The sequence below is a fragment of the Paracoccus wurundjeri genome (assembly GCF_030678915.1).
Lineage (GTDB): Bacteria > Pseudomonadota > Alphaproteobacteria > Rhodobacterales > Rhodobacteraceae > Paracoccus > Paracoccus onubensis_A.
The window spans coordinates 1-56,640 of the sequence record NZ_JAUUTZ010000028.1; the positions used below are offsets into that span (position 1 = coordinate 1).

Below are 56,640 nucleotides of genomic sequence, written 5' to 3' on the forward strand. Positions count from 1 at the left end.
CCCCCCCCCCCCCCCCCCCCCCCCCCCCCCCCCCCCCCCCCCCCCCCCCCCCCCCCCCCCCCCCCCCCCCCCCCCCCCCCCCCCCCCCCCCCCCCCCCGTCGCGGGACGCAGTAACCGGCGTTCCCGATTCAGTGCGACATTCCGATTGCCGATGCCTGCTCAGAACCGGGTTACCGCAGCCACGCCGTGCAGCGCCCATCCGGGCTATCAGACCAGAACGGCATCAACATTCTGCGTTGGTCATTTCTTCCTTGCGGGTCGGTTCTCCGGCCGGACCCACATGCTGCATCAGCCATGCCGCTATCCGCAGTAGGCGGGCATCATCCCCCAGCCGCCCGACAATCTGCAACCCCATGGGCAGACCGTCCCGGGTCAGGAACAGAGGTAGGGTCACGACCGGGGTTCCGCAAAGCGTCCAGATACCATTGAATGCGGAATCGCCGGTACTTCCCAGACCTTCCGGTGCAGGGCCGGGGCTGGCCGCGCAAAGGATCGCGTCGCAACGGTCGAATATCCGGTCCAGCCCGGCATTCAAATCCTCGCGCCAATCCAGGGCCGCCATGTAATCACCGGCGAGGATTGCCTTTCCGGCATCTATCGCCTCGGTCAGTTTCAATGACATGAGATGACGTCCGCGCCGTTCATAACCCGCGAAATATTTCGCCATCTCGACCTGATTTATCTGCGTCCTCATCTGCTGCGCCTGGGAAAATATCGCGGGAAGTTCAATCCTTTCCACCATATCGCCAAGAAACCCTGCCAACTCGTCCAATGCCGCGCGCATGCGGGGATCCGTTGCAGGCGGCGCCGGCAGATCAACCAAGGCCAGTCGCGGTGTCCCGGGCAGAGCCGAGAGCGCCTCCTGATACAGTCGCGGCGCAGGCATTTGGGTGGTCGCCGGATCGGCGGGATCATGGCCCGCCATCGCCTCGGCCAGAAGCGCGGCACCGGGGACCGAGCGGGCAAAGACCCCGATCGTATCCAGAAAGGGCGATTGCTGAAGCACGCCCGAACGTCCGATCATGCCGAAACTGGGCTTATAGCCGACCACTCCGCAGAATGACGCGGGACGAATGACGGATCCACCAGTCTGCGTACCGACGGCCAGCGGCACCATCCCCGCCGCAACCGCCACGGCAGAGCCCGCCGACGACCCGCCAGGCGTCCGCGAAACATCATGCGGATTCCGCGATTTCGACGGCTCCATAAAGGCCAGTTCGGTGGTCACGGTCTTTCCCATGATAACCGCGCCCGCCGCACGCAAACGCGCGACCAGCCCCGAATCTTCGGATGGAACACGACCTTTGTCGATCGCGGTGCCGTTCTCGGTCGGCATCCGGCCCGTGTCGATGACATCCTTGATTCCGACCGGCAGCCCATGCAGCGCGCCAAGGACGGCGCCGGATTTGCGCCGCTCATCCAGGACGCGCGCCTGTTCAAGCGCATCGCTGCCATCCAGCCACGCCCATGCCTGCAACTGCGGCTCGGTTTTCTCGATGCGGTTCAGGCATGCAGTCGTCAATTCAACCGCCGAAATTCCGCCTTGCGCAAGGCGCTCACGCAGATCGGTGACGTCGGCTTGGGTCAGGTCAGCTGCCATAGGATACTCTTGGTTGATAATGGGCGATATCGGGGACGATATATGTCAGCGGCACGGCGATAAAGACCGTCAGAAGAAAAGGCGTAATCAAGGGTGACGATACTCAATCATATTTCATCCCGCCATCCAGCCGAGCCACCTTTCCCTCAGCCATGCAAAAATCGACAAAGGCCCGCACTGCGGCGATACGCGGCCCGGATCGATTCCACAGTACGCCCGTCTGACGCACTTCTCCCGCTGGAAGCAATTTTTTCTGCAAAGGCAATCCTTCCGGCCAGGGCGGTGCCCAGTCGGGAACGATAGAAACCCCCAGCCCCCGGCTTACCAGTGCAGCAATCGCATCCAGTGCGTCGAGTTCCAGCCATTCCCGCACATTCAGATCATGCCGACGCAGATAGCGATCGACGATCTGTCCTCCCCACTGGTTGCGATCGTATCGGATGAAGGGCTGCCCCGCGATCAGCCCATGCGGATCACCAAGATCCAGCCCCTCGGATGCGATCAGCATCAGCGGCTCGTGCCGCAAGGTCTGCCAGCCCATTGATTTCGGCACCGGGAAATGCGGGCGCACGATGATCGCCGCGTCCAGTTCCCCCGCTTGCACGCCCTGATAAAGCCTTGCCGAAGAATCCGGGCGCAGGAAATATTCGATCCGAGGATGGCACAGGCGCAGTCCAGCCAGAATTTCCGGCAGAATCCCGGTCATCGACGTTGCGGTCGCGCCCAGTCTCAACCGTCCCGCCGGTTCATCATTGGCGGCGCTGGCGCGCAGGTCGCGGGCGGCTTCGATCAGTTGGCGGGCGGCTTCAAGCATCGCCAGACCCGATGCCGTCGGCCGCACCGTCCGGCCCGCGCGGGCAACCAGAGCATGATCCAGATCCTGCTCAAGCGTGCGCAACCGCTGCGCCACCGCGGCAGGTGTAAGATTCAGCCGCCGCGCCGCCTCGGCGATCGAGCCGCAATCGGCGACGGCAACGAAGCTTTCAAGAAAGCGGATGTCCATAAGATATGTTTTCTATTTTTTGAAAGCATAAAAAGCAATATTAACCTGCTTTATATTCTGCTCTAATTTGCCCGCGAATCGAGGTCCCAGACCCATCGCCAGCCTTTCGAAGATAAGGAAACATCATGTCCATCGACGCCAAATTCCGCAAGCTTGGCACCGACAACGCCCCAGGACAGGAGACCCGCCAGAATGCTGCGGGCACCGAAGCGCTGCTGCGCGGCGATCCGCTGGAAGGCCGCAAGGTGGATTTCTCGCATGGCGATGTGGATGCACATGAACCCACGCCCGGCGCATTCGAGCTTTTCTCGGCCGGGGTTTCGACGGGCGGGGCACAGGCCTATACCGAATATCGCGGCGATCTGGGCATCCGGGAAGAGCTTGCGCCGCGCATTGCCGGTTTCACCGGCGCTCCGGTCGATGCAAAGGACGGGCTGATCATTACGCCGGGCACACAGGGCGCGCTGTTTCTTGCCATCGCCGCGACGGTGGGTCGCGGCGACAAGGTGGCCATCGTCCAGCCCGATTATTTCGCCAACCGCAAGCTGGTGGAATTCTTCGAAGGCGAAATGCTTCCCGTGCAGATGGATTACGTCAATGCGGATGATCGCAGCGCCGGACTTGACCTGGACGGGTTGGAGGCCGCTTTTCGCGCCGGGGCGAAAACCTTCCTTTTTTCCAATCCGAACAATCCGGCGGGCGTGGTTTATTCCGCCGACGAGATCCGCCAGATCGCGGCTTTGGCCGGGCAATATGGCGTGACGGTGATTGCCGACCAGCTATATTCCCGTCTGCGCTACAGCGGCGCGACCTATACACATCTGCGGGCGGCGGATATCGATCCCGAAAATGTGGTGACAATCATGGGACCCTCGAAAACCGAGTCACTCTCGGGTTACCGGCTGGGCGTGGCCTTTGGGTCAAAGACAATGATCGCACGAATGGAAAAGCTTCAGGCAATCGTCAGCCTGCGCGCACCCGGTTATAGTCAGGCGGTCCTGCGCGGCTGGTTCGCGGAACCCGATGGCTGGATGGACGAGCGCATCCGCCGCCATCAGGAGATCCGCGATCATCTGCTGTCTGCATTACGCGCTGTCGATGGCGTCTTTGCCCGCACACCGCAGGCGGGAAGCTATCTTTTCCCCAGCCTTCCCGATCTGGCCGTGAGCTATGCCGATTTCGTCAAGATCCTGCGGCTTCAGGCGAATGTGATCGTCACCCCCGGCACCGAATTCAGCCCGCATACCGCAAGCAGCGTAAGACTGAATTTCTCGCAGGATCACGATGCCGCATTGGCAGCAGTGGAACGTATGGCCGCATTGACCGAAAGATATCGCGCATGAATTCCGAACTTCCGATTCCACAGGGAAATTACGTTCCGGCAAAACGTCATGGCAGTCTTATCGTGACCTCTGGCATGACTCCGCGTCGCGAGGGTGTTCTGATCCTGACCGGCAATGTCAGTTCCGCCGCCCCGCTCGATGATTATCGAGAAGCTGTCGAACTGGCCTGCGGCAACGCACTGAACGCCGCGAATGCGCAGCTTCGAAAGGGTGAACGGATCGCCGCGATTCTTAGCCTTTCGGTCTTTATCACCGCCGATCCGGATTTTACCGCACATTCGAAACTGGCCGATTTCGCCTCGGATTATCTTCGCGACAGACTCGGCCCCCAGGGCGTAGGCGCGCGCGCCGCCGTTGGGGTCGCCACCCTACCCGGCAATGCGCCGGTCGAGATCCAGTTGATCGCCACGGTTTGACGCGGCGCGTCCTGACAAGGCCGATCCGCGCCATGCCTTCGCCGGGATCTGGCTAAGCCGCCCGCGCCTGCCGACAACTTAATGCTGGCGTTTCTTCGCCTTCTCGGCTAGGGCAGCGGCGCAAACCCGGAAGGCAGCCTTATGGATATCCGCAATATCGCCATCATCGCCCATGTTGACCACGGCAAGACGACGCTGGTCGATCAACTCTTGAAACAGTCGGGCTCGTTCCGGGAAAATCAGGCCGTGGCCGAACGCGCCATGGACAGCAACGATATCGAACGCGAACGGGGCATCACCATCCTTGCCAAGGCGACCTCGGTCGAATGGAAAGGGACGCGGATCAATATCGTCGACACGCCGGGGCACGCCGATTTTGGCGGCGAGGTCGAGCGTATCCTGTCGATGGTCGACGGTGTCTGTCTGCTGGTGGATGCCGCCGAAGGACCGATGCCGCAAACGAAATTCGTGACCTCCAAGGCATTGGCGCTTGGGCTGCGCCCCATCGTGGTGCTGAACAAGGTCGACAAACCGGCGGCCGAGCCAGACGATGCCCTGAACGACGTGTTTGACCTGTTCGCCAATCTGGGCGCCAGCGACGAACAGCTTGATTTCCCGCATCTCTACGCCTCGGGTATCGGGGGATGGGCGGATGAAACGCTTGACGGGCCGCGCAAGGACATGACCGCCCTGTTCGATATGATTCTGCGGCATGTCGAACCGCCAAAGCAGATCGAACGGGCTGACGAGCCATTTCAGATGCTGGCTACGACGCTGGGCGCGGATGCCTTTCTGGGCCGCCAGCTGACGGGGCGCGTCGAAGCGGGCCGCGCCAAAGCGGGCGACACGCTGAAGGCGCTCAGCCGCGACGGCGAACGGATCGAGCAGTTCCGCATCTCGAAGATCATGGCCTTCCGCGGCCTGACCCCGCAGCCTATCGACGAGGCCGTGGCCGGTGACATCATCACGCTTGCGGGCATGTCGAAGGCAACCGTGGCCGATACGCTTTGTGCGCCCGAGATCACCACCGCCCTGCCCGCGCAACCCATCGACCCTCCCACGATCAGCGTGACCTTCGGCATCAATGACAGCCCGCTTGCGGGCCGCGACGGCAAGAAGGTGCAGTCACGCGTGATCCGTGAACGGCTGATGAAGGAAGCCGAATCCAACGTTGCCATCAAGGTTGAAGATACTCCGGGAGGCGAGGCTTTCGTGGTTTCGGGCCGGGGCGAATTGCAGATGGGCGTTCTGATCGAGAACATGCGCCGCGAAGGCTATGAACTTTCGATCAGCCGTCCGCGCGTGATCTTTCGCGAAGAGGACGGCGCGAGGCTGGAACCCGTCGAAGAAGTCATCATCGATGTGGATGACGATTATACCGGCGCGGTCATCGAGAAACTGACCGGCGACCGCAAGGGTGACATGGTCGACATGCATCCGGCGGGTCACGGCAAGACCCGGATCGTCGCTCATGTACCGTCGCGGGGACTGATCGGCTATCATGGTGAATTCATGACCGATACGCGCGGCAATGGCGTCCTGAACCGGATTTTCCACGGCTGGGCTCCCTATAAGGGAACGATCCAGGGGCGGCGGCAGGGCGTGCTGATCTCGATGGAGGACGGGGTGTCCGTCGCCTATGCGCTGTGGAATCTGGAAGAGCGCGGCAAACTGTTCATCGGTGCGCAGGAACAGGTCTATCAGGGTATGATCATCGGCGAGCATTCGCGCGACAACGATCTGGAAGTAAACCCGCTCAAGGGCAAGAAACTGACCAACGTCCGTGCTTCCGGCACGGATGAGGCCGTGCGCCTGACTCCACCGGTCCGCCTGTCGCTGGAAGAGGCGATCGCTTATATCAACAACGATGAGTTGGTCGAGGTTACGCCCAAAAGCATTCGGCTGCGCAAACGCTATCTTGATCCGCATGAACGCAAGCGGCAGGCTCGCAGCGAAGGCTGAACGCGTCCCGGCACCTTGCCTTGGTCTGTCATGGGTTTTTCTTGTGACAGACCATATATATTGTCCCGCCGGCGGCGGCCAAATCTGATTTATTCCCCGGATTCCACCATGTTGCCGTCATGCCGGAGTGATTGGCATTAACCGACTCTTTTGTTTTAACTCTTCTTCCATTATTGCAGCAGTAGCTTGCACGTGAACGACAAGGCAGGATTTCCGTGACCGATCATATTATCAAGGATATCGCTCTGGCTGATTTCGGCCGGAAAGAACTGGATATCGCCGAAACCGAGATGCCGGGCCTCATGGCTCTGCGCGCGGAATATGGCGATGCGCAGCCGCTGAAGGGTGCCCGAATCGCGGGCAGCCTGCATATGACGGTGCAAACCGCCGTGCTGATCGAGACACTGACAGCTCTTGGCGCAGAGGTTCGCTGGGCGTCTTGCAATATCTATTCGACGCAGGACCATGCCGCCGCCGCAATCGCCGCATCAGGCGTGCCAGTCTTCGCCATCAAGGGCGAAACGCTGGAAGAATACTGGTCCTATACCGACCGTATCTTCCAGTTCGGCGAAGGTACGGCGAACATGATCCTTGACGATGGCGGCGACGCGACCCTCTACGTTCTTCTGGGCGCACGGGTGGAGGCCGGTGAAACCGACCTGATCGCCACCCCCACCAGCGAAGAGGAAGAGGCGCTTTTTGCCCAGATCCGCAAACGTCTGACGGAAAGCCCTGGCTGGTTCACCACACAGCGCGACGCGCTTCGCGGCGTGTCTGAGGAAACCACGACCGGCGTGCATCGCCTGTACGATCTGCACAAGAAGGGCCTTCTGCCCTTCCCCGCGATCAATGTGAATGACAGCGTCACCAAATCGAAATTCGACAATAAATATGGCTGCAAGGAATCGCTGGTAGACGGCATCCGGCGCGCCACCGATGTGATGATGGCGGGCAAGGTCGCCGTGGTCTGCGGCTATGGCGATGTCGGCAAAGGCTCGGCCGCGTCGCTGGCAGGCGCCGGTGCGCGGGTGAAGGTGACGGAGGTCGACCCGATCTGTGCGCTACAGGCCGCCATGGACGGGTTCGAGGTGGTGACGCTGGAAGACGTCGTCGCCTCGGCCGATATCTTCATCACCACCACCGGCAACCGCGATGTGATCCGGCTGGAACATATGCGCGAGATGAAGGATATGGCCATCGTCGGCAATATCGGCCATTTCGACAACGAAATTCAGGTCGCCGCCCTCAAGAACCACAAATGGACCAATATCAAGGATCAGGTAGACATGATTCAGATGCCTTCGGGCAGCCGGATCATCCTGTTGTCGCAAGGCCGCCTTCTGAACCTTGGTAATGCAACCGGGCATCCCTCTTTCGTGATGTCCGCCAGCTTTACCAATCAAGTGCTGGCGCAGATCGAACTTTGGACCAAGGGCGACGAATATCAGCCCGGCGTCTATATCCTGCCCAAGCATCTGGACGAAAAGGTCGCCCGGCTGCATCTGGACAAGATCGGGGTAAAGCTGACACAGCTTTCTCCTGAACAGGCCGCCTATATCGGCGTCACTCCCGAAGGTCCCTTCAAATCAGATCATTACCGGTATTGAGACATGAGCGAATATTCCCTGTTTACCTCGGAATCCGTCTCCGAGGGGCATCCCGACAAGATCGCAGACCAGATCAGCGACGCCATCCTTGACGCGATCATGGCCGAAGACCCGCGCGCCCGCGTTGCGTGCGAGACGATGGTCAAAACCGGCGTCGCGATCATTTCCGGCGAAATTTCGACCAATGCCTGGGTCGATCTTGAATCCATCGTGCGCGATGTGATCTGCGATATCGGCTATACATCATCGGAAGTCGGCTTTGACGGCGCCACCTGCTCGGTCATCAATATCATCGGTAAGCAATCGCCCGAAATCAATCAGGGCGTGGACCGTGAAAGCCTTGAGCAGCAAGGCGCAGGCGATCAGGGGCTGATGTTCGGCTATGCCTCGGACGAGACTGATGTTCTCATGCCCGCGCCGATCACCTACGCACACCGTCTGGTCGAGCGTCAGTCAAAGGTTCGGCGCGAAGGCACCCTGCCCTGGCTGCGCCCAGACGCAAAATCGCAACTGACCCTGCGCTACGGCGCGGATGGCCGTCCCGAAGCGATCGACGCGGTTGTGTTGTCGACCCAGCACAATCCCGACATCACGCTGACCGATCTGCGCGAAGCAGTGATCGAAGAGATTATCAAGCCCGTTCTGCCCGCGGAATGGCTGTCGGATCAGACGAAATATTTCATCAATCCGACCGGCAAGTTTGTGATCGGCGGGCCGGTAGGCGATTGCGGCCTGACTGGGCGCAAGATCATCGTTGACAGCTATGGCGGCATGGCCAGACATGGCGGCGGCGCCTTCTCGGGCAAGGATCCATCCAAGGTGGACCGCTCGGCGGCATATGCGGGCCGCTGGGTCGCCAAGAACATCGTAGCCGCCGGATTGGCCAGCCGCTGCGAGCTTCAGGTTTCCTATGCGATCGGCGAGGCGCAACCGACCTCGATCTCGCTGAACACCTTTGGAACGGAAACCGTCGCGCATGACAAGATCGTCGCCGCGGTGCGCGAGGTCTTCGACCTGCGCCCATTCGCCATCATCCGCGACCTTGATCTTCTGCATCCGATCTACCGTCCTACGGCAAGCTATGGCCATTTCGGGCGCGACGCCTATCTCCTGAACGGCGCGACCGCCTTCAGCTGGGAGCAGACGGACCGGGCAGAAGCCTTGAAAGCCGCCCTGACCTGATACGGTCCGGGCATCGGCCGATCACAGACCCGTGCAGCGGTTGTCGCGGCCCTCGCGATGTCTTATCTGCTGTTCCAAGCTGCCCGGAGGCATTCATGTCGCTGAACCCGATTCGTCCATGGCGAAATATCGAAAGGCGGAAATCCCGTCAGATCATGGTAGGCAACGTGCCGGTGGGTGGCGATGCGCCGATCAGCGTTCAAACCATGACCAATACCGATGGCCACGACGTCAAGGCGACGCTGGAACAGGTCATCCGCGCGGCCGATGCCGGTGCGGATATCGTGCGCATTTCCGCCCCCGATCAGGAAACCACCCGCGCATTGAGGGAAATCTGCCGCGAAAGCCCCGTGCCGATCGTCGCGGATATCCATTTCCACTACAAGCGCGCCATCGAGGCCGCAGAAGCAGGCGTGGCCTGCCTGCGGATCAACCCCGGCAATATCGGCAGCGCCGAGCGTGTGCGTGAGGTCATTCAGGCGGCCCGTGACCATGGCTGCTCGATGCGGATCGGGGTGAATGCCGGTTCGCTTGAACGGCATCTGCTTGAGAAATACGGCGAGCCTTGCCCCGACGCGATGGTGGAATCAGGGCTGGATCACATCAAGATCCTTCAAGACAACGATTTTCACGAGTTCAAGATCAGCGTGAAGGCAAGCGACGTCTTCCTTGCCGCCGCCGCTTATCAGCAATTGTCCGAGGCAACGGATGCGCCGATTCATCTGGGCATCACCGAAGCGGGCGGCTTTGTGGGCGGCACGGTGAAATCGGCCGTCGGGCTGGGCAATCTGCTTTGGATGGGCATCGGCGATACGATCCGCGTCAGCCTGTCTGCCGATCCTGTGGAAGAGGTCAAGGTCGGCTATGAAATCCTCAAATCGCTGGGCCTGCGGACAAGGGGCGTTCAGATCATCTCGTGCCCCTCTTGCGCGCGACAGGGTTTCGACGTGATCAAGACCGTCGAGAAACTGGAAAAGCGGCTTGAGCATATCAAGACGCCGATGAGTCTTTCAATCATCGGCTGCGTGGTGAACGGCCCGGGCGAAGCCCTGATGACCGATATCGGCTTCACTGGCGGCGGCGCGGGCAGCGGCATGGTCTATATGGCCGGCAAGCAAAGTCACAAGATGACCAATGACCAGATGATCGATCATATCGTGCAACTGGTCGAGGAACGCGCCGCGAAGATCGCGGAAATAGCGGAAGAAACCGTGTGAGCAAGGGAACTGCGGATTCCTGCCACTATCACCGCGACAGACGAAACAGCCCCAAGGCTACATTCTTGCCGTCAAAACCCGCATCTCGTGACGCAGAGCGGGAAGCAGCAACGATTCTGCACTGACTTTGAGTTGGTCAAGTTCGACTCGCGGCCTGTCTTCCTCATCTCAGACCAAGAAACGAGAGGATGAACAGAACGACGACCACAAGGCCGACAAGATAAATGATGTTATTCATAATCCGCCCCTCCTAAAGCGACGTAGAGGCGATTACCGGAACTGACGACGACTGCGTCAGATGCTGCCTCCCTATCTCAACATGGAAAGTTGTATTTGGGTTCCATGTTTCCACCGCCAGCAGGCTTCGCCGCTTACACGCGACCATCGAAAAAGTCGCACCAGCAGGGAATTGCCGCAAACGGTAAACTTAAAAAATTGTTTTTTATGGAAAAATTTGGAGCGGGCGATGAGATTCGAACTCACGACATCAACCTTGGCAAGGTTGCGCTCTACCCCTGAGCTACGCCCGCATCCTGTCCCGAGGCCGTATCACCTTCGGTGAGGGGTGATTTATTGGACTGCGCCGAAGGGTGCAAGGGGGAAATGCGCTAATTCAGCAGATTTTTTCTTCGCTCACGGGTTATCGGACTCATTCCGCCGCCCGGATCCGCGCAGGCTTCAGCATGGGCGCCAGGTAATGCCCAGTATGGCTGACATCCACTGTGGCGACATCCTCCGGCGTGCCGGTCGCGACGATCCTGCCGCCGCCGTCACCGCCTTCGGGACCGATATCGATGATCCAGTCAGCGGTCTTGATCACATCAAGATTATGCTCGATCACCACCACCGTATTGCCCTGATCGACAAGCGAATGCAGCACTTCCAGCAGCTTGCGGACATCTTCGAAATGCAACCCCGTCGTCGGCTCATCAAGGATATACAGGGTACGCCCGGTCGAACGGCGAGACAGTTCCTTGGACAGCTTGACCCGCTGCGCTTCACCGCCCGAAAGCGTGGTCGCCTGCTGCCCGACCTTGATATAACCAAGCCCGACCTGCATCAACGCATCCATCTTTTCGCGAATAGAGGGAACGGCTGCAAAGAATTGCTGCGCATCCTCGACCGTCATATCAAGAACATCGGCTATACTCTTGCCCTTGAACTTTATTTCCAAGGTCTCTCGGTTGTAGCGCGCACCCTTGCAGGTCTCGCATTCGACATAGACATCGGGCAGGAAATGCATCTCGATCTTGATCACCCCGTCGCCCTGACAGGCTTCACAGCGCCCGCCCTTGACGTTGAAGCTGAAACGGCCGGGCTTATAGCCACGCGCCTTCGATTCAGGCAAACCGGCAAACCAGTCGCGGATCGGAGTGAACGCGCCGGTATAGGTGGCCGGATTCGAGCGCGGCGTGCGCCCGATGGGACGCTGATCGATATCGATAACCTTGTCCAGATGCTCCAACCCCTTGATGGTCTCGCATGGCGCCGGGGTCTGACGCGCACCATTCAGCCGCAGCGATGCGGTCTTGAACAATGTCTCGATGGTCAGGGTCGATTTACCGCCGCCCGATACACCGGTGACGCAGATGAACTTGGCAAGCGGAAACTCGGCATCGACATGTTTCAGATTATTGCCGGTGGCCCCCACGACCGTCACCGATTTTCCGTTTCCCTGCCGCCTCTCGGCGGGCACGGCGATTTCGCGTTCGCCCGACAGATACTGACCGGTCAGGCTTTTCGAGTCGGCGGCAATCTGATCGGGTGTGCCGTGGCTGACCACTGTGCCGCCATGAACCCCAGCGCCCGGCCCCATGTCAAAGACATAATCGGCATGGCGAATCGCATCCTCGTCATGCTCGACCACCAGCACCGAATTGCCCTGATCACGCAGGTTCATCAACGTTTGCAGCAGCCGGTCGTTATCGCGCTGATGCAACCCGATCGAGGGCTCGTCCAGAACATAAAGCACGCCGGTCAGCCCGCTGCCAATCTGACTGGCCAGTCTGATCCGCTGGCTTTCGCCGCCCGAAAGCGTTCCCGCAGCGCGGGAAAGCGTCAGATAATCCAGCCCGACATTCACAAGGAAACCAAGCCGCTCACGGATTTCCTTAAGAATCGCCGCAGCGATTTCGTTCTTTTGCTTGCCAAGATGTTTCGGCGCATCCTCGACCCAGGCAAGCGCCTCCCTGATCGAAAGCTCGACGACCTGACCGACATGGTTGCCGGCGATCTTCACCGCCAGGGCCTCAGGTCTCAGGCGATAGCCGCTGCAGGCGCCGCAGGGACGGTTGTTCTGATAACGCTCGAACTCGTCGCGGACCCATTGCGAATCCGATTCGCGCAGGCGCCGCTGCATATTCGGGATGACACCTTCGAAAGCGCGCGTGACCTCATATACCCGGCCCGCATCGTCGAAGCGGAATTTGATCTGTTCTTCGCCCGAACCGTAAAGGAACAGGTTCTGAACGTTTTCCGGCAGATCCTTCCACGCGGTTTTCTTGTCGAAACCGTAATGCTTGGCAAGCGCATTGATCGTCTGGGTCAGATATGCGGATTTCGACTTGGACCACGGCGCAATCGCCCCTTTCCCCACCGACAGCGCAGTATCGGGAATCACCAGCCTTTCGTCAAAGAACAGTTCGACCCCCAAGCCGTCACAGACCGGACAGGCACCGAAAGGCGCGTTGAAGCTGAACAGGCGCGGCTCGATTTCCGGAATGGTGAAACCGCTGACGGGGCATGCGAAATTTTCGCTGAAGGTGATGCGTTCCGGTTCACCGTCAGCCGGGGCGGTTTCCAGTACGGCGATCCCATCCGCCAGATCAAGCGCGGTCCGCAGACTATCGGCCAGCCGCGTCTCAAGCCCTTCGCGCACGACCAGCCGGTCGACAACCACGTCGATATCGTGGCGGAATTTCTTATCCAGAACCGGAGGCTCATCCAGTTCATAAAACTCTCCGTTCACCTTGACCCGCTGAAAGCCCTGTTTGCGAAGTTCGATGAACTCTTTCTTGTACTCGCCCTTCCGGTCGCGCACGATCGGGGCCAGAAGATAGGCGCGCATGCCCTCTTCCATAGCCATGATCCGGTCAACCATGTCCTGCACCTGCTGCGCCTCGATGGGCAGGCCGGTGGCGGGGCTATAGGGTGTGCCCGCGCGGGCGAACAGCAAGCGCAGATAATCGTAAATCTCGGTCACCGTGCCAACGGTCGAGCGCGGGTTTTTCGAGGTGGTTTTCTGTTCGATCGAGATCGCCGGAGACAGGCCGCTGATATGGTCCATATCCGGCTTGCCCATCATATCAAGGAACTGCCGCGCATAGGCCGACAGGCTTTCGACATAGCGTCGCTGCCCCTCGGCATAGATCGTGTCGAAGGCAAGGCTGGATTTTCCACTACCCGACAACCCGGTGATCACCACCAGCTTGTCGCGCGGAATATCCATATCCACGTTCTTCAGATTATGTTCGCGCGCGCCGCGAACCTCGATGAACTTCTGTTCCATAGGCGTGCCTCGAACGATCCGACGCCAGACATAATATCAGCGGCTGAAAAAGCAACCGGAACATGTGAACATAAAGTGAACGAAACTGCAAGCCGTCATATATCTGCCATAAACCCCGGATGGGGATCGGGCGGGGATCGGCCCGCCATCCGGTCAGGCCGATTTCTCGGCGATATCGGCACCCAATCCCCGCATCAGAGGAATGAAATCGGGGAAAGAGGTCATGATCGGGCTGCCGTCATCAATCGCAACGGGCGAGTCGGTTCCCAACCCAAGCACAAGAAACGACATCGCGATCCGGTGATCCAGATGTGTCACCGCCAGGCCACCGCCCGGCACCGCGGCCATGCCGTGAACCGTCATGGTGTCCCGGGTCTCTTCGACCCGGACACCATTCGCCCTTAACCCCTGCGCCATGGCGTCGATGCGGTCACTTTCCTTCACCCGCAATTCGGCTACACCATTCATCACCGTCTTTCCCTTGGCAAAAGCGGCGATCACGGAAAGGATCGGGAATTCATCGATCATGCTGGCCGCGCGTTCGGGCGGAACGCTGACCCCAGTCAGCGGCCCATGTTTCACATGCATATCCGCGACCGGCTCACCGCCTTCTTCACGTTCATTTTCAAAGCGAATATCCGCACCCATTTCAAGCAAGGTGACATAAAGCCCGTCACGTGTCGGATTCCGGGAAACGCCCGGAACCCGGATCTCGGAGCCGGGAACGATCAGGGCGGCGGCCACGGGGAAAGCCGCGCTGGACGGATCACGCGGCACGGCAACCGGCTGGGCACGCAGTTCCGGCCGCCCCTTCAACGTGATCACATGGCCCTCTTCGGTGGATTCGCTGTGAATCTCGGCCCCGAAACCGGCCAGCATCCGCTCGGAATGATCGCGGGTCGGCTCGGATTCGATCACCACCGTTTCGCCCGGTGCATTCAACCCGGCAAGCAGGATCGCTGATTTGATCTGTGCGCTTGCGATCGGGGTTCGATAGCGCAGGGGAAGCGGGTCCGCAGCACCCTGTATCGTGATCGGCAAACGCCCGCCTTCCCGGGCTGTGATCTGTGCCCCGAACTCCGACAGCGGATCGGTGACACGCGCCATCGGGCGGCGCGACAGACTGGCGTCGCCGGTAAAGGTCGCGGTGATCGGCGTGGTCGCCATCGCCCCCATGATCAGCCGCACGCCGGTTCCCGAGTTGCCGCAATCCAGAATCGCCGCAGGCTCGGAAAACCCACCGACGCCGACGCCGTGGACTGTCCACTCTCCCGGCCCAACCCGCTCGATCTCGGCACCGAAGGCCGCCATCGCCTTGGCAGTGTCCAGCACGTCCTGCCCTTCAAGCAGCCCGGTGATGCGGGTTTCTCCGACCGACAGGGCGCCAAGGATCAATGCGCGATGGCTGATCGACTTGTCTCCGGGCACCTGAGCCGCACCGGAAAGAGGCCCTCCGCTCCGGGAAATCATAGGTTGGGGATCGGCAGCATGTGACATCGTGGACCTCACTGTTTCGCAGGTCTTTTAGCGCCACCGGATCACGGCTGCCACCACCTTCTTGCGATCCATTCCGTTTCAGATCCCAAGACCGCGGCAATACATCCGCTCTCGCCGGATTCAGTCTCGCTGCTTATCGGCGATTGCCCGCAACACCGAGCGCGCCGCACGCAGCCCGGGGGCTTCGCCGCCTTTGCCAAGACGCTCCATCGTCAGGTCCATCGCATCCAGTTGCGCCTTGCGTGAGGTCATGTCCTCCAAAGCAGTCTGCAGCGCCAGTGCCATCGGTCCCGGCTGACAGTCGCGGCCCAGGAATTCGGGAATGCTGCGGGTTTCGCTTACCAGATTGACCAACGTCACCGTATCGGTCCGCAGCAGCAGCCCGATCAGCAACCGGCTGATCGGCGCCATGTCATATCCAATCACCATCGGAATGCGATTCGCCGCCAGTTCCAGACTGACCGTCCCCGAGGCAGCCAATGCCAGATCCGCTGCCGCAAAGGCGGCACGCTTATCCCCGCTATTCTCGACCACGATCGGCTCACTCGGCCATCTCCGGGTCATCTCGTGAACCATCTGCGAAACGCCCGGAACCGTCGGCAGCACCACGCGAATTTCCGGAACCCGATCCCGAAACCGCATCAATGCCTCGTCGAATCGTGACGCCAGCCGCCCGACTTCCGATCTGCGCGATCCGGGCAGGCACAGAACAACCGGCGCATCCGGCTTAATGTCGTGGCTTTCGCGGAACCGCGAGGCATCTTCCGGCCCCCCGATCTCCATATCCACCACCGGATGGCCTACGAAATCGCAGGTCATTCCTGCCGCTCGCATATAGGGCGGCTCGAAGGGCAACAACGCAAGCACATGGTCGATCATCGGCGCCATTCCCTTTGCCCTGCCGGGTCGCCATGCCCAGACCGAGGGTGCCACGTAATGGATCGTCCGTAGCCCGGGATTCAGTTTCCGGGCCGCGCCCGCCACGCGCAGGCAGAAATCCGGGCTGTCGATGGTAATCAAAGCGTCGGGGACCTGCTCGGCAATCGCTGCTGCGGTCTCGGCAATCCGGCGCTTGAGATGACGGTATTTCGGCAGCACCTCCCAGATACCCATCAGGCTCAACTCATCCATCGGGAACATGCTGGCCAGCCCCTGCTCCGCCATAAGCGGACCGCCTATACCAACGAAACGGCAATCCGGCACAAGCTGTTTCAGGCCCGCCATCAAAGCCGCGCCAAGTTGATCCCCCGAGGGTTCGCCCGCAATCAGAAAGAACTTCATGGCGTCCCGTCACTTGCTGCATCGCTTCATGGGTATGTCAGCAACGAGGAAGAAACCAGCCTTTCTTCATGGCGATAAATACCTATTCTCCGCGCGCCCAAAGAAACATCCCCGCCGCTTCCGCCCGCCGAACGGCTTCATCGCGTTCCAGCAGGATCACGCCACCAGCTTGCCACGCAATCCCGGCAAGCCCTGCTTCCGCCGCCTGCGTCACGCTGTCGGGACCAAGTGTCGGCAGATCCACGCGCCGGTCCTGCCCCGGTTTCGGTGCCTTGTAGAACACGCCCCGCGCACCGTTCGGATTCGGTTTCAACCCGCCATGAGCCGCCGCGAATTCCAGCATGGCCCGGGTTCCGGGCAATGTCTCTATCGCAAGGCACAAGCCCTGCGCCACCACGATCCCCTGTCCGATGTCGAATGCTCCAAGTCCCTGAAGGATGCTTGCGCCTTTGGCGGCATCGCGCCGATCCGCATCCTCCGGCTGTCCGGTCAGAACGCCCTCGGCGGGAATCAGGTCGGGAATGATCTCTTCGACACTGGCAATCGTCAGGTCATGTTCCTGGAAAACCTTCAGAACCTCGCGTAGAGCCGCATCGTCGCCCGATTGCATCGCCGTCAGGATACGCGGCACCAGCTGTGCGGTACGTGGATCGAACAGTTCGGGATCAAGCCGTGGCCGGCGGATCGCGCCCGCGAAAACCACGCGCCCGACGCCTTTTTCGACGAGATCGTCAAGAAAAGGGATCAGTCGCTCAAGCCGGAACGGTATTGCGGGAAGGTTCGGCGCGAAACCGTCAAGCGCATAAACCAGCGGATCGTCCAAAGCGGCGATGACAGCCGGAGCCAATGCTCCCTGCCCTGCGATAACTGCGGTACGGGTCATAATTTCATCGTCAGGAATGAGCGGTCGGAAGGACCGAGAATAAAGTCAAGCACATCACGCTCCATCGCACTGACATCATTGCCGGATCGCGCGCGGGCAGTATCCCGGAACGAACCCTGCCCCAATGCGCCCAGAAGATCACGAAGCGCCGCGATATCCGCACGACTTGCGCCGCGGCGTTTCAACCCGACCAGATTCAGCCCGTCCAGATGCCCACGAGGACCCTGCACCAATCCAAAGGGAATAACATCCGCTGTCACCATCGTCACCGCGCCGATCATCGCGCCCCGCCCGATGCGGACGAATTGATGAACGCCCGACAGACCGCCCACGATCACATCGTCTTCAAGCACGCAATGCCCCGCGACCGACGCATTGTTGACCAGAATGACACGATTGCCGATGCGGCAGTCATGGGCGACATGTGCGCCTGCCATGAACAGGCCCTCATCTCCGACCACCGTCACGCCGCCGCCGCCTTCGGTACCCGGATTCATGGTGACATATTCGCGGATACGATTACCCGCCCCGATCTCTAGTCGCGCTCGCTCTCCGCGGAACTTCAGATCCTGCGGAATCTCGCCGATCGAGGCGAAGGGAAAGATCACTGTCTCGGCCCCGACAGAGGTTTCCCCAGTCACAACCACATGGGATTTCAACACCACGCCCCGGGCAAGCCGAACCTGCGGGCCGACCACGCAAAATGGCCCGATCTCGACGCCATCGCCAATCTCGGCCCCATCCTCGATAACGGCGCTGGGGTGAATTTTCGCTTCAGCCATCAGCCTTCGGCGCCATCATCGCGGTAAATTCGGCCTGCGCGCAAAGCTGGCCATCGACCAGCGCCTTGCCTTCGAATTTCCATATCTTGCCACCACCGCGTTTGGAGGTCACGTGCAATTCAAGCACATCGCCGGGCACCACCATCCGGCGGAACTTGCAGTTATCTATGCCCATGAAATAGGTCAGCATCGGCTGGTCGATGATATTCCTGCTGACGCCGACCACGACCGCCGATGTCTGTGCCATCGCCTCGACGATGGTCACGCCGGGCATGACGGGCTGATCGGGGAAATGGCCCGCGAAATGCGGCTCGTTGCAGGTGACGTTCTTGATGCCGACGCCGCCCTGATGGGCCACGATATCGCGAACTTTATCAATGAACAGAAAAGGATAGCGATGCGGGATGATCCGTTTGATAAGCGCCAGATCGGCTTCGGTGTAAAGGGCGGGGCTTTGGGTGTCGTCGGCCATGTACATTCCTTGCAGCGGTTATTCTTGGGGTATCAACGAGCCCGTTGGTTGGCAAGCTTCAGGCCGGTCCGGCATCGTCTCGCGCAGCGTTTCCTGCGCCGATGCCCGCCCTGCCTTCGACCAGCCACCCGATGAGGATCAGCCCCGCAATCAGTATCAGCCACACCCAACCCGGAAGCAACGGGGTTCGTTCCAAACCGTTTACGGTCGCCGCATCGCGCGGCGTGATCCCGATCCACTCGCCGCTGACACCCCTGCCATGCGCGGGCCGGCCCTGCCTGCTGGTGCGCAGATCGGGCAGGCCATCCGACAACCGCAGCACCGCGCCCTGCGTCGCCTCGGCCAGCGGTGCAAGGGCGTCACCACTCGCAACCGTCTGTTCGAATTCCCGCGGCGCAGCGGGGCCAAGCGCCAGAACACGCCGCAGATCACCGTTTTGAAGCCGGTAAAGCCCCTCTTCGGGCGCCGTCCAGTTGCCGGTGAACCGGCCCGGTTCGGCCTCGGACAGATCCAGGTTTTCGGTTTCGCCATCGGGACGGGTGATTTCCAGCGGCGGCACCTGATCCTGCATACTGCGCCGGGTGAAACTGACCTCCAAACCCGAGACATCCGCCGCCAGCGCCTCTTCTTCCAGTTCGGGCTCCTTCATCGACCAATGCGCGATCCGGCGCAGCATCTCAAGCTGCGGACCGCCGCCTTCGAAGCCACGCCCCCAAAGCCAGACCTGATCCGAGGCCAATGTCGCGACACGTCCCTCCCCGACCCGGTTCATGATCAGTAACGGCAGATCGTCTGCGCCGGTCATGACCACTTCGGCGCCCGGTTCGGGCTGAACCTCAGCCATGCGCAGCCAACGACCCCAGGTCTCACCCTCATCTCCGGACCCTTCACCGGGCGCGCCCGAAAGCCCCGAGGTGACAGGATGCCGCCTGCCCGCATCGGTGAGTTTGGGCGTAAAGGGGCGTTCGATAACCCGGCCTGTCGGCCGGGCGGGCAGAATCGCCCCCAGCGGCGACAGGTTGAGGCTTTCGACCGTTGCCATTTCCGGCCCGGCAGCGACCAGAAGCGCGCCACCGTTTTCCACGTAGCGGACGATATTCTGGAAATAATCGGGCGGAAGAATACCGCGAACGCTGTAGCGATCGAAGATGATCAGGTCAAAATCATCGATCCGCTCAAGGAATAATTCGCGGGTGGGAAAGGCGATCAGTGCCAGTTCATTGACCGGCACACCGTCGGATTTCGTCGGCGGGCGCAGGATGGTGAAATGAATCAGGTCGACGGATGCATCGGATTTCAGCAGGTTCCGCCATGTCCTCTCGCCCGGATGTGGCTCCCCCGAGACAAGCAGGACACGTAGCCGGTCGCGCACGCCGTTGATGCTGACTGCGGCCATATTGTTCCGCCGGGTCAGTTCGCCGCCCTCAGGTGAATCGATTCCCAGCTGCACGACATTCTGGCCGGCATGGGTCAGCGTCACCGGAAGTTCCAGCGAGCGATCCATGGGAACGGAAACGACCTGCTCATCCTCGCCATCAACGCTGATGCGCAGATTGACCGATCCGGCCTGCACATCCGGGGGAACCCCGCCCTGATCCTCGATGCGGATGCGGATCTTCACTTCCTGATCGATCAGGCCGAATGCCGGACTTTCCTCGATGACAAGGCGGCGGTCCCAGTCCTCTTCGCGCCCGGTCAGCAGCACATGAAAAGGCGCCGGAAGATCGGCAGGCAGCATTTCAGCATCGTGCAACCGTCCATCGGTGACGGAAATCACCCCGGCCAGCCGTCCCTCCGGTTCGGCGGCAACGGCATGGGCCAATGCGTCTCCCAGCAGGGTGCCGTCGGGATCGTCGCCCACCGTCACCCGCCGCAATTCGGTATTCGGCAACTCCTCGACCTGCCGGGCAATCCGGTCGATGGCGGCATCCGTCTGCTCACCCCGGCCGGGCAGGCTTTGACTGGCGCTGCGATCATCGGCCAGAATCACGATATCGGACAGGCCGGTCCTGTTGCCCTTTTCAAGCGCAGGCGCGGCCAGCGCCGCCGCCGCAAGCAGGCCCGCACAGCCGCGCCATGCCCAGCCGCGCAACCCGCGCCAATAAGCGAAACCGGCAACCACGGCGGCAAGCGCAGCAAGGGTTGCGATGGCCCACCATGGCAATCCGGGATCGAAGCGCAACGCGGTCATTGGACCTGCTCCTCTTCCATACGAAGCCGGTCAAGCAGATCGGGCACATGCACCTGATCGGATTTGTAATTCCCGGTCAGCGCATACATGATGAGGTTGATCCCGAAGCGAAGCGACATCTCGCGCTGACGCTCGCCCTCGAAACCGCTGCCCATGGGGAAGCTGTAGTAACCATTGTCGTCGACCGCCCATGCCTCGGCCCAGCTATTGCCGCCGATCACCGCGGGGCTGACACCATCGTTCAGATGCCGGAACGATTGTCCTGCGCCAGCCTCGACCCCTGCCGGTGGCGCCTCCACCCAGACCGGGCCACCCTGCCATCTTCCCGGAAAATCCTGTAGCAGATAGAAGCTCCGGGACAGAACATGGTCTTCGGGAATCGGCGAAAGAGGCGGAATTTCCAGCGGAGCGGCCAGGGTCTGCAATGCCGCAGATCCGTCTGGTCCACCCAGACCGGCAACATCGCCGTCACGGGTATCGAAAAGGATCATTCCACCGGTCCGCAGATAATCGTTCAGCCGCAGATAGGCCTGCGGCGAGGGCATGGGCTGATCTTCGGTCACCGGCCAGTAAAGAAAGGTCAGCGCCGATAAGTCGTCATTGTCCAGATCGATCCCGATGGGTTCTCCGGGTTCGACCGTGGTGCGGTTCCGCAGGGCGGCGGACAGACCTTGCAAACCTTGATAGGAGGTTTGGTCCAGTTCCTCATCGCCGGTCTCGACATAGGCCAGCACCATCTCGCCCGCCGCACGCATGACGTCGGGATCGACCTCGGCGTCCTGCGCCTTGACAGGCTGACCCGAAATACCGGCAATCCCGATCAGCAGAATCGCGGCAATCCGCCCCCCGCGCGCAAGCGCCGCGGTTCCCAGTGCATCCAGTGCAAAAACCAGCGCAGCAAAAGCGATCAGCCATGCCGAAAGATCGCGCTCTGCCGTAGCCGAGGGGGATTCAACCGTCGCGCCGGGCCATTCCGCGAGGGTAAATCCACCGCCGGCATTCAATGCCACGCGGCGCTCGCCGGATACGTAAATCCCTGCGGGGCGTTCGGGACCCGATCCTTTCTCGAGATCATCGGAGGAAACCGGAGCCAGATCCTCGGCCGGTCCTGCGCGACCATAACCGTCCAACACGGTTTCAGGCGTCCAGAACGCATGTTCGCGGTCGTCCGGCTGTTTGTCGGCCGCTCCGACACGCGCGGTCGCCACCAATCGTTCCAGCATCTGCACGAACAGGCCCGACAGCGGCAGGCTTGACCATTCGGCATTGGCAGTGATGTGAAACAGTACCACCTGCCCCTCTCCCAGCCGGTCCCGCGTGACGACCGGGGTATTGTCGGTCAGCGAGGCAATGGTGCGCTCGGCCAGTTCCGGCGAAGGTTGCGCCATGAGCTGCGCCCGCACCGTCGCGTCTTCGGGCGGGGTCAACCCGGCAAAGGGACCGTCGGCATCGAAAGGTTGCAGCCCCCTGGGATCGCCCCAGCTCAGCGCGCCGCCAATATCCCGCCCGCCCTGTCTCAGCGGCACCGGCAGCAGCGGTTCGTCCATCAGCCGATCATAACCCGCCATGCGCGGCCCCGCGAAACGGATCAGCAGGCCGCCCTTGTCGACCCATTCCGCCAGTTCCCCGATCTCGGCCAGTTCCACCTGATCGGCAAGGACAACAACATCGGGCGCGGAATCCAGTACATCGCCAAGCCCCCCTTCGACCAGATCCGTGGTCGGAGCAAGCGCACGGCGCAGATAATACAGCGGCGACAGAAGCTGCTGCCCCTCGGCATAGGCATCCGGATCACCAACCAGCCCCACCTTGCGCCGCTTGACCCGGTCATCGGCCAGCACCACGGCACCCGCATGGGCTTCCTTGTCGATCTGGAAACGGGTGATACGGTTGCGCAGTTCGGGCGGCATGTCGATGGCGACCGGGCGGGTCAGCACGCCGCCTTCGGTTGTCGCATCGCCCGGGCGCAGTCGCGCCAGTTCTCGTTCGATCCCCTGCGGATCGGGGCCAATTGCAAGGATCTCGGGCTCAGCATCATCCATCGATGTCAGCGTCAGCGCAGGTGTGTCGCCGCCTTCCAGGCCCAGCGCCCGGATGGAATGCGCAGGCGGCACTACGGTGACGGGACCACGCGCGTTCAATGCGGCCAACCATTCCGCTTGTCCCGAATGCTCCAACCCATCGGCAAGCCATAAAGTCGACAGCCCGCCCTCGGGCAGATCGGACAATGCGGCTTCCGGATCGGGGGGCAATACCGTCTCCCAGGAAACCGGGTTCGCGGCACGCAGTCCTGCCAGCAATGTATTGGCAGGCGCGAATCGCAACGCTCCCGGCTCGCCCCGCCCATCGGCCAGCAAAAGCGCGGCAGCGCGGCCATCGGAAGCGGCCTCGGCCAGCGCCCGCTCGGCCCGTGTCTGACGGGCGGCCCAATCGGGCGCGGCAGCCCAGCCTGCATCCATTACCACCAGCAGCGGCCCATCTGTGCCCGTGCGCAAAACCGGCTTCCAGACCGGCCCCGCGAAAGCAATGATCAGCGCGGCAACCGCCAACAGCCGCAGCAACAGCAACCACCACGGGGTGCGGCGCGCGACCGGTCTTTTGTCCAGCAGCCCTTTCAGCAGCGCCACGCCGGGAAAGGCCACATGACGCGGCGCGGGCGGGGTTGCGCGCAGGATCAGCCACAGCACCGGCAGCGCAAGCAGTGCCGTCAAAATCCAGGGCGTCGCAAACCCAAGAGGGCCAAGGATCAGCATCAGCCCTCCAGCACCTGAAAAAGCCAGTTCAGCGCGTGGGCAGGGGGGTGGTCGGTCCTATGCTGCCCGAAATGCCATCCCGCGCCCTCGGCCCGTGTGCGCAGCCAATCCCGGCGGTCGGCCAGCCGCGCCAGATAAGCGTCGCGCAATCCCGCGGCATCGCGGCTGTCATGACGAAGCGCGCCGGAAAGCGAGCGGAATCGCACGGCGCCGGACCAGGGAAAATTTTCTTCGTCCGGGTCAAGCACCTGCATCAGCACACCACGGACACCCATGGCCGCCGCCCGCTCCAGCAAAGCTTCGATCCATGCCGGATCGGTCAGGAAATCCGACAGCACCACCAATCGCTGATTCGGGCGCAAGACCTCTGGCGAGGGCGCATCTTCATCGCCCTCGGCCACGGCCTGACCAGCCAGCCCCTCGGCCAGCCGCCCGATTTGCGCACGTCCCGACCGGGCCTGCTGGCCAAGCAGCGCGACGCGCTCTCCTCCGCGCAGCAGAACCATCCCGAGTGCAAGCGCCAGCAATTGCGCCCGCGCGCCCTTGCTCGGGCGGTCCTTCGCCCCGGCATATCCCATGCCTTTCCCGCCCGAGACCCAAAGGGCGATTGTCTGCGCCGTCTGCGCCTCACGGTCCCGGACGAATTCGGAATCCGAACGGGCCGAGCGGCGCCAGTCGATGCTGCGCGCGGTATCGCCCGCAGTGGCGGGGCGATATTGCCAGAAATCCTCACCCGGTCCGGCGCGGCGCAATCCATGTGCGCCCGGGGCAACCATCGCCGCCAGACGCTCTGCCGACAGGATCAGGCCGGGCAAATGGGCGCTTACAGCCTGCGCGCGCGCCCGAAGTTCGGTGGAACTGGGTATCAAAATCGCCTCATGCCGCCTGCCGTGCGCCCAGACGCGATCCGACCAGCCGGTCGATCACCGCATCCACGCTTTCCCCACGCGCCCGCGCAGTGAAGGACAGCGCCATTCGGTGACGCAGGACCGGCGCCGCCAAAGCCTCGACATCTTCCAGCGTCGGTGCAAAACGCCCGTTCAGCACTGCCCGTGCCCGCGAAACCAGCATCAGGGCCTGTGCAGCGCGTGGCCCCGGCCCCCAGATCAGCGTATCATCAATGAAACCCTCGGCCTCGGAATCGCCCGGTCGGCTGGCGCGGACCAGATCGAGAATCGCCTCGACCACGGCCTCACCGACCGGCATCCGCCGGATCAGCTGTTGCGCTGCAATCAATTCTTCGGCGTCGAAAGATTCATGCGCGGCCCCCTCTTCGACCCCGGTGGTGGCCAGCAGGATGTCACGCTCGGTCTCGCGGTCGGGATAGCCCACATCGACCTGCAACAGGAAACGGTCAAGTTGCGCTTCGGGCAGCGGATAGGTGCCCTCCTGTTCGATCGGGTTCTGCGTCGCCAGCACATGGAAGGGGCGGCCCAGAGGGCGATGCTGACCGCTGACCGTCACCTCGCGCTCCTGCATGGCCTGCAACAGCGCGGATTGCGTCCGGGGTGAGGCGCGGTTGATTTCATCTGCCATCAGCAGCTGTGTAAAAACCGGGCCCTCGATGAAACGGAACGCACGGCTGCCATCTGTCAGAACATCCAGCACCTCGGATCCAAGAATATCGGCGGGCATCAGATCGGGCGTGAACTGCACCCGCTGGCTCCTCAGCCCCAGGACCGTGGCCAGCGTATCGACCAGCATCGTCTTGCCCAGTCCCGGCTGCCCGACAAGCAGGGCGTGCCCGCCCGACAGAATTGCCGCCAGAACCTGTTCGACCACCGCATGCTGACCTACGAAGCGCCGCTCGATACTGCTGCGCGCCTCATCGAGTCGCTGCCCGAGCGCCTCGACCTCGCGAACCAGATTTTCATCCGAAGCCATGACAATGCCCTTCTGTTGCTTTAGACCGAAGCATAAGGAAGACATGCGCGGGCGACCATATCGAATGCCGGATAAGACTGACAATAACGTGAGTGCCGACGGAATTGCGGCAGAGGCCAGCAAAGCCGCAAAAAAAGGCGGATTGCCGCCGGTTCACCTTTGGAATCCTCCGTTCTGCGGCAATCTGGATATGGAGATTCGTGCCGACGGTACATGGTTCTATGAAGGCACCCCGATCGGACGCCCGGCAATGGTCCGCCTGTTCTCGACCGTGCTGAAGCGCGAGGGCGACAAGTATTTCCTTGTCACACCAGTCGAAAAGGTGGGGATTCGCGTTCAGGACGCGCCATTCATCGCAACCGATGCGGATATCGCCCTGGACCGGATCACATTTACCACCAATGTCGGCGACGAGGTCGTCGCGGATGCCGATCACCCGATCGTCATCCGGGGCGACCGGTATGAACCCCGGCCCTATGTCCATATTCGCGCCGGACTTGAGGCACTGATCGATCGCAAGACCTTCTACCGGCTTGCAGCGGCTGCCGAAGAAGGCCCGGATGGACGCGCGGGCGTACGCTCATGCGGGCAGCATTTCGCGCTCGAGGTCTGAACCGGATGCCCCGCTTCGCTGCCAATCTGACTCGTCTGTTCACCGAGATGCCGATGGACGAGCGTTTCGACGCCGCCGCCCGGGCAGGTTTCACCGGCGTCGAGATCCTGTTTCCCTATGATATCCCTGCCGATCATCTGTCGCGGCTTGCTCTGGCTGCCGGGCTGGAAATCGTGCTGATCAACACGCCGCCCCCGAACTGGTCCGGCGGGCCGCGCGGTTTCGCGGCAATCCCCGGTCAAGAGCAGCGTTTCCGGGACAATTTCGACCGTACACTGCGCTTTGCTCAGGTTCTTCACGCCCGTCAGATCCATATCATGTCGGGCGCCGCGGACGGCCCCGAGGCGCGTGCGACCTTCACGAAAAATCTGGCATGGGCGGTCAAACGCGCACCTCACGCCAGCCTCAATATCAAGGTCATCAACCGGGATTACATGCCCGGCTACTTCTTGTCGGATTTCGATCTTGCGGCAGAGATCATCGCAGAGATCGGCGCCCCAAATCTTGGCCTGCAATTCGACACTTATCACGCGCAAGTCCTCTCTGGGGATGCGCTTGGCTTGTGGCGCAAACACGCAGGAATCATCCGCCATATCCAGATAGCAGGCTTTCCGGGGCGCCACGAACCCATTGACGGAGCATTCAATTTCACCGCGTTTTTCGCCGAACTCGATCAATCGGGCTATCGCGGATGGGTCAGCGGGGAATACGATCCCGAGCATCTGACCGAAAACGGCCTTGGCTGGCTGCCGCGCGGATAAACGGCCGCGATTGCTCTTGCCCGGATGCTTGTTGTAAACTGCATGAACAACCGAAAACGGCCAACAGCCGGAAAAAGAGAGGCTGCATGATAAATTCCATCATCTATATCGTAGGGCTCGTCGTCGTGGTGCTTTTCATCCTCTCGGCTCTGGGGCTGCGCTAAGGCAAAATCCCGTGTGAACGAAGAACAAAGACGTTCAGGGCCGGCATTTCGCATTCCCGAAACCGGTCGCGGCAGGCGATCTTTCCTCTGTCCCCTACCACCCGCTCCCGCGCCCAGAGCGCTTCGGTAAATCCGCCCCGAAATCCTGCAGGAGATCTCCAAGACAATTCGGCCGAGCCCGCCCCGAGTGGAAATCCGCCCCAAGGCCGACCCGGCAGCTTCCCGGCCGGCCTTGGGGGAAAGCGTTACAGCCCGTAGATCCGGGTGAATTTCTCTTCAAGGTAATCCAGCAGCGGCGCAGGCTCTGCCGGCGCACCCGTAGCCTCTTCAATGATGCTGCGCGGGGGCATCAGCCCGCCATGACGCTGCACATTCTCACGCAGCCATTCGACGCCGGGCATGGCGTCCCCCCGCGCAAGCCCCTGATCCAGATCGGGAACGGCTTCGCGCATGGCACGGTTCAGACAGCCGGCATAGACATTGCCAAGCGCATATGTCGGAAAATAGCCGAACAGGCCCACCGACCAGTGAACATCTTGCAACAGGCCATTCGCCGGGCGATCCACGGCGACGCCGAAATCGCGCAGAAAACGCGCATTCCATGCCTCGACCAGATCATCGGTGCCAATCTTGCCGGCGATCAGGTCGCGCTCCAGATCGAACCGCAACATGATATGCAGGTTATATTGAATCTCATCCGCCTCGGTACGGATATAACCGGATGTCACCCGGTTTACGGCGGCATGGAAGCTGTCGGGATCGCTGATATTCAGCCCGTCGAACGCGTCCGACATGCGGCTGAACAGCCATCCCGTGAACGCCCGACCCCGCCCCATCTGGTTCTCATAGATCCGGCTTTGGCTTTCATGGACCCCCATCGAGACGCCGCGGCCAAGGGGCGTGAAAGCGTAATCCTCATCGATTCCCAGTTCATAGCTGGAATGGCCGACCTCGTGGATGGTCGAATACAGGCAATTGAACGGATCGGTTTCCACCACACGAGTCGTGATCCGGCTATCCTGCCAGCGCCCGCTGCTGAACGGATGCACAGCCAGATCCATGCGACCCCGCGTCCAGTCATAGCCGAAAGCCGAGGCGCAGATACGGGCAAGCCGCAATTGCGTTTCCTGCGGGAAATGCCCGGTCAAAGCCTCGGGCTGATGCTCGGCCCCAAGCACATCCTCGCGCAAGGCGACAAGCCGGGGTCGCATGGCGTCGAACAAGGCGGCAATCTCGGCCCCGGTCGTTTCGGGCTCGTAATCCTCCAGCAAGGCATCGTACAGATCGCCACCATCCGCCAGCGCCGCCGCCTCTTCGCGTTTCAGCGACAGGACCTGATCCAGCACCGGAAGGAAATCGTCCGGGGCATCATTCGCGCGCGCTTCTGCCCAGATGCCCTGGGCAAGCGAAGTCGTCCGGGCAAGCTCTGTCGCCAGACGCGCGGGAATCCGGCAAGCACGGGTGAAATCGCGGTTGATCAGCTCGACGATCCGGGATTCCGCCTCGTTCTGAGGCAGCGCGGCGGCCAGCCATTCGCCGATCCGCGGGTCGGTGCGGCGCTCGTGCAGCACATCCTCCATGGCGGCCATTTCCTCGGATCGCTGTTCGGTCGCGCCGCGCGGCATGACCGTTTCCTGATCCCATCCCAACCGCTCGGCCACCGAGGACAGCGCCTCGGTCCGGCGCTGAAAGGCAAGCAAATCGTCCATGACAGTCATTTGCGGTCTCCTCTGACCGAGGTTTCAAACGGGTAACGGGCATGATGACGCGCCCGGATGATCAGCGTAAACAGCGCAATCGCGCCCAATTGATGAGTCAGCGCCAGAGGCAGGGGCGAGGCATGCAGCACATTCATGATCCCCAGCCCCACCTGTACGGCGACCATCACGATCATCGCCGTGAACGCCCCGCGTGTCACCGGATGAGGCGAACGGCGCGCACGCAGCCAGTCGACCACGGCGAAAATCGCCACAAGATAACCTGCCATGCGGTGAATGAACTGCACAAGCGCAGGGTTTTCAAAGAAATTGCGCCAGCCCAGCGCGGCGTCCCATATCGCGGCGGGAATCCATTCGCCACCCATCGTCGGCCAGCCGGTATATTGCCGTCCCGCATCGATCCCCGCGACAAGTGCGCCCAGCAGGATTTGCACGAAGGCCAGATGCATCAGGCCGGTGGACATGCCGAACAGCTTGCGTTCGCCTGCCCTTCTGGCGCGCAATAATTCCGCCTCGCTACGGCTGAGCTGATTCGCGTACCAGGCGATCAGTCCCAGGATCAGGAACGCCAGCCCCAGATGCAGCGCCAGCCGGTACGAGGCGACGCGCACCATACCGGCAACCAACCCGGAACTGACCATCCACCAGCCAAGCGCACCCTGCATCCCGCCCAGAACGCCAAGCGTCAGCATGCGCGACGCCCATCCCACCGGAATCCGGCGGGTGATCAGGAAGCCAAGGAAACCCAGGGCCCAGACCAGACCAATGACGCGGCCAAGCAGACGGTGCGACCATTCCCACCAGTAGATTTGCTTGAAACCGGCCAGATCCATATCCGGGTTGACCTCGGCATATTGCGGGATCTGCTTGTAGGCTTCGAACTCCGCCTGCCAATCCGCGTCCGAGCCGGGCGGCAATGCGCCGGTCACCGGCGCCCATTCGGTGATCGACAGCCCCGAGCCGGTCAGCCGCGTCGCCCCGCCAAGCGCGATCATCGCCGCCACCAGAATGAAAAGCACGATCATCCACAACCTGATGGCCTTGCGCGCACCCTTCGGCGCAGCGTCGATCATGCCGGTCTGAATGGCGGGCTGGCTGGCTTTGTCATCCGAGATTTCCTCGAAAACGGGGCGCTTGGCCATCGCTTGCTCCTCTTGAGATCGGGCGGACAGTATGCCGGGCTTATCGGCGGGTCAATTGGCGCAAGATACCATGCAGGATACGTATATCGCCGCGCGTCAGTACCAGCCGCGCCCACATGTTCCGCAGGTTCATCCGCATATTCGCGGCCTTGGTTTCAGGAAAGAAAAACCCGGCTTCAGCCAGCTTTTCCTCGTAATGATCGCCCAGCCGCTCGATCTCGACCCTGTCGGCAAGCATCTCGGCCCGTTCACGGCGGGCATGGGGCGACGGCTCCGGCGGCAAATCGTCGCGGCCCCATTCATATCCCATCAGCAAAACCGCCTGCGCCAGATTGAGCGAGGGGAAATCGGGATTGACCGGCACCGTCACGATGGCATTCGCACGGGCGACATCCTCGTTCTCAAGTCCGGCACGTTCAGGACCGAAGATGACCGCGACCCGCCCCTGATGAGCACGCGCCTTTTCCATCGCGCTTTTCGGCGTATGGACGGGTTTCGACAATTCCCGCCCGCGCGCGGTGGTGGCGAACGCGAAATCCACGCCCTCCATCGCCTCGGCCAGAGTCGGATAGATCCTCGCCCGGTCCAGAACCTGCCCGGCAGCCCCCGAGGCCATGGCCACCGCCTTTGGATTGGGCCAACCGTCACGCGGTGCGACAAGCCGCATTTCGGTCAGTCCGAAATTCAGCATGGCGCGCGCGGCGGCACCGATATTCTCGCCCATTTGTGGACGGACAAGGATAATGACGGGTTGACGATCGTTTTCCATGGCATGCGCAATAGTCGCTCTGGCAGCGGCGGGCAAGCTGCGCTATCTGCAGGGGATATGCAGGAGTAGATCATGACCGAGGCCCCACAGCTTTACCTGATGACCCCCGCAGGCGCGCAAGCATCCGCGCTTGGCCCTCTTCTGACCGAGGTGATGGACCGTTTCCCGGTCGCCTGCCTGCGAATCCGCAGCGGCGCGGAAGAGGATGAACTTGGCCGGCTTGCTGATCTGGCGCGCGAAATCGCCCATGCCCGCGATGTCGCCGTGGTGATCGAAGATCATATACGGCTGGTGCAGCGGCACGGGCTGGACGGCGTCCATCTGACCGATGGCGCACGCGGCGTTCGCGCGGCCCGCAAGGAACTTGGCGCGGATGCCATCGTGGGAGCCTATTGCGGCGCATCCCGCCATGACGCCATGAATGCAGGTGAGGCCGGTGCCGATTATGTCAGTTTCGGCCCGGTCGGCGAAACCGCATTGGGCCGTGGCGAGCAGGCGCCGTTCGAATTGTTCCAATGGTGGAGCGACATGATCGAATTGCCGGTCGTCGCAGAGGGCGCGCTGTCACGCGATCTGATCCAGAAATTCTCCACCGCCTGCGATTTCGTCGCGGTCGGCTCCGAGATCTGGGGCGAAGACGATCCTACCGCCGCATTAGCTTCGATCTGGGACTGAGAGAGATCCCGCCGCAATATCTCCGTCCATAAGATCTGCCCGATAAATCGCGGATGATTTGGCGAAAGCCATCCTTGATCGCGCCCTATTCACGATCTTATGCGCCAGCCTGCATTTTCATCGCCTGCCGCATCTGATCGAATTCCCCTCTGCCCGTTCTTCTTCATCCAAATATCCCGGAGTCCGGGGCAGAGCCGGCATGTGACGGACAGCATCCCCGGCCGGACGCATTGCCATGACGGGATTTCATGATTTCGTCATGTTTTCGTCGTCAGGCTGTCGCATAATCCTCCGAAACACGCCCCAAGCTGCACAGCTTTGCAATGCAAGCATACGGGGCCGGGATGAGCGCGATCGACATTGCCTGTCTGGATAAATCCTTTGGCCAGACACAGGTTCTGCATCAGATCGCTCTGTCCATCGGTTCGGGGGAGTTCGTCTCGGTCCTTGGTCCGTCGGGCTGCGGCAAGACGACACTTCTGCGATGTATTGCAGGATTCGAGCGGATCGATTCCGGTCGAATCTCTGTCGATGGCCATCTCGTCTCCTCGCCGGATCATCATCTGCCACCCGAGCAGCGCGGCATCGGCGTGGTGTTTCAGAACTATGCGCTATGGCCACATATGACCGTGGCACAGAATGTCGCTTATGGTCTGAAGATCGCGGGCATGCCGCGCAGGGAACGCGAGACCCGCACCGCCCATGCGCTGGATCTGGTCGAACTGGGCGGGTTTGCCAGCAGGCGCCCCGCCGATCTGTCCGGAGGCCAGCGACAGCGTGTCGCGCTTGCGCGGTGCCTGGCGATGGAAAGCCGGATCGTTTTGCTGGACGAGCCGCTTGCCAATCTGGATGTGCATCTGCGCGGCGCCTTGGAAGCCGAATTCGCGAATTTCCATGCCCGTTCGGGCGCGACGATGTTCTATATCACCCATGATCAGGCCGAGGCGCTTGCATTGGCCGATCGGGTCGCAGTGATGGATCGCGGGTGCATCGTCCAGTTCGACCGTCCCGATGTGCTGTTTCGCCAACCCGCAACCGAAACCGTTGCGGGCTTCATCGGCGAAGGCCGCGTGATCGAGGCCGAACATATCCAGCCGATCGGCGATGGCCGTGCCTCGGCCTCGCTGCTGGGGCAATCGGTCCGGCTGCGATGCGCACCCGATCAGCGCGGGCAGCGCAGCGGCAAAATCTCGTTCCATCCGGACGATCTGGAATTGCTGGCGGAAGACACCGCCCCGGGCTTTGACGCCCATGTCACCCGCGCAACCTATCGCGGCGCCTATCTGCGGGCAGAGCTTATGGCCGGACCCTCGGGTTCCGTGCCTCTGTCGCTGAATGTCGCCGCGCAGGCTTCGCTGACCAAAGGGCAACGGGTCCGCGTTGCCCTTCGCGATGGCTGGGTCATACCCACCCCCGCCGCGCAGGCCCAGTTTTAACCCTCCTCCAACCGAAGGACGAAATCTCCCATGCGTTTCCTTTCCCTGTCCCTCGCCACCGCCCTGCTTTGCAGCGCGGCCCATGCCGAAACCACGCTGACCCTTTATACCAGCCAGCCGCCCGAACAGGCGCAAAGCACCGTGGACGCCTTTCAGGCGGCCCATCCGGATATCAAGGTCGAATGGACCCGCAACGGCACTTCGGCGCTGATGAACGTGATCCGCGCCGAGATCGAGGCCGGACAGGTTCAGGCGGATGTGCTGCTTGTGGCCGACGATATCAATCTGGGCGAGTTGAAGGCAGGCGGGCACCTGATGGCGTATCCCGACGCGCCGGTCGAGAATTATGATCCGGCGACCTATGATGCCGACATGAGCTATTTTGGCACCAAGGCCCTGACCACCGGCATTGCCTATAACCCCGATATCGCCGAGCCGGTCGAAAACTGGGCCGATCTGCTGACCGAGGAAAACCGTGGGCAGATTGCCATGCCCAGCCCACTTTATTCCGGCGCCGCGCTGATCCATCTGCATGCGCTGACCAATGCGCCCGATATTGGCTGGGCGTTCTTTGAAGGGCTGAACGATCTCGATATCGTGCCCGAGGGCGGCAATGGTCCAGCCACCAAGGCGGTCGCGTCGGGCATGGCGAAATACGCCATTCTCGTGGATGCGAATGCGTTGAACGCCAAGGCTGACGGCTCGCCAATCGATTTCATCGCACCCAAGGACGGCGTTTCCTTTATCACAGAGCCGGTGGCCATCATGTCCACAACCGACAACGTAGATGCAGCGAAGCAATTCGTCGATTTCCTGCTGAGCGAGGACGGGCAGAAGCTGGTCACCGAACAGGGCTATCTGCCGATCATGCCTGGTGTCGAAGGCCCGGAGGGTTTTCCAAAACTCTCGGATATGAAGCTGCTGGATTACGACGTCCAGGAGGCCGTCAGGAACGACGCCGAAATGCGTGAGAAATTCTCGGACACTTTCGGTCAATGATCCGTTGGATCGGGCGATGACACAAACGAGGCGCCCCTTGCGGGCGCTTCGGACATTCTTGCAGACGCAGGACGAACGCGTTGTCATGCTGCTGCTGAGCCTGTTCGTGGGCCTGCTGTCGATCGCACCGCTTGCCCGGCTGGGATATGCGGCGCTGATTCCCGATGGCGGCTTCGATATTGAGCGTATTCTCCGGACGCTTGCCGGGGGCCGGGTGATCGATGCGACGCTCAACACCATCTGGATATCGGTTTCGGCTACCGCGCTGGCCACGGTGATCGGAACCGCTGCGGCGCTACTGGCCGGGCTGACCGATATGCGTGCGCGCACGTTATGGGTCTTTGGCTTCATGCTGCCGCTGATGATTCCGCCGCAAGTCACTGCGCTTGCCTGGCTGCAGGCGTTTTCTCCGGCCAGCCCGCTGCTGGGACCGCTTGGCCTGTCGTTGACGCCGGGCACGCGCCATCCGCTTTATTCCGCCGGGGGAATCGTCTTCCTGCTGGGACTTTACAACGCGCCTTTGGTATTCTTGTCGGTTCGCGCCAGCCTGTATCGCCTGCCCGCACCGCTGATCGAAGCGGCCCGCTCGACCGGAGCGGGCCCTCTGTCCGTCACCCGCGACATCGTGCTGCCATTGATTCGCAGTGGCGTCTTTGCCGGAGCGGCGCTGGCATTCGTATCCTCGATCGGCAATTTCGGTATTCAGGCGATGCTGGGAATTCCCGCGCGGGTGCCCACCCTGATCACGCTGATCTACCGGCAAATGAATTCCTACGGTCCCTCGGCATTGAACGATATGGCGCTTCTCGCGCTTGTGCTGGCCGGGTTGACCGTCATGGGAATGGCATTGACCGCTTGGCTGGGCAAGCGTGGTGATCAGCGTGTGGACAGTAGCAGCCGGCCACCGCGCCTGTCGTTGGGCGCATGGCGCGTACCGGTCATGTTGCTGGCATGGGGCTATCTGGCGCTTTGCCTGATCCTGCCCCTGACTGCATTGCTGGGCAGCGCATTGGTGCGCGGTTATGGGCAACCGCTGAATGCCGAAACCGTCACCTTCCAGAATTTCGCCAATGCACTGTTTCGTCATGAAGGCATCCGCGACGCCTTTCTGACCAGCCTGTGGTTGACCTTGGCGGCGGTAGCGGTGTTGATCCCGGCCTCGGTCGCGCTTGGCTATGTGTTAACTTGGCGCCGGGGACGGCTGGCGCAAGGGCTGATGCTGGCCTCGGAACTGGCCTACGCATTGCCCGGTATCATCATCGGGGTGGCGATGATCCTGTTCTTTCTGCGCCCTCTGCCACTGATCGGCACCGGGCTTTACGGCACTGTCTGGGTGATCCTTGCCGCTTATCTGTCGAATTTTCTGGCCCTCGCGCTGCGACCGATACTGGGCGGCTATGCGCAAATCGACCGGGTTCTGGACGAGGCGGCGCAACTGACCGGAGCCAGTCTTTTCGCCCGCCTGCGCGATATCGCCCTGCCCAGCCTCGCCCCTTCGGTCATGGCCTCGGCGGTGCTGGTCTTCATGACCGCGATCAACGAGATTCAGGTCTCCGTCCTGTTGGTCACATCGCGGGCGCAGACCATCGGGCCGATGATCATCTTTCTGGAAGAGGCGGGTTCCTCCACGCTGGCGGCAGCGGTGGGCTGCCTGATGGTCGCGCTTGTCCTGATCCTGATGCTGGTCAGCCTGATATTCGGCCGCCGGCTGCCGCCCGGTGTCCTGCCCTGGCGCGACTGAGGATGATTTCCAGAACGGATGGCCCGCGACATATCGTTAAGTCGGGGTCTCGCCCGCAAGCCGCGCGACAGATTTTTTCGCCCGCGCATACAGGTCCCGGGGATCGGCGGTCTGCAAGCGGTAATCCTGAACGACCGCCCTGCCCTGCACATACACCGCCCGGGGCCGGATCGGTGCGCAGAATGTCAATGCGGCCACGGGATCCCATTGCCCGGCCAAGGGCAGATCGCTGACATCCCATAGAACCAGATCCGCCTGCATGCCCGGCTTCAACGCCCCGATATCGCTGCGGCCCAACACGCGCGCGCCGCCCAGCGTCGCGATCTCAAGCGCTTCTCGCGCGCCCATCGCGGCCGGTCCGTCTTTCAGGCGGGCGACCAGCATCGCCTGCCGCGCCTCCAGCCCCAGATGGCTGCAATCATTGCTGGCCGAACCATCCACCCCCAGACCCACAGGCACCCCCGCATCGCGCATGGCCCGAACCGGCGCGATTCCACTGGCCAGCCGCGCATTCGAACAGGGGCAATGCGCCACACCGGTTCCGGTTCTGGCGAAAAGGTCGATTTCCGGGCCGGACAGCTTGACGCAATGGGCATGCCAGACATCGTCACCGGTCCAGCCAAGGCTTTCAGCGTAATCCCCCGGAAGCATGCCGAAATTGTCCAGGGAATAGCGGATATCCTCATCATTCTCGGCCAGATGGGTATGCAGGCGGACGCCCTTCTCACGCGCCAGAACGGCGGCAACGCGCATCAACTCACGGCTGACGGAAAAAGGCGAGCAGGGGGCAAGCGCCACCTGAACCATCGCCCCCTCGCCGGGATCGTGGAATGCGTCCACTACACGTTCACTGTCGCGCAGAATGGCGGCTTCATCCTCGACCAGTGCATCGGGAGGCAACCCGCCCTTGCTTTCGCCGATGGACATCGCGCCCCTTGTGGCAGTGAAGCGGATACCGATTTCAGAGGCTGCCTCGATGGAATCATCCAGCCTTGCGCCGTTCGGGAACAGATAAAGATGATCCGACGAACAGGTACAACCCGACAACGCCAGTTCCGCCAGTCCGACCTGTGCCGAAAGCCTGATATCATCAGGTCCCATCCGCGCCCAGATCGGATAAAGCGTCCGCAGCCAGCCGAACAGCGCCGCGTCCTGCGCGGCCGGAACCGCGCGGGTCAGGGTCTGGAACAGATGGTGATGGGTATTGATCAGACCGGGGGTGACAACACATCCCCCGGCCTCGATCACCTCGGCGCCCTCGCGCGGCAGGTTGTGCCCCACCGCTGCGATTCTGCCGTTCTCGATCAGGATATCCCCGCCCGCGATCTCTTGCCGGTCGTCATTCATGGTGACGACGATATCGGCATTGCGGATCAGCGTCCTAGTGGCCTTCATTCGCGTGCCCCGCCTCTTTCACGGCTTCTTCGTCGATATGAGGCGCGCCATTATAGAACCAGTTCAGCAATACCGCCGAAATCGCGGCCAGCAGGATCCCCGAATGGATCAGCGGGTGAAGCGCGTGCGGCATCCACTGGTTGAAATCGGGCGCGACCATCGGGATCATGCCGATACCCACAGAGATGGCAACAATGAACAGGTTATGCCGGTTACCGGCGAAATCGACACGCGCCAGAATGCGCACCCCGGTTGCGGCGACCATGCCGAACATGACCAGCCCCGCACCGCCCAGAACCGTGGTCGGCAGTGACTCGACCAGGGCGCCCATTTTCGGGATCAGCCCCAGCACGATCATGATCGCACCGCCCGCCACGCAGACAAAGCGCGAGCGGATACCGGTGACACCCACCAGCCCGACATTCTGCGAAAAGGACGTATAGGGAAAGGTGTTGAACAGCCCGCCAATCGCGGTACCAAGCCCGTCCGCCCGCAGGCCGGCGGCCAGAGGTTTCTGAGATAGAGGCTTCTTGCAGATATCGCTGAGCGCAAGAAACATGCCGGTGGATTCAATCATCGTGACCAGCATCACCAGCAGCATGGTCAGGATCATGATCGGATCAAAGGTCGGTATCCCGAAATGCAGGGGCTTGATCAATGCGAACCAGCTTGCTTCGCCGATCTTTTCGAAATGCATCATGCCCAGCATGGTCGCAACCACGCCACCCACCGCAATACCGATCAGCACAGCGATATTTGCAAGGAAACCGCTGGCATAGCGCGAGATCAGCAGGATCGTTCCCAGCACAAGCACGGCGATCATGATATTCTGGCTTGAGGCATAGGCCGGATTATTCACCGTCGGCGCAAGTTGAACGCTTTCAGGCACGCCGCCCGCGGCAATCGCCTGTTGCAGCCATTCCTGCGCGGCCGGGTCCACAAGTTTGGGCGCAGTCGGGCCGGCAGGCAGACCGAAAATCCAGTTGATCCCGATGGGCATCAGGCTAATTCCGATGGTCAGGATCAGGGTACCGGTCACGACGGGCGGAAAGAAGCGCAGCATCTTGCTGACCAGCGGCGCAAGAACGATTCCGATCAGGCCCGCCGCGATGATCGAGCCGAACAGCGCCCTTGCCCCTTCATGCCCCGGCGTCGCAGAGGCGATCGCCACCATCGGCCCGACCGAGGCAAAGGTGACCCCCATCATTACGGGCAGCTTGATCCCGAAATACTGGGTCGTGCCGAAGCTTTGGATGATCGAGACGATCCCGCAGACGAACAGATCGGCCGAGATCAGGAACGCGACCTCTTCGGGCGTCAGCTGCAAGGCCCGGCCAACGATCAGCGGAACCGCAATCGCGCCCGCATACATGACCAGCACATGCTGGAACCCAAGTGTCAGAAGTTTCGGGGCGGGCAGGATCTCATCGACAGCATGCACCGCCCCTGATTCTCCTGCTCCGATGCTTGCATCAGACATTGCGGACCTCCCTTTCCACTGATGTCGCTGTCGTGTCAGATATCGACCTCGACGGCCTTTTTTTGTTGTTTTGCCAGTTCCAGAACGGCCCCCGCGACTGCAAGATCCTGTAATCCAACCCCGGTACCGTCAAAAATCGTAACCTCTGCATCTCCACGTCCTTGGTGTTGACCGATAATCACCTGACCTATCGCGGTCACATCGTCAGTGGAAATGGATTTGTCCGTAAATGCGTGCTGAAACTCTCCGATGCTGACCGATTGGGCAACTTCATCGGTAAACAGTCGCGATCGCGCGACCAGCTTCGGGTCGAGTTCCTGCTTGCCCTTGGTGTCCGTTCCCATCGCGGCGATATGGGTACGGCCCTTGACCTGACCATCCAGCAACAGTGGCTCGAACGCCGAGGTGATCGAGATGATCACATCCGCCTCTGCCCCCAGACGCGGAAGCTCCACGGCTTCGAAAGGCAGGCCCAGTTCGGCGGCTGTATCGGCAAGGCGGGACAGCATCTCGGGGTGCGGATTCCAGCCAAGCACGCGCTCGAAATTACCCACACGGGCGGCGGCCCGCATCTGGAACGCCGATTGATGCCCCGCGCCGATCATGCCAAGCACCTTCGCGCCTTCGGGCGCAAGATGCCGGATCGAGACGGCGCTTGCCGCAGCGGTGCGCAGCGCGGTCAGCAGGTTTCCCCCGACCGCTGCCTGAACCCGGCCGGTATCGGCATCGAACAGAAACACGGTGGACTGATGATTGATCAACTCGCGTTTCTGGTTGTTGGGCCAGTAGCCGCCCGCCTTCAAACCAAGGTTCAGGGCGCTGCGGTCGAAACCGCCCTTGAAGCCGTAAAGCGCATCCTCATGCCCGATGGCTTCACGAACCACGGGAAAGTTGCTGGCTTCCCCGCTTGCCATGGCGGCAAATACCGCCTGAACCGCATCGAACGCCGCTTCGGGCGTCATCAGCCCGGCGATCTCTTTTTCCGGAACGATCCACATCAGTAGGCTTTCCCCCGTGCCGAAACCGGCCACACCGTTTCGACCTTGCCGTTCCGAACACCCACATACCAGTCATGAACATTGCAGGTCGGGTCGCAATGCCCCGAAACCAGCCGCAGCTTTTCATTGACCTTCAGCACCCCATTGGGGTCGCTGATCACGCCATGCTCGTCGCTGCATTTGATATATTCCACATCGTCGCGGCCATAGATGAAAGGCAGGCCACTATCGACCGATTGCGCCTTCAACCCCGCGTCGCAGATCGCCTTGTCGGACTTGGCGTGGCTCATGACACTGGTCAGGATGAACATTGCATTCTCCCATTCGCCCTTGTCGATGCGCTTGCCGTTTTCGTCCAGGATACGGCCATAATCGGCATCCATGAAAGCGTAGGAACCGCATTGCAATTCATTGTAAACACCCGAATTGCTTTCGAAATAATAGCTGCCGGTACCGCCGCCCGAGACCAGTTCGGGCTCCAGCCCCTCGGCCTTAAGGCCCTCGACCGCGTCTTTCACCTGCGCAATCGCGGCATCCAGCTTGGCCTTGCGGTCCTCATAGCTGTCCATATGCTGCATCGCGCCCTGATAAGCCTGAATTCCAAGGAATTTCAGCCCTTCTGCGGCATCCGCAGCCTTGGCAATCGCCACGACCTCTTCGGTCGTTCTGACGCCACAGCGCCCCGCTCCGCAATCGATCTCGACAAAAATGTCCAGAGTGGTGCCATGCTTTTGCGCACCAGCCGACAGATCGGCGATATTGGCGACATCATCGACGCAGACAATCACCCGGCAGCCCAGCTTCGGCATACGCGCCAACCGGTCGATCTTCAGCGGATCGCGAACCTGATTACTGACCAGAATATCCTTGATTCCACCGCGTGCGAAAACTTCGGCCTCGCTGACCTTCTGACAGCAAACGCCAATCGCGCCGCCCAGCTTTTCCTGCAATTTCAGCACATCGACAGATTTATGCATCTTGCCATGGGCGCGGTGGCGCATCCCATGCGCGCGGGCGTAATCGCCCATCTTCTTGATATTCCGCTCCAGCGCATCCAGATCCAGGATCAGGCAGGGCGTCTGGATATCGGCCTCATCCATCCCCGGCAGGGCGGGAACGTCGAAACCCACTTCAAGATTGTCGAAATTCACAGGCGCGTTCATTGCAACTCTCCTTGATTCCACGGCAGCTTGTCGAGATCGACATTACCGCCAGTGATGATGACGCCGACCCGCTTGCCGGCAAAAATATCGCGGTTCTTCAGGATCGTGGCCAACGGCACCGCGCTTGACGGCTCCATCACGATCTTCATGCGCTTCCAGATCAGTTTCATCGCCTCGACGATCTCGGGATCCGAGGCGGTCAGGATGTCGGTGACATGGCGCTGCACGAAATGCCATGTCAGCTCCTTCAGCGGCACCAGCAGGCCATCGGCAACCGTCTTCGGAGCGTCATCGGCGATGATATGCCCGGCCTTGAAGCTGCGCATGGCATCATCTGCCTGCGCGGGCTCGGCGGCATAAATCTTCACCTTCGGGGCAAGGTTCGACAGCGTCAGGCAGGTGCCCGAGACCATCCCGCCCCCGCCGATCGGAGCGATTACGGCATCCAGATCCTCGATCTGCTCGATCAGTTCCGCCGAGCATGTTCCCTGCCCCGCGATCACGCGCGGATCGTTATAGGGATGCACGAATTCGGCCCCCGTCTCGGCCACGACCTCGGCAAAGACCGCCTCGCGACTACTGGTTGACGGCTCGCATTCGACGACCCGCGCACCATAGCCGCGAACCGCGTCCTTCTTGGCCTGAGGCGCGGTGCGTGGCATCACCACCGTGCAGGGTATCCCCCTTTGCCCGGCGGCATAGGACAGGCAGGTTCCATGATTGCCGCTGGAATGCGTGGCGACACCACGGGCCGCCTGCGCATCCGTCAGACCGAACACCGCATTACTGGCCCCGCGCGCCTTGAACGCGCCAGCCTTTTGCAGGTTTTCGCATTTGAAGAACAATTCGGCCCCGGTCAGTTCATTCAGCATGCGCGAGGTCAGAACCGGCGTGCGATGAATATGGGGCGCGATCCGTTCGCGCGCCGCCTTCATATCGTCCAGGGTTGGAATATACATGGCCTGATCCTTCATCACGCGGCCTTTTTCAATGCGGCGGCGCTTTGGCGGTAATGCTCCTGCGCGGCGGCCACACCGCTGCCCAGTGTCACGGGCAATCCCAGATCGGCCATCACCATTTCGGCGGTTGCGATACCGGACAGCGCCATGACATCCGTCAGGCTGCCCAGATGGCCGATGCGGAACACCTTGCCCGCGACATCGCCAAGTCCCGTACCGAATGCGATGCCATAGGCTTCAAGCGCATGGCTGACTACGAGATTCGCGTCGAAACCTTCAGGCACCCGGATCGCACTGACGCTATCGGAATAGAGTTCCGGCCGCAGGGCGCAAAGCTGCATTCCCCACGCGGCAATCGCCTGACGAACCCCCTCGGCAATGCGATGGTGGCGGGCGAAGACATTCTCCAGCCCCTCGTCAAGCAACATCCGGGTGGACAGGTTCAGCCCGTTCAACAACCCGACCGGCGGGGTATAGGGATAACCGTTATTCTCATAACCCTTGGCCATGTCGCGGATATCAAAGAAGGTGCGCGGCAGTTTCGCCGCTTCCGCCGCTTGCATCGCCTTGGGCGAGACACCGACGATCGCCAGACCGGGGGGCAGCATGAAGCCTTTCTGAGAGCCGGTGACAGCGATATCGACGCCCCATTCGTCCATACGGAAATCCATGCTGCCGATAGAGCTGACCCCATCGACGAACAGCATTGCCGGATGTCCCGCTGCGTCGAGCGCGCGGCGAACGGCGGCGATATCGGATTTCACGCCGGTTGCGGTCTCGTTATGCGTGGCCAGAACGACCTTGATCCGATGTTCTTTATCAGCGGTCAGGATCTCTTCGAACCTGTCGGCGGGAACACCATCGCCCCATTCCTGCGTCACGACCTGCACATCCAGCCCATGCCGCTGACACATGTCGATCCAGCGATGGCTGAACATGCCGTTGCGGGTCGCCAGCACCTTGTCGCCGGGGGAAAGCGTATTGCTGATGGCCGTTTCCCATCCGCCCGTCCCGGTCGAGGGAAAGACAAAGATCTGTCCCTTGACGGTTTTCAGAACCTTCTTCACCCCTTCAAGCGCGGGATGAAGGATTTCACCGAAAACCGGGCTGCGGTGATCGATGGTCGGCATGTCCACGGCCTTGCGCAAGACCTCGGGGATATTGGTCGGACCGGGGATGAAAACGGGATTCTGATTTGTCATGACATTCCTCCTGCGAGTTATCCTCAGACTAACTCGGGCATTGCAATGCTGCAATTTTTCTGGAAAATATTTTCAATAGGCAGAATTATGCCATAATCTGGCGTTATTACAGATGGTTGGCATTTTCCACTTGCCGAAGGCCATTTTCGCCGCAATGAGGATACATCATCAAGCAGAGGTAAATAATGCCCGAACCTACCCGCCGCCGCGGCCGTCCGCGCAATTCAGGCGAATCTTCCGGCACCATTCAGGCGCTGGACCGTGCTCTGGACATGCTGGACCTGCTTGCGGCCCAGCCCGGCCTGACGCTTAGTGAAATCGCCGAGCAGATGAAACAATCGCCATCGACGGTCCACCGGGTGCTGCACACGCTGGCTGCCCGCGGCGTGGCCGAAACCGATCCGGCAACACAGACATGGCATATCGGCCCGGCCACATTCCGGCTGGGTTCGGCTTTTATGCGCCGTTCGGGGATCGTCGAACGTGCCCGCCCCATCCTGCGCGGCCTGATGGAACATACATTCGAGACCGCCAATCTCGGTATTCTGAACGGCGATGCGGTGCTATTCGTCGCCCAAGCCGAAACGCAAGAGACAATCCGTGCCTTCTTCCCGCCCGGCACACGTTCGCCGCTTCATGCATCGGGCATCGGCAAGGCGCTTCTGGCCTTCGGGCGTCCTGAAACCCTGCGGGCGCTTCTGGACGAGGGCGAACTGGTCCGTTTCACCGACAAGACCCTGACGACGGCCGCCGCCCTGCAAGAGGATATGACCCGTATCCGCGCCCGTGGTTTCTCTTTCGATGACGAAGAGAAGACGCGCGGCATGCGCTGCATCGCCGCCCCTGTCTTCGATCTGACCGGAGAGGCCGTCGCGGGCATATCGGTCAGCGGTCCGACGCATCGGATCGGACATGAACATGTCAAGACGCTTGGCGCCGCCGTAGCCGCCGCTGCGCAAGATCTGACGCAGGCTATGGGCGGCTGAAAACCTACCCATAGACCCACCCGGAGCCATCCTGCATGCAAGGGCGACACGCACCTATCGCGCCGGGTCGAAACCTTCCACCCATTCGATCTGGCGCGGCAGGCAGTGCAGATGCAGATCGTAGCTGTCGCAGATCGTCTGGCGTGCGGCCCGCTTCAGCCGGTCGGCCTCGGGATCGCCTTCCAATCCGCGAATAATCGCGGCGGACAGTGCCGCCTGATCGAAGAACGGCACCAGCCGCCCGTTCTCGCCATCGCGGATCACCTCGCGCACGGGTTCAGTATCCGACGCCACGATATAGGCGCCTGCGGACATCGCCTCGGTCAGCGACCAGGACAAAACGAATGGATAGGTCAGGTAGCAATGCACGCGGGCAAGCTGCATCAGCGACAGATATTGCCCATAGGGCAGACGCCCGACAAAATGCAGCCGGTCGGGATCAAGCCTGCCTCCGATTTCCTCGAGCATGACATCCTTCCAGTTCCGACCGTCTTCAGGCGGCTTGCCGTAGCTAACGCCATCCCCGCCGACCAGAACCACCTGTGCATCGGGCCGTTGCGCCAATACATCCGGCAACGCCCGCATGAAAACATGAAATCCGCGATAGGGCTCCAGCGAACGCGAAACGAAGCTGAGCACCTCGTCACCGGTCCGCAATTCGCGCCCATTGGGAAGGATCAGTCGCGCATCGGGACTCGGACGCACCCTTTGCGTATTGATACCGTCATGGATCACCGAGATTTTCCGGCGCAGCTCCGGTGGGAAGCTGTCAGCTTGATACCGGGTCGGCGCGATTGCCGCATCCGCCTGGACGATGCCCTGGATCAGATGCGCCGAACGCGCGACGGTCATCAGCCGTCCTTCAAGGTTTTCCGGAGACATTTCGGGATCGAACCCGACATCGGCACCGGTGGTCCGGTACATCAGTTCAGCATAGATCAGCAGTTTCGCTTCGGGCCAGATTTCCTTCAGAAACAACGTCTCGCCCCAGCCTGAATGGCCAATGATGACATCCGGAGTAAACCCGTGATCGTCGCGCAGGGCACGTGCGCCGCGAGCTGCCATCAATCCACGTTCCGCATTGACCGAATAGGCGCGGCCCAGAACACCATCGGTCTGAATCCTGTTCGGCTCCTTGTAGCGGACCGTTCGGACCGGAGAGAGCCGTTGGTTATTCGCATCCGTCAGCGCCAGAACTTCGTGCCCGCGATCGGCAAGAGCGGGGGCGAGATGGGGAAACTGTCCGGGAAAATTCTGGTGAACAAATAAAATCTTCATAGATCACGTTCAGGAAAGGCCGCTTTCAGCAGAGTCCGGGTATATTCGGTCTTCGGATTGTCGAAAACTCCGGCAACATCGCCACATTCCAGCACCTCGCCCGCACGCATGACCATGATCTGATGCGACATGGCGCGGACCACCCGCAGATCATGGCTGATGAACAGGAAGGTCAGGTCATGTTTTCGCTGAAGATCGCGCAGAAGCTGAACGATCTGGACCTGCACCGTCATGTCCAGCGCCGATGTCGGCTCGTCCAGCACCACGACCTTGGGACGAAGGATCATCGCGCGGGCAATGGCGATGCGCTGACGCTGGCCACCGCTGAATTCATGCGGATAGCGATGCATTACCGCAGGATCCAGCCCGGTTTCTGTCATGATCTCGGCGACCATTTCGCGATGATCGCGGGTCGGATCGACCTCGTGAACGCCAAGCCCCTCCGCGATGATCTGCTCAACCGTCATCCGGGGCGACAGGCTGCCGAAAGGGTCCTGAAACACAACCTGCATGTCGCGGCGCAACCGGCGCAACTGCCTGCCCTGCCGGCCTGCGATATCCTGCCCCATGAACAGGATCGGCCCCCGGCTTTCAATCAGCCGCATGATCGCCAGCGCCAGCGTCGTCTTGCCGCTACCGGACTCTCCGACGATCCCCAATGTCTCGCCTTGCCGCACGGACAGGGTCGCGCCGTCCACCGCTTTCACATGCCCCACCACCCGGCGAAGCAGGCCGCGCTTGATCGGAAACCAGACCTTCAGATCGCGGGTCTCGACCATCGTCCTTGCATCGTCGCGAACAGGCCCGACCATGCCCTTCGGTTCAGCCGCAAGAAGTTTCCTTGTATATTCATGTTGCGGGTCCGAGAAGATTTTCTCGGTCGGTCCCTGTTCGACAATCACGCCGTCCTTCATCACGCAGACCCGGTCGGCGATGCGGCGCACGACGCCCAGATCGTGACTGATGAACAGAAGGCTAAGCCCTTCGGCCTTCTTCAATTCGGCCAGCAGGTCGAGGATCTGCGCCTGAATGGTTACGTCAAGGGCCGTCGTCGGCTCATCGGCGATCAGCAGTTCGGGGCCATTGGCCAGCGCCATGGCGATCATGATCCGCTGCCGTTGGCCCCCCGAAAGCTGATGCGGATAATCCGCAAGCCGCGATTCGGGGTTACGGATGCCCACGCGATTCAAAAGCCCGATCACCCGTTCCCGGGCTTTTGCGCCGGTCAGGCCCTGATGCAGCCTGACACTTTCTGTGATCTGCTTTTCCAGCGTATGCAACGGATTCAGGGATGTCAGCGGTTCCTGAAAAATAAAGCTGATATCGTTGCCCCTGATGGTACGCAGCAGTTTTTCAGGCGCATCGATCATTTCCCGCCCTTCATAGCGCACCGAGCCCGAAACTTCGGCGGCGTCCCCCAGAAGCCGCACCGTGGACAGCGCCGAAACTGACTTGCCCGAACCGGACTCGCCGACCAGGGCAAGCGTTTCGCCACGCCCGATATGGAAACTCACCCCCTTGACGGCATCGACACGCTTGCCGTCCTGCTGGAAGGCCACGCGCAGATCCCGCACCTCCAGCACCGGGTCGCCAGATGCCTCACAGGGCTGTTCGGGGCGAATGATTGTATCCTCGGCACTGGTCATTTGAAGGTCTTCCGCGGGTCGAAGGCATCGCGCACACCCTCGAATATGAACACGAGAAGCGACAGCATGACGGTGAATGTGAAAAACGCCGTGAATGCCAGCCATGGTGCAGGCAGATTCTGCTTCGCCTGCAGTGCCAGTTCTCCCAACGACGGGGCCGAGGTCGGAAGGCCGTAACCCAGATAGTCCAGCCCGGCCAGCGTGCTGATCGTCCCGGTCACGATGAAGGGCAGCATCGTCATCGTGGCGACCATCGCATTAGGCAGAATATGGCGGAACATGATCTTGCGGTCCGAAACGCCAAGCGCGCGCGCCGCCTGCACATATTCGAAGTTCCGCGCCCTGAGGAATTCAGCCCTGACCACCCCCACCAGGGCGGGCCAACTGAACAGGATCATGACAAAGACCAGCAGCCAGAAACTTCGCCCCAGAACGGCAAACAGGATGATGATGACATATAGTGTCGGCGTCGAGGCCCATATCTCGAGCAGGCGCTGCAGGATCAAATCCGTGCGCCCGCCGAAATAGCCCTGAATCGCCCCTGCCGCGACCCCGACCAGTGATGCCAATGTCGTCACGATCAGGGTAAACAGGATCGATGTGCGGAAGCCGTAAATCACCCGCGCCAGCACATCGCGAGAGGTATCGTCCGTCCCAAGCCAGTGATCGGCATCGGGGGCGCTTGGCACCGTGCCGACATTATTGATCGTCCGGTAGTGATAGGGAATCGGTGGCCAAATCATCCATCCCTGCTCGGCTTTGGGGACATCGCTGGTCCCGTTGTCGATCGACGCGATGATCTGTTCGGGCTCGTCCCAGCAGGCTTCCCGTCCGCCGCTTTTGATCAGGCATTGCACTGCCGGGTCGGTATAGATCGCTTCGGTATTGAAATCGCTTCCGAATGCGCTTTCGGGATAGAAATTCTTGACCGGCCAGTAAAGCTCTCCGCGATAGCTGACGACGATCGGCCTGTCATTGGCGACGAGTTCGGCGAAAGACGAGATCACGAACAGGATCGTCAGGATCACCAAAGACCAGAACGCCCGACGGTTGCGGCGGAAATTGCGCAGGCGGCGACGATTGAGTTCCGAGATCGCCATCATCCGTCCCTCTTCTCGAAATCGATCCTTGGATCGACCAGAACATAGGTCAGGTCGGTCAGGATGCCGATCACCAGACTAAGCAGGCCAAAGACGTAAAGCGTGCCGAAGATCAACGGATAATCGCGCTTGACCGTCGCCTCGAAGCCCAGAAGGCCCAGGCCGTCAAGCGAGAAGATATTCTCGATCAGAATAGAGGATCCGAAAAACGCGCCGAGGAAGGTGGCCGGAAAGCCCGCGATCACGATCAGCATCGCATTGCGAAAGACATGGCCGTACAGCACCCCCCGCTCGGTCAGGCCCTTGGCGCGGGCGGTCATGGCATATTGCTTGCTGATCTCATCCAGGAAGCTGTTCTTGGTCAACAGGGTCAGTGTCGCGAAAGCCGAGATCGACATGGCGATCACCGGCAGCGCGGCATGCCACATATAATCCAGAATCTTGCCCCAAAGCGAAAGCTCGGACCAGACAGAGGCATCGCTGGTCAGGCCGCGCAGCGGGAAAATCTTCCAATAGGTGCCGCCCGCGAAAAGCACGATCAGCAGCACCGCGAAAAGAAAGGCCGGGATCGCGTATCCCATGACGATAATGCCAGAGGTCCAGTTGTCGAACCGCGAACCGTCCCGGACAGCCTTGCGGATCCCCAGTGGAATCGAGATCAGGTACCCCAGAAGCGTCGACCATAACCCCAGTGTTATCGACACCGGCAGTTTCTCGATCACCAGATCGATCACGTCGCGCCCATAGAACCAGCTTTCCCCGAAATCGAAGCGCAGATAATTGCCCATCATCATCAGGAAACGTTCATGCGCGGGCTTGTCGAAGCCAAACTCCTTTTCAAGCTTCGCGATGAATTCGGGCGGAAGGCCATAGGCGCCCTTGTACATCTCTTCCGAGCCGCCCATGTCGGCGCCGCTCCCGGAGAGATTGGCGAGGACATCCCCTTCGCCCTGCATCTGCGCGGCGATTTGCTCGATCGGGCCGCCGGGCACGAACTGCGTCAGCGTGAAATTGATCAGCATGATGCCAATCAGCGTGGGGATGATCAGCAGCACTCGCCGCAGGATATAGGCGCCCATCAGCCTGTCCTTCTGCCCACCCCTTCGGGGGTCGCGGACCTTACCGGCCCTGTTCGATTATATTGCCTTGTGGGCAATCCGGCACCCGAAATCAAGCCAAGTGATCGTTACTGCAGCACGCCATCTTGCTTGAGCTTATCGAGTTTCTCGGGGTTGGCCCACCAGAAATCCGTCACTCCAAGCGCATGGGGCGGCAATTCCTTGGGATGTTCGTAGTAATCGTAATATGCAACCAGATAATCCGGTTTGTACCATTGCGGCACCCAGAAGCGCAAAGCCCGCATCACCCGGTCAAGGGCACTGATGACGATATTGGTTTCTTCCAGCGTCGTCGCTTTCTGACCATGCGCAATCAGGGCATCGACGGCAGGATCGGCCAGCCCCATCGGATTGAAGACATCATTGGCGTCATCCGATCCGTAACGCTGCTCCATTCCGCCGGCAAAGACATAGGCCCCACCCAGCGTCGCTTCCACAATATCGAATTCATGCGAGCGGGTGCGGGTTGTCAATTCAGACGGATCAATGCGGGTGGCTACGGCATCCACGCCGATCGTCCGCAGGTTCTGGACAAAGGGCGTCGTGTATCGCTCGACGCTTTGGTTGGAATAAAGAAATTCAACCTTCAGGGTCTGCCCCTTGTCATTCCGGCGCATTCCATCATCGCCAGTGCGCCATCCGGCTTCTTCCAGCAGCACACCGGCCTGACGCATGTTCTTGCGGTCCAGCTGGCGTTCGCCGGAAACCGGCGGAGACACCGGCTCATCGGTCAGAACGCCTTCGGGCAAGCTGTCCGCCAGAGGTTCAAGCAAGGCCAGTTCGGCTTCCGACGGGGTACCGCTGGCCTTGAGATCCGAATTCTCCCAAAGTGAGGTGACGCGCTCGTTCAGATCGTAGAAGAGGGCGGAATTGCTCCACTCGAAATTGAAGGCCAGTCCGATAGCTTCACGCACACGTGGATCCTGAAATTTCTCGCGCCGCAGATTGAATACCCATGCGTCGGCATCCGCCAAATCGCCATTGGGGATTTCTTCCTTGATCACCTGACCGTTTTCCACAGCAGGGAAATTATAGCGTGTTGCCCAGTGCTGATCGGATTGCTCGGCCCGGAACGTATAGATCCCGGCCTTGAACGCTTCGAAAGCGGCATCGTAATCGTCGAAATATTCAAAGCGCAGCCTGTCGAAATTGTTCCGTCCGATGTTGATCGGCAAATCCTTCCCCCAATAATCGGGATTTCTTTTCAAGGTGATCGAGCGACCGAAATCCTGCCGTTCCAGCGCATAGGGACCGGAGCCCAGAAACGGCTTTTTCGTCGGCTGTTCCAGATCGTAATTATTATCCTCGAAATCCTTTTCAGAGAATACGCTCATCCCGCCCATCTGCGAAATGATATCCCGGCGCGGAGCCTCTGGCGTGAAGACGAATTTGACGCGATGCGGGTCAAGCACCTCTACCGACGCGACATATTCCTCAAGCATGGTGCGATAAGAGGAAAACGCCTTTTCGCGCAGCGTTTCATAGGTGAATTTCACGTCATCGGCGGTCAGCGGCGTGCCATCACTGAATTTCGCCTCGGGCCGCAGATTGAAAATCACCCAGTCGCGACTTTCCGGATATTCAATCGTTTCGCAAAGCAGGCAATAACTGGCCAGAGGATCGTCGGCGACCGGAATCATCAAATTCTCGATCGCCATGACGCTGGGCGCCGTCGCCCGCCCCCGGAACGTATAGGGGTTGAAGCTGTTATATCCGCCGATCCCGAATTGCGACAGTTCCCCCCCTTTGGGTGCGTCGGGATTCACGTAAGGCAGATGCTTGAAATCCGCAGGCAGGTTCGGCTCGCCGAAATAGGTAATGCCATGAGACTTGACGATCGTCTCTTCCTCGGTTGACGCCTCTTGTGACAGCGCCGCCGGGGCTGCCCCCAGGGTCAGGGTGGCGATCAGGACGAGATGGCGCATCGACAGGCTCCTGCAGGTAATTGTCACGCGCAACGCTAGGCAGCCGCCGCCCGACGATCAACCCGCGTTTTCGTGAGCTCAGGTCGCATCATAATGAAAACGGGGCCACAAGGCCCCGTTTCCCGAATTTGCCGCCTGTTCCGGCTCAGGCGCGGCCACCCTGGGCATCCACGCTGATCGGCCCGGGACCAGCAAAGAAAATATACAGAAATACGAAGCAATACAGGATCGAAGCATCGCCGCCATTCAGCACCGGGAACGGGCTTTGAGGCGCATGCACCATCCAATAGGCGACGGCCATCTCGCCCGAAAGCAGGAAGGCCACCGGGCGCGTGAACAGGCCCAGGACAAGCAAGGCTCCGCCCACCAGTTCCATGGCTCCGGCGATCCACGGAAGCGACAGAACCGCAGGGCTCATATCGCTGGCCGGGAAACCCAGCAACTTCTGCGTGCCATGCGCCATGAAGATCAGTGCCGCGACGATCCGCAGCACGCTCAGGAAGATTGGCGCATAGCGCGAAAGAGATTTCAAAGACATGTCATTTCCATCCTCTGTGCAATCAAGCGCTGCCCGGAATGGGCTGGTCACTCGTCGTCCTCGTTGGACACGTCCGCGATATCGTCCAGGGACACGTCGCCGTCGTCATCGTCGTCTTCCAGCAGATCATCGTCCAGATCACCGCCATCCGTGTCCAGATCGTCATCATCATCCACCAGATTGGCATCATCATCGCTATCTGCAGCCGTCTTGTCACTGACCAGCGATTTGGTCCGGCCTTCTTTCAGGCTTTCCAGTGTCATCTCGCTGCCGCAGGCCGGACAGGTCATCGGATTGTTGTTCAGGTCGTAGAACCGGGTGGCACAATGCGGGCACAGACGTTTCGTGCCCCATTCCTCTTTGGGCATGGTAATCTCCTTCCGCCGCGATTAGGGAATTTTGCGACCCCCTGCCACAAGGGCCCGGGGCTGTCAAAGGCTTTCTTTTCGTCTGGGTGAAAGAGATTAGGACAATTGACTGATACCATCACGCTCTCCGACGGTATCCGTATCGCGTTGCGCAGGTCCGCCAGAGCGCGGCGAATGACGCTGCGCGTCCCCCGCGCCGGCGGCGAGCCGGTGCTGACATTACCGGTCCGCGTTTCCCTGAACGAGGGCCGCGCCTTCGCCGAAATGCAGGCAGAATGGCTGCGCCGCGCAAGATCAAAACAGGTTCCGCCGCAGAAGGTCTGCCTCGGCGTCATATTGCCCGTGGAGGGCCGCCTGCTGCAACTGACCCCCTTCCCCATCCGCCGGACCCGGGTCGAGGGCGATCGACTGCTGCTGCCAGAGGGTCGTCAAACCGCGCCGATCGTGCAGGCCTATCTCAAGCATCTTGCCGCGGAACGCCTGCGCCGCGCCTGCGACGGGTATGCTTCTGCTTTGGGACGGAATTATCGTGCCCTTGCCCTTCGCGATACCCGGTCGCGCTGGGGAAGCTGCACTTCGGACGGACGGCTGATGTTTTCCTGGAGACTTGCCATGGCGCCGCCCCGGGTACTGGAATATGTTGCCGCCCACGAGGTCGCGCATCTGCTGCATATGGACCACTCGCCGCGATTCTGGGCCCGGGTCGAGACCCTGATGCCCGGCTACCGGGCGGAACGCGAATGGTTGCGCGATCACGGCAACGAATTGCTGGCCTGGAGTTTTCGCGATTGACGCCATCCGGCGTTGTGATCACATATCGCCATGACCTCACCCCGGACCTCCGACCCCGCCGCACATGAACGGCTTTATCGCAGCCTTCGCAGCCGGATCATGCTGGGCGAATTGCCGCCGGGCGAGGCCCTGACATTGCGAGGTCTTGCCCAGGATTATCACATGTCCATGACCCCCGCGCGCGAGGCCGCCCGCCGTCTTGTGGCGGAGGGTGCATTGACCTTATCCGGCTCTGGCAGGCTTTCGACGCCGGAACTGTCAGATGAGCGGATCGAGGAACTTGCCGCCATGCGCGCCCTGCTTGAACCCGAACTGGCGTCGCGCGCACTTCCCCGGGCGCATTTCGCCCTGATCGACCGGCTGGCAACGGTGAATGCCCAAATCGGCGATGCTGTCGAAAAACATGACGCGGTTGGGTATATCCGCTGCAATCTCGATTTTCACCGGATGCTGTATCTTCGCGCCCAGGCCCCCCTCATGCTGGCGATGCTTGAAACGATCTGGCTTCAGCTTGGACCGACGATGCGGCAGCTTTACGGTCGTGTCCGGCGCAATGAACCTCCCCGCCATCACCGGATGATCCTCGCCGCGCTACGGGCCGGGGATGAACCGGCTTTACGGCTGGCGATCCGGGCCGATGTGACCCACGGGTTGCGGCATCTGACAGCGGGGTAAGGTTATCGCGGGAATTGCCATCCTGTTGCAATTAGCGGGCAGGAGATATCACTCCACAATCAAATCTGCGTGCAATGCGCCGGCGGCATGAATGGACTTGAGGATATCGATCATGTCTCGCGGAGCCACTCCCAAGGCGTTGAACCCCTCGATCAGATCACCAAGCGAAGCATCGCCAGGCAGTTTGACGAAACCGATCCCCGGCTCATTCGCGAGTTCCGCAGAACTGCGCGGCAGAACCACCGTGTCGCCATCCGCGAAGGGATTTGGCTGGGACGCCAGCGGCGCCTCACTCACCCGCAAGGTCAGATTGCCTTGCGAAACCGCGACGCTGGAGATCCTGACATGCTCCCCCATGACAATGGTCCCCGATCTGTGATCGATCACCACCTTGGCGCGATCCTCGGGCTCGACCAGCAGATTTTCGATCCGTCCCAGGACATGGGCAGGGCTTACGTCTCCCAGATCACGAAAACGGACGATAACCGTGCCGCTGTCCTGTGTCGCCGCGATAGACCGATTGAAATCCTGGTTAATCGCGGCTTCTATCCTTGCCGCGGTCGTAAAATCGGCATTACGCAATGCGATGCGGATATTCTCGATTTCCGGAAAATTAAACGCAACCTCACGTTCGACGCGCGCGCCGGACGGGATTGTCCCGGCCGTCGGAACGCCCTCGACGACCCGCGCGGCTTCGCCCGTCGCCGAGATTCCGCCGGAAATCAGCGAACCCTGCGCAACCGCATAAATATTGCCGTCCGCCGCCTTAAGCGGAGTCATCACCAATGTTCCGCCAAGAAGGCTTTTTGCGTCCCCGATCGTCGAAACACCAACATCGATACGACTGCCCGAACGCGCGAAAGGCGGCAATTCAGCGGTCACCACCACCGCCGCAACATTCTTTGACCGCAAAGCGTCATTGGTCACATTGGTTCCCAGCCGCTCCAACAACCCGGAAAGCAATTCCTCGGTGAATGGCGCATTGCGAAAACTGTCTCCGGTCCCGTCAAGCCCCACTACCAGCCCATATCCGACAAGATCATTTCCACGAACACCATCAAAATCCGCCACATCCTTGATCCGCACGGCAGCTGTCACAGGCCAGGCGAATGCAAATGTGATCGCAAGAAGGAAAATGATGCGGATCATCGCAGATAATCCGCAAGGCTCAGGCTGGAAATGCGGGCGGTAAGCAAATAGAGATTACGCAATTGCGACTCTGTTTCAAGTATCGCGGACGACGTTTCGTATAAGTCTACTCGCCGGATATCATTCCTTGCTGTCGTCAGTTCGGATAGCACCGCGGCGTTCCTGACTTCACCACGCTCAACCTCTTCCTGAGCCGCACCGATAGCCGAGATTCTTTGAATAAGATTTACCTCATTATTCCAGATTTCTCTCGCTCCATTTTTTAACAATCTGCCAATTTCGACATTATCGTCACCGAGATCGACGTGATCCGCAAGTGCAGCAATCGCCAACCCCTTCAACATGTTCTTTATTTCCGGATCTATCGCAGAGATTCCGATATTGACGGTCTCGCCCTCGGCAATACTGAATCTGATATTATTTTCACTCGCTCCATTATAAGCGAAACCATCGAATCCTTCTCCATTGGTTTCGGTATCGAACCAGACTGAAATCTTTTGAAAAATTTCGTCCGCCGATGTGGCTTGACCCACAATTTCAGACATTTTTCCGATAATATCATTCGGCGACCGTAATGGGCGCTCACTCACATTCTGCCCGGAAAAGGCATATCGTCCCGACACATCCCGGTTCAACTGATCAACAATGATCGAGAATTTCTCCGCCGCCTCCTGAACGAGCTCATCAACGGCCACCGGATCATAGGCTTGCGGCAACGTCAGAACTTTATTGGCGAATTCTACGGAGGAATCACTTGCAGCCGTAAGTACTTGTTGCTGCCATTTCAGGGCGAAACCCGCATCTTGAGTGTTCTTTTCGTATTGTTCGATCAAGGCGATCCGATTTTCCAGATTGTTCAGAACAACCGTATCACCCTGCAATCGCAACCCGAGATCCGCAACCTCTCCGCTTGCAGCTTCTTTCGTCAGCTTATTTAATTGCTCGCCAAGGTACGCAGTACTCGATCGCAATGCAAAAATTCTCACCTGATCGCCAATATAATTACTTTGCATCTCACCACCTCAGAATTTGATCGAGCATTTCATCAACCGCCTGAACCACACGTGCATTCGCGGCATAGGACTGACCAAGCGTAATCAGTTTTTGTATTTCCGCATCCGTATTCACTCCATCCTCCCACACTCCTACCGACAACGCATCAACTGCACTGTTTTTGCTCACATAATCCTTCTCAAACGCCAAGCGATCTGATGTGATATGTGCTTCAATTTCCGCTAATCTTCCATTTAAAGAGGCATCTCCTTTAAATGCACTACCAAAAATCGGAGAATTACTTACAGAAAATATATTACTCAACTTCACCAATAACTCGGGATTCCCCGTTGGACCTTCATTTTCAGCATTCAAGCCATCACGTATTTTCCAGGAATCACCTCCTGCAGCGGGGTCAATTTTGGGATTCAATTTCAATCGCAATGATAGGCCACTCAGATTATCGATACTTGCTCTATTTTCACCGTCCAGAAATAGTCCTGGGATATTCTCCGTCAGCGTCGGATCCGTCTGCGGGTCGGAAAAAAGATCATGCAACTCTATCGCAAATGAATCCAACTCATGCTGAACCCGTGGCGCCAGATCATCTCTGACCGCAAAATTCGCATGTATCGAACCGCCCGCAAAGAGTTTCATCTGTGTATCAGAGAGCTGTTCATTGTTGACGATCAGATGTCCGCCCGCATTATGGGAAAGATCGCCCTGGGGTATAAGGTGCCGAGCCGGTCTGAAACTTATTTGTGTCGGAATGGTGCCATCCAGCAAAGCTAAGCCGCCAGTCGTAAACAGGGCGACTTTTTCGGATTTTCGAGGAACTTCATGCACGGGAACGAATGCATTTATCTGGCTGATAAGGTCTTGGCGCTTATCAACCAGCGCTGCCGTCGCTTTTCCCTGATTCGACAGGTTCGATATCCGCCGGTTAAGATACGCGACTTGCGAAACACGTAAATTCAGCTCTTCCACGCCTTTTGCAATAGCGGAATCCGCCGCCACGCGCGCGGCCTGAACAGCTTCGGACGCATTTCGCAGGCGATCGCTTAATGTTCGGGCTGCTTGAACCACATTCTCCAGGTTCAGATTACTGTCCGGTCGCCTGCTTGCGTCGACAAGACTTACCTGCAATTCATTCAACGTCTGGCTTAGGGTCAGGACTCATAACCAGAACATGACGGTTGCGGCGAGTGCGATGGCGGAGAGGAAGACTTTCGGGCATCTGTCGTATCGAGTTGCGACGCGCCGCCAGTCTTTGAG

At 60.5% G+C, this 56,640-nt stretch carries 46 protein-coding genes, 1 tRNA gene and 1 pseudogene; 15 read left to right on the forward strand and 33 right to left on the reverse strand.

Going from position 1 to position 56,640, the window contains the following annotated elements; translation table 11 throughout:
• Positions 1-224: 224 nt before the first annotated feature.
• Both Q0601_RS20485 and Q0601_RS20490 read right to left on the reverse strand, forming a co-directional pair.
• Positions 225-1,601: an amidase gene (locus tag Q0601_RS20485; protein WP_305291774.1), complete on the reverse strand. Its 1,377-nt coding sequence runs from the start codon at positions 1,599-1,601 to the stop codon at positions 225-227.
• 103 nt (positions 1,602-1,704) lie between these two features.
• Positions 1,705-2,604 (reverse strand): LysR family transcriptional regulator, encoded by a 900-nt coding sequence (locus Q0601_RS20490; RefSeq protein WP_305291775.1) that lies wholly within the window; start codon positions 2,602-2,604, stop codon positions 1,705-1,707.
• Positions 2,605-2,729: 125 nt separating this feature from the next.
• Here Q0601_RS20490 and Q0601_RS20495 point away from each other — a divergent pair, with 125 nt between their 5' ends.
• The 6 genes from Q0601_RS20495 to ispG all read left to right on the forward strand — a co-directional run bounded on the left by Q0601_RS20495 (position 2,730) and on the right by ispG (position 10,331).
• The gene (locus tag Q0601_RS20495; protein ID WP_305291776.1) at positions 2,730-3,947 is read left to right on the forward strand and encodes a pyridoxal phosphate-dependent aminotransferase; all 1,218 of its coding nucleotides are present in this window, start codon (positions 2,730-2,732) and stop codon (positions 3,945-3,947) included.
• Positions 3,944-4,363 carry a RidA family protein gene (locus Q0601_RS20500; protein ID WP_305291777.1) on the forward strand — a complete coding sequence of 140 codons (420 nt, stop codon included), beginning with the start codon at positions 3,944-3,946 and terminating at the stop codon, positions 4,361-4,363. The genes Q0601_RS20495 and Q0601_RS20500 overlap by 4 nt, the downstream gene beginning before the upstream one ends.
• Before the next feature lie 141 nt (positions 4,364-4,504).
• Positions 4,505-6,325, forward strand: coding sequence for a translational GTPase TypA (gene typA, locus Q0601_RS20505; protein ID WP_305291778.1), 1,821 nt, complete (start codon positions 4,505-4,507; stop codon positions 6,323-6,325).
• 215 nt (positions 6,326-6,540) lie between these two features.
• The gene (gene ahcY, locus Q0601_RS20510) at positions 6,541-7,932 is read left to right on the forward strand and encodes an adenosylhomocysteinase (RefSeq protein WP_305291779.1); all 1,392 of its coding nucleotides are present in this window, start codon (positions 6,541-6,543) and stop codon (positions 7,930-7,932) included.
• A 3-nt stretch (positions 7,933-7,935) separates the two neighbouring features.
• A complete protein-coding gene (gene metK, locus Q0601_RS20515; protein WP_305291780.1) occupies positions 7,936-9,114 on the forward strand; it encodes a methionine adenosyltransferase in 1,179 nt (392 codons plus the stop codon).
• A gap of 95 nt (positions 9,115-9,209) precedes the next feature.
• Positions 9,210-10,331: a flavodoxin-dependent (E)-4-hydroxy-3-methylbut-2-enyl-diphosphate synthase gene (gene ispG / locus Q0601_RS20520; RefSeq protein WP_305291781.1), complete on the forward strand. Its 1,122-nt coding sequence runs from the start codon at positions 9,210-9,212 to the stop codon at positions 10,329-10,331.
• A 455-nt stretch (positions 10,332-10,786) separates the two neighbouring features.
• Here the strand turns inward: ispG and Q0601_RS20525 are convergent.
• The 11 genes from Q0601_RS20525 to Q0601_RS20575 all read right to left on the reverse strand — a co-directional run bounded on the left by Q0601_RS20525 (position 10,787) and on the right by Q0601_RS20575 (position 25,582).
• A tRNA-Gly gene (locus Q0601_RS20525) sits at positions 10,787-10,861 on the reverse strand.
• 119 nt (positions 10,862-10,980) lie between these two features.
• The gene (uvrA, locus tag Q0601_RS20530) at positions 10,981-13,839 is read right to left on the reverse strand and encodes an excinuclease ABC subunit UvrA (RefSeq protein ID WP_305291782.1); all 2,859 of its coding nucleotides are present in this window, start codon (positions 13,837-13,839) and stop codon (positions 10,981-10,983) included.
• A gap of 153 nt (positions 13,840-13,992) precedes the next feature.
• Complete coding sequence (gene aroA, locus Q0601_RS20535; RefSeq protein WP_305291783.1) at positions 13,993-15,336, reverse strand: 3-phosphoshikimate 1-carboxyvinyltransferase; 1,344 nt, start codon at positions 15,334-15,336, stop codon at positions 13,993-13,995.
• A gap of 120 nt (positions 15,337-15,456) precedes the next feature.
• Entirely contained in the window at positions 15,457-16,617 is a 1,161-nt protein-coding gene (lpxB, locus tag Q0601_RS20540) for a lipid-A-disaccharide synthase (protein ID WP_305291784.1), read from the reverse strand.
• Positions 16,618-16,699: 82 nt separating this feature from the next.
• Positions 16,700-17,500, reverse strand: coding sequence for an LpxI family protein (locus Q0601_RS20545; protein ID WP_305291785.1), 801 nt, complete (start codon positions 17,498-17,500; stop codon positions 16,700-16,702).
• The gene (gene lpxA, locus Q0601_RS20550; protein WP_305291786.1) at positions 17,497-18,282 is read right to left on the reverse strand and encodes an acyl-ACP--UDP-N-acetylglucosamine O-acyltransferase; all 786 of its coding nucleotides are present in this window, start codon (positions 18,280-18,282) and stop codon (positions 17,497-17,499) included. The genes Q0601_RS20545 and lpxA overlap by 4 nt, the downstream gene beginning before the upstream one ends.
• The gene (gene fabZ / locus Q0601_RS20555) at positions 18,275-18,754 is read right to left on the reverse strand and encodes a 3-hydroxyacyl-ACP dehydratase FabZ (RefSeq protein WP_119751811.1); all 480 of its coding nucleotides are present in this window, start codon (positions 18,752-18,754) and stop codon (positions 18,275-18,277) included. The genes lpxA and fabZ overlap by 8 nt, the downstream gene beginning before the upstream one ends.
• 58 nt (positions 18,755-18,812) lie before the next feature.
• On the reverse strand, positions 18,813-20,945 hold the full coding sequence (locus tag Q0601_RS20560; protein ID WP_305291787.1) for a hypothetical protein: 2,133 nt from the start codon (positions 20,943-20,945) through the stop codon (positions 18,813-18,815).
• A complete protein-coding gene (locus Q0601_RS20565; RefSeq protein ID WP_305291788.1) occupies positions 20,942-23,698 on the reverse strand; it encodes a DUF4159 domain-containing protein in 2,757 nt (918 codons plus the stop codon). Before Q0601_RS20565 ends, Q0601_RS20560 begins: the two co-directional genes overlap by 4 nt.
• Positions 23,698-24,567, reverse strand: coding sequence for a DUF58 domain-containing protein (locus tag Q0601_RS20570; RefSeq protein ID WP_305291789.1), 870 nt, complete (start codon positions 24,565-24,567; stop codon positions 23,698-23,700). The genes Q0601_RS20565 and Q0601_RS20570 overlap by 1 nt, the downstream gene beginning before the upstream one ends.
• Positions 24,568-24,574: 7 nt before the next feature.
• Positions 24,575-25,582 (reverse strand): AAA family ATPase, encoded by a 1,008-nt coding sequence (locus Q0601_RS20575; RefSeq protein ID WP_305291790.1) that lies wholly within the window; start codon positions 25,580-25,582, stop codon positions 24,575-24,577.
• Positions 25,583-25,646: 64 nt separating this feature from the next.
• Between Q0601_RS20575 and Q0601_RS20580 the strand changes: the two genes are divergently transcribed.
• Together Q0601_RS20580 and Q0601_RS20585 are read left to right on the forward strand one after the other, a co-directional pair.
• Positions 25,647-26,195, forward strand: a complete 549-nt coding sequence (locus tag Q0601_RS20580) for a DUF1285 domain-containing protein (RefSeq protein ID WP_305291791.1) — start codon at positions 25,647-25,649, stop codon at positions 26,193-26,195.
• Between the two features lie 5 nt (positions 26,196-26,200).
• Positions 26,201-26,956, forward strand: coding sequence for a hydroxypyruvate isomerase family protein (locus tag Q0601_RS20585; RefSeq protein WP_305291792.1), 756 nt, complete (start codon positions 26,201-26,203; stop codon positions 26,954-26,956).
• Positions 26,957-27,365: 409 nt separating this feature from the next.
• Here the strand turns inward: Q0601_RS20585 and Q0601_RS20590 are convergent, their stop codons facing one another.
• From Q0601_RS20590 to Q0601_RS20600, 3 genes are read right to left on the reverse strand one after another with little or no spacing between them, the layout of a single operon-like run.
• The gene (locus Q0601_RS20590; protein WP_305291793.1) at positions 27,366-28,838 is read right to left on the reverse strand and encodes a carboxypeptidase M32; all 1,473 of its coding nucleotides are present in this window, start codon (positions 28,836-28,838) and stop codon (positions 27,366-27,368) included.
• The gene (ctaA, locus tag Q0601_RS20595; protein ID WP_305291794.1) at positions 28,835-29,980 is read right to left on the reverse strand and encodes a heme A synthase; all 1,146 of its coding nucleotides are present in this window, start codon (positions 29,978-29,980) and stop codon (positions 28,835-28,837) included. The genes Q0601_RS20590 and ctaA overlap by 4 nt, the downstream gene beginning before the upstream one ends.
• A 40-nt stretch (positions 29,981-30,020) precedes the next feature.
• On the reverse strand, positions 30,021-30,749 hold the full coding sequence (locus Q0601_RS20600; protein WP_305291795.1) for an RNA methyltransferase: 729 nt from the start codon (positions 30,747-30,749) through the stop codon (positions 30,021-30,023).
• Positions 30,750-30,821: 72 nt separating this feature from the next.
• On the opposite strand from Q0601_RS20600, the gene Q0601_RS20605 reads away from it, so the two are divergent.
• The 4 genes from Q0601_RS20605 to Q0601_RS20620 all read left to right on the forward strand — a co-directional run bounded on the left by Q0601_RS20605 (position 30,822) and on the right by Q0601_RS20620 (position 35,600).
• Positions 30,822-31,424 carry a thiamine phosphate synthase gene (locus Q0601_RS20605; protein ID WP_119751821.1) on the forward strand — a complete coding sequence of 201 codons (603 nt, stop codon included), beginning with the start codon at positions 30,822-30,824 and terminating at the stop codon, positions 31,422-31,424.
• Positions 31,425-31,768: 344 nt separating this feature from the next.
• A complete protein-coding gene (locus tag Q0601_RS20610) occupies positions 31,769-32,860 on the forward strand; it encodes an ABC transporter ATP-binding protein (protein WP_305291796.1) in 1,092 nt (363 codons plus the stop codon).
• A gap of 30 nt (positions 32,861-32,890) precedes the next feature.
• A complete protein-coding gene (locus tag Q0601_RS20615; RefSeq protein ID WP_305291797.1) occupies positions 32,891-33,859 on the forward strand; it encodes an ABC transporter substrate-binding protein in 969 nt (322 codons plus the stop codon).
• 16 nt (positions 33,860-33,875) lie between these two features.
• Entirely contained in the window at positions 33,876-35,600 is a 1,725-nt protein-coding gene (locus tag Q0601_RS20620) for an ABC transporter permease (RefSeq protein ID WP_305291798.1), read from the forward strand.
• A gap of 36 nt (positions 35,601-35,636) precedes the next feature.
• Here Q0601_RS20620 and Q0601_RS20625 read toward each other — a convergent pair whose 3' ends face one another.
• From Q0601_RS20625 to bhcA, 6 genes are read right to left on the reverse strand one after another with little or no spacing between them, the layout of a single operon-like run.
• Entirely contained in the window at positions 35,637-36,995 is a 1,359-nt protein-coding gene (locus tag Q0601_RS20625) for an 8-oxoguanine deaminase (RefSeq protein WP_305291799.1), read from the reverse strand.
• A complete protein-coding gene (locus Q0601_RS20630) occupies positions 36,982-38,475 on the reverse strand; it encodes a nucleobase:cation symporter-2 family protein (protein ID WP_305291800.1) in 1,494 nt (497 codons plus the stop codon). The genes Q0601_RS20625 and Q0601_RS20630 overlap by 14 nt, the downstream gene beginning before the upstream one ends.
• 35 nt (positions 38,476-38,510) lie before the next feature.
• Entirely contained in the window at positions 38,511-39,473 is a 963-nt protein-coding gene (gene bhcD, locus Q0601_RS20635; RefSeq protein ID WP_305291801.1) for an iminosuccinate reductase BhcD, read from the reverse strand.
• Positions 39,473-40,636, reverse strand: coding sequence for a 3-hydroxy-D-aspartate aldolase BhcC (bhcC, locus tag Q0601_RS20640; protein ID WP_305291802.1), 1,164 nt, complete (start codon positions 40,634-40,636; stop codon positions 39,473-39,475). Before bhcC ends, bhcD begins: the two co-directional genes overlap by 1 nt.
• Positions 40,633-41,610, reverse strand: coding sequence for a beta-hydroxyaspartate dehydratase BhcB (gene bhcB, locus Q0601_RS20645; RefSeq protein WP_305291803.1), 978 nt, complete (start codon positions 41,608-41,610; stop codon positions 40,633-40,635). Before bhcB ends, bhcC begins: the two co-directional genes overlap by 4 nt.
• Positions 41,610-42,797, reverse strand: coding sequence for an L-aspartate--glyoxylate aminotransferase BhcA (bhcA, locus tag Q0601_RS20650; protein ID WP_305291804.1), 1,188 nt, complete (start codon positions 42,795-42,797; stop codon positions 41,610-41,612). The genes bhcB and bhcA overlap by 1 nt, the downstream gene beginning before the upstream one ends.
• Before the next feature lie 185 nt (positions 42,798-42,982).
• On the opposite strand from bhcA, the gene bhcR reads away from it, so the two are divergent.
• Entirely contained in the window at positions 42,983-43,783 is an 801-nt protein-coding gene (bhcR, locus tag Q0601_RS20655) for an HTH-type transcriptional regulator BhcR (protein WP_305291805.1), read from the forward strand.
• Between the two features lie 54 nt (positions 43,784-43,837).
• Here bhcR and Q0601_RS20660 read toward each other — a convergent pair whose 3' ends face one another.
• The 7 genes from Q0601_RS20660 to Q0601_RS20690 form a co-directional block, all read right to left on the reverse strand.
• Positions 43,838-45,061 carry a glycosyltransferase family 4 protein gene (locus Q0601_RS20660; RefSeq protein WP_305291806.1) on the reverse strand — a complete coding sequence of 408 codons (1,224 nt, stop codon included), beginning with the start codon at positions 45,059-45,061 and terminating at the stop codon, positions 43,838-43,840.
• Positions 45,058-46,707, reverse strand: a complete 1,650-nt coding sequence (locus Q0601_RS20665; protein ID WP_305291807.1) for an ABC transporter ATP-binding protein — start codon at positions 46,705-46,707, stop codon at positions 45,058-45,060. The genes Q0601_RS20660 and Q0601_RS20665 overlap by 4 nt, the downstream gene beginning before the upstream one ends.
• A complete protein-coding gene (locus Q0601_RS20670) occupies positions 46,704-47,807 on the reverse strand; it encodes an ABC transporter permease (protein ID WP_305291815.1) in 1,104 nt (367 codons plus the stop codon). The genes Q0601_RS20665 and Q0601_RS20670 overlap by 4 nt, the downstream gene beginning before the upstream one ends.
• Positions 47,807-48,886: a microcin C ABC transporter permease YejB gene (locus tag Q0601_RS20675; RefSeq protein ID WP_305291808.1), complete on the reverse strand. Its 1,080-nt coding sequence runs from the start codon at positions 48,884-48,886 to the stop codon at positions 47,807-47,809. Before Q0601_RS20675 ends, Q0601_RS20670 begins: the two co-directional genes overlap by 1 nt.
• A 107-nt stretch (positions 48,887-48,993) precedes the next feature.
• Positions 48,994-50,850 carry an extracellular solute-binding protein gene (locus tag Q0601_RS20680; RefSeq protein ID WP_305291809.1) on the reverse strand — a complete coding sequence of 619 codons (1,857 nt, stop codon included), beginning with the start codon at positions 50,848-50,850 and terminating at the stop codon, positions 48,994-48,996.
• Positions 50,851-50,995: 145 nt separating this feature from the next.
• Positions 50,996-51,388 (reverse strand): DoxX family protein, encoded by a 393-nt coding sequence (locus tag Q0601_RS20685; RefSeq protein WP_119751836.1) that lies wholly within the window; start codon positions 51,386-51,388, stop codon positions 50,996-50,998.
• Between the two features lie 47 nt (positions 51,389-51,435).
• On the reverse strand, positions 51,436-51,756 hold the full coding sequence (locus Q0601_RS20690) for a TIGR02300 family protein (protein ID WP_119751837.1): 321 nt from the start codon (positions 51,754-51,756) through the stop codon (positions 51,436-51,438).
• Between the two features lie 105 nt (positions 51,757-51,861).
• Here Q0601_RS20690 and Q0601_RS20695 point away from each other — a divergent pair, with 105 nt between their 5' ends.
• Positions 51,862-52,548, forward strand: a complete 687-nt coding sequence (locus tag Q0601_RS20695; RefSeq protein ID WP_305291810.1) for a M48 family metallopeptidase — start codon at positions 51,862-51,864, stop codon at positions 52,546-52,548.
• A gap of 30 nt (positions 52,549-52,578) precedes the next feature.
• Positions 52,579-53,223, forward strand: coding sequence for a GntR family transcriptional regulator (locus Q0601_RS20700; protein WP_305291811.1), 645 nt, complete (start codon positions 52,579-52,581; stop codon positions 53,221-53,223).
• A 48-nt stretch (positions 53,224-53,271) separates the two neighbouring features.
• On the opposite strand, the gene Q0601_RS20705 is transcribed toward Q0601_RS20700, so the two are convergent.
• The 4 genes and pseudogenes from Q0601_RS20705 to Q0601_RS20720 all read right to left on the reverse strand — a co-directional run.
• A complete protein-coding gene (locus tag Q0601_RS20705) occupies positions 53,272-54,372 on the reverse strand; it encodes a flagellar basal body P-ring protein FlgI (protein WP_305291812.1) in 1,101 nt (366 codons plus the stop codon).
• Positions 54,369-55,385: a hypothetical protein gene (locus Q0601_RS20710; RefSeq protein WP_305291813.1), complete on the reverse strand. Its 1,017-nt coding sequence runs from the start codon at positions 55,383-55,385 to the stop codon at positions 54,369-54,371. The genes Q0601_RS20705 and Q0601_RS20710 overlap by 4 nt, the downstream gene beginning before the upstream one ends.
• A gap of 1 nt (position 55,386) precedes the next feature.
• Positions 55,387-56,520 carry a FlgK family flagellar hook-associated protein gene (locus tag Q0601_RS20715; RefSeq protein ID WP_305291814.1) on the reverse strand — a complete coding sequence of 378 codons (1,134 nt, stop codon included), beginning with the start codon at positions 56,518-56,520 and terminating at the stop codon, positions 55,387-55,389.
• A 21-nt stretch (positions 56,521-56,541) separates the two neighbouring features.
• A pseudogene (locus Q0601_RS20720) lies at positions 56,542-56,640 on the reverse strand (IS5/IS1182 family transposase); the annotation flags it as partial.

Coding starts and splice junctions, on each gene's coding strand:
- Q0601_RS20485 (WP_305291774.1), bottom strand. CDS start 1,601: ATGGCAGCTGACCTGACCCAAGCCGACGTCACCGATCTGCGTGAGCGC.
- Q0601_RS20490 (WP_305291775.1), bottom strand. CDS start 2,604: ATGGACATCCGCTTTCTTGAAAGCTTCGTTGCCGTCGCCGATTGCGGC.
- Q0601_RS20495 (WP_305291776.1), top strand. CDS start 2,730: ATGTCCATCGACGCCAAATTCCGCAAGCTTGGCACCGACAACGCCCCA.
- Q0601_RS20500 (WP_305291777.1), top strand. CDS start 3,944: ATGAATTCCGAACTTCCGATTCCACAGGGAAATTACGTTCCGGCAAAA.
- typA (WP_305291778.1), top strand. CDS start 4,505: ATGGATATCCGCAATATCGCCATCATCGCCCATGTTGACCACGGCAAG.
- metK (WP_305291780.1), top strand. CDS start 7,936: ATGAGCGAATATTCCCTGTTTACCTCGGAATCCGTCTCCGAGGGGCAT.
- ispG (WP_305291781.1), top strand. CDS start 9,210: ATGTCGCTGAACCCGATTCGTCCATGGCGAAATATCGAAAGGCGGAAA.
- uvrA (WP_305291782.1), bottom strand. CDS start 13,839: ATGGAACAGAAGTTCATCGAGGTTCGCGGCGCGCGCGAACATAATCTG.
- aroA (WP_305291783.1), bottom strand. CDS start 15,336: ATGTCACATGCTGCCGATCCCCAACCTATGATTTCCCGGAGCGGAGGG.
- lpxB (WP_305291784.1), bottom strand. CDS start 16,617: ATGAAGTTCTTTCTGATTGCGGGCGAACCCTCGGGGGATCAACTTGGC.
- Q0601_RS20545 (WP_305291785.1), bottom strand. CDS start 17,500: ATGACCCGTACCGCAGTTATCGCAGGGCAGGGAGCATTGGCTCCGGCT.
- lpxA (WP_305291786.1), bottom strand. CDS start 18,282: ATGGCTGAAGCGAAAATTCACCCCAGCGCCGTTATCGAGGATGGGGCC.
- fabZ (WP_119751811.1), bottom strand. CDS start 18,754: ATGGCCGACGACACCCAAAGCCCCGCCCTTTACACCGAAGCCGATCTG.
- Q0601_RS20560 (WP_305291787.1), bottom strand. CDS start 20,945: ATGACCGCGTTGCGCTTCGATCCCGGATTGCCATGGTGGGCCATCGCA.
- Q0601_RS20565 (WP_305291788.1), bottom strand. CDS start 23,698: ATGCTGATCCTTGGCCCTCTTGGGTTTGCGACGCCCTGGATTTTGACG.
- Q0601_RS20575 (WP_305291790.1), bottom strand. CDS start 25,582: ATGGCTTCGGATGAAAATCTGGTTCGCGAGGTCGAGGCGCTCGGGCAG.
- Q0601_RS20580 (WP_305291791.1), top strand. CDS start 25,647: ATGCCGGATAAGACTGACAATAACGTGAGTGCCGACGGAATTGCGGCA.
- Q0601_RS20585 (WP_305291792.1), top strand. CDS start 26,201: ATGCCCCGCTTCGCTGCCAATCTGACTCGTCTGTTCACCGAGATGCCG.
- Q0601_RS20590 (WP_305291793.1), bottom strand. CDS start 28,838: ATGACTGTCATGGACGATTTGCTTGCCTTTCAGCGCCGGACCGAGGCG.
- ctaA (WP_305291794.1), bottom strand. CDS start 29,980: ATGGCCAAGCGCCCCGTTTTCGAGGAAATCTCGGATGACAAAGCCAGC.
- Q0601_RS20600 (WP_305291795.1), bottom strand. CDS start 30,749: ATGGAAAACGATCGTCAACCCGTCATTATCCTTGTCCGTCCACAAATG.
- Q0601_RS20605 (WP_119751821.1), top strand. CDS start 30,822: ATGACCGAGGCCCCACAGCTTTACCTGATGACCCCCGCAGGCGCGCAA.
- Q0601_RS20610 (WP_305291796.1), top strand. CDS start 31,769: ATGAGCGCGATCGACATTGCCTGTCTGGATAAATCCTTTGGCCAGACA.
- Q0601_RS20615 (WP_305291797.1), top strand. CDS start 32,891: ATGCGTTTCCTTTCCCTGTCCCTCGCCACCGCCCTGCTTTGCAGCGCG.
- Q0601_RS20620 (WP_305291798.1), top strand. CDS start 33,876: ATGACACAAACGAGGCGCCCCTTGCGGGCGCTTCGGACATTCTTGCAG.
- Q0601_RS20625 (WP_305291799.1), bottom strand. CDS start 36,995: ATGAAGGCCACTAGGACGCTGATCCGCAATGCCGATATCGTCGTCACC.
- Q0601_RS20630 (WP_305291800.1), bottom strand. CDS start 38,475: ATGTCTGATGCAAGCATCGGAGCAGGAGAATCAGGGGCGGTGCATGCT.
- bhcD (WP_305291801.1), bottom strand. CDS start 39,473: ATGTGGATCGTTCCGGAAAAAGAGATCGCCGGGCTGATGACGCCCGAA.
- bhcC (WP_305291802.1), bottom strand. CDS start 40,636: ATGAACGCGCCTGTGAATTTCGACAATCTTGAAGTGGGTTTCGACGTT.
- bhcB (WP_305291803.1), bottom strand. CDS start 41,610: ATGAAGGATCAGGCCATGTATATTCCAACCCTGGACGATATGAAGGCG.
- bhcA (WP_305291804.1), bottom strand. CDS start 42,797: ATGACAAATCAGAATCCCGTTTTCATCCCCGGTCCGACCAATATCCCC.
- bhcR (WP_305291805.1), top strand. CDS start 42,983: ATGCCCGAACCTACCCGCCGCCGCGGCCGTCCGCGCAATTCAGGCGAA.
- Q0601_RS20660 (WP_305291806.1), bottom strand. CDS start 45,061: ATGAAGATTTTATTTGTTCACCAGAATTTTCCCGGACAGTTTCCCCAT.
- Q0601_RS20665 (WP_305291807.1), bottom strand. CDS start 46,707: ATGACCAGTGCCGAGGATACAATCATTCGCCCCGAACAGCCCTGTGAG.
- Q0601_RS20670 (WP_305291815.1), bottom strand. CDS start 47,807: ATGGCGATCTCGGAACTCAATCGTCGCCGCCTGCGCAATTTCCGCCGC.
- Q0601_RS20675 (WP_305291808.1), bottom strand. CDS start 48,886: ATGGGCGCCTATATCCTGCGGCGAGTGCTGCTGATCATCCCCACGCTG.
- Q0601_RS20680 (WP_305291809.1), bottom strand. CDS start 50,850: ATGCGCCATCTCGTCCTGATCGCCACCCTGACCCTGGGGGCAGCCCCG.
- Q0601_RS20685 (WP_119751836.1), bottom strand. CDS start 51,388: ATGTCTTTGAAATCTCTTTCGCGCTATGCGCCAATCTTCCTGAGCGTG.
- Q0601_RS20690 (WP_119751837.1), bottom strand. CDS start 51,756: ATGCCCAAAGAGGAATGGGGCACGAAACGTCTGTGCCCGCATTGTGCC.
- Q0601_RS20700 (WP_305291811.1), top strand. CDS start 52,579: ATGACCTCACCCCGGACCTCCGACCCCGCCGCACATGAACGGCTTTAT.
- Q0601_RS20705 (WP_305291812.1), bottom strand. CDS start 54,372: ATGATCCGCATCATTTTCCTTCTTGCGATCACATTTGCATTCGCCTGG.
- Q0601_RS20710 (WP_305291813.1), bottom strand. CDS start 55,385: ATGCAAAGTAATTATATTGGCGATCAGGTGAGAATTTTTGCATTGCGA.